The sequence below is a fragment of the Bacillus sp. CH140a_4T genome (assembly GCF_008923725.1).
Lineage (GTDB): Bacteria > Bacillota > Bacilli > Bacillales > Bacillaceae_G > Bacillus_A.
On record NZ_WBPF01000013.1, the window covers coordinates 863,113 to 920,783 of the forward strand.

The following is a 57,671-nucleotide window of genomic DNA, read 5'->3' on the forward strand; positions in this document are numbered from 1 at the left end:
AACTAATGTTCCACGCCCATACTTACATTTTCCAAATTCCAATAATAATGAGTAATACCCCAGGCAGGAATGTAAATTTTTGTAACCATTTCATATTTGATAAAACCGTTCCAAGTTTCATTCCAATAAATAAAAACAAAGAACTCATAACCGCAACTAATATCGCCATCATAGCAGGGGCATACCCTAATAAAGATGCACCAATTCCGGCACCGAACGAATCTATAGAAAGAGCGATACCAAGAAGTAATGCTTCTCCTGCAGAAATAGTGCCTGATTTATCAAAATCTGCTACAGTCGGTTTCCGTAAAATTTGAATCACTAGCCCAAGTGAAGCAATTTCTAATTTCCAAACCTTCTCCTCTTGCTTCGGTTCTTCCTTTTTCTCACTTCGAAAAAATTGGTATAATACCCAAATTCCTATTCCAATAAGAACAAGCCCACCGATACGCGTTGCAATAACAGGTGAAAATGCTTTCGCGATCATATGTCCAATTCCCATTGAAACAAGCATAACAGCTGCTGAACACATTCCGATAATTATAATTGATCTTAGTGGAATTCTTACGCTTCTTAAACCATATGTTAGCCCTACACTACAGCTATCTAAGCTTAATGTAAAAGCTAATAAAATAAGAGATAAATAAAGGTACATCGGTAAGCTCCTCCCTTATACATAGCTCTGCTGTATGTATATGACAAATGCCTATCCGATGTTATCTCTTTTCTATATTCTTGGCTGACAAATTGGGCAGTAATGCGTTCCTCTTCCGCCAACAACTGTTTTTTCTAATATCGTACCGCAAGTCACACACGGCTCTCCTTTTTTTCCATATACATTTAGAAGCTCCTGGAACGAACCAATTTGCCCTTGCGAGTTAATATACGTTCGAATTGTACTTCCGCCACGCTTCACCGCTTCGCCTAGCGTTGTAACAGTCGCCTCATAAATCCGCTCAACTTCTTCTGCTGTTAAAGACGATGCTTCTCGCTCTGGGTGAATTTGCGAACGGAATAAAACTTCATCTACATATATATTTCCAAGCCCCACTAAAAGACGCTGGTCTAATAATACGACTTTTATTTTACGATTTGTCTTTTGCAATCTCTCTTGTAAATACTGTGGTGTCAATTCAGCATCAAATGGCTCCGGACCTAAGTCAGCAAGAGGCATTTGATTCAACTCTTCACCCTTTTTAAAGAGATGCATCGTACCAAACTTTCTCACATCTTTATAATGTAATTCAGTTCCATCTGTAAATAAGAAACGGACGTGCGTGTGCTTATCAATTGGCTCATCCTCTTGGTGTAGTAAAAACTTACCTTCCATACGCAAATGTGAAACAATAACATAATTCGTTACATATAAAAGCAAAAACTTTCCTCTTCGCTTTATATTCTCAATCTTCTCGCCTCTAAGCATTTCTTTAAAGATTTCTACATCATCCGGTCGTTTTACTATTTTTGGATATGTAACAATAACATCTTCAATCGTTTTTCCTGTTACAAGATTTTCAAGTGTCCGTCTGACGTTTTCAACCTCTGGTAATTCAGGCATTTCATCACTTCCTTATTTTGCGTCGTACCAAGTTGGACCGTAAGAATAATCAACTTTTAGCGGAACTGCAAGTTCAATTGCATGCTCCATTACTTCAGGTACAAGCTTCTCTAATTTTTCAATTTCTTCTTTTGGTGCTTCAAATATCAATTCATCGTGTACTTGCAGAAGAAGACGCGCTTGTAATCCTTCTTCTTCTAGACGATTTGCCATAATAATCATCGCTTTTTTAATAATATCTGCTGCAGTACCTTGAATTGGTGTATTCATAGCCGTGCGCTCCGCAAAGCTACGTAAATTGAAATTACGACTCGTAATTTCTGGAATGTAACGGCGGCGATTTAATAATGTAGCCACATAGCCTTTTTGTTTCGCATCTTTTACGATGTCACTCATGTATTCTTGTACACCAGGGAAACTTTCTAAATACTTTTCAATAAATTCCGCGGCTGCTTTTCTTGTAATTCCTAAGTTTTGTGAAAGACCGTAATCACTAATACCATACACAATTCCGAAGTTAACAGCTTTTGCTTGTCGTCTCATATTCGAAGTTACTTCATCTTTTTCAACGCCAAATACATCCATAGCCGTTTTCGTATGAATATCCATATCATGTTGGAACGCTTCAACTAGCCCTTTATCATTTGCAATATGAGCTAATACGCGAAGTTCAATTTGTGAATAATCTGCCGCGTACATAATCCATCCTTCTTCTGACGGAACAAATGCCTGACGAATTTTTCTTCCTTCTTCTAATCGAATCGGGATATTTTGCAAGTTCGGATCCGTTGAACTTAATCGACCTGTTTGCGTTAATACTTGATTGAAACGAGTATGGATTTTAGATGAATCTTCATGTACAACTTTTAATAAACCTTCAATATAAGTTGAATTTAGTTTTCCTAATTGACGATAATGTAAAATGTTTGGAATAATTTCATGGCGATCCATAAGCTTCTCTAGTACATCAGCTGACGTAGAATAACCTGTTTTCGTCTTTTTAATAACTGGTAAGTTTAAGTTCTCAAACAGAATAACACCAAGCTGCTTCGGTGAATTAATATTAAATTCTGTTCCCGCAAGCTTATAAATTTCCTGTTCCATTTCCTTTAATCTACCTGCAAGTTCTTCTCCCATATTACGAAGACGCTCCGTATCAACTTTTACACCTTTTACTTCCATATCAGCTAATACACGCGCAAGTGGTAATTCTAACTCTGTAAACAGTTCATATTGCTCATTCTTTTGTAACTCTTCAACGAATGTTTGCTTTACATCATATAATACGTGCACTTTACGAGCTACATGCTCCGCTACTACTTCTAGCTCTGGAACAGCACGCTTCGCACCTTTTCCATAAATTTCTTCATCGGATTTCACAGCATGCGTTTCTTTCATTTTCGCTACAGTACGGAAATCTTTATCCGTATCGGCCGGGTCAAGTAAATAAGCAGCGATTAATAGATCAAAGTCAATCCCTTGCATATCTATCCCATTCCACTTAAGTGCAACGATTGCACGCTTCGCATCAAATGTATGCTTTCTCATTTCTCCATCTGCAAGCCACTCTTTAAAAGCGTCTGACTTAAGAGCAATGTCTGTTTGAATAAAGTAACAGCCATTTTCATTTTGAATACCAAAACCTTGAATGTCCGCTTTATGATAGTTATCTTCTTGTACTTCAACAATAAGCGCACTATCTTGCCCTAGCATTTCTTCTGTAACTTCTTCCACAATATCAAACGTAATATCATCTAATTCAGCTGGAGCCGTTTCTTCTGGCGTAACACCTAATTTATTTAAAAGAGATGTAAATCCTAAATTCTCGAACATTGGAATGACATCACTTGCTTCATACCCTTTATACTCCATATCATCCACATGCACTGTAATCGGCGCATCTGTAATAATAGTTGCAAGATCTTTACTCATAAGAGCTTGGTCTTTATTTGCTTCTAACTTTTCTTTTAATTTCTTCCCGCTTACTTGATCTATATTCTCATACACTGCCTCGACCGTTTCAAACTGTGTTAACAATTTAATCGCAGTTTTTTCACCAACTCCTGGTACACCTGGAATATTATCTGACTGGTCTCCCATTAAACCTTTCATATCGATAATTTGCTTTGGTGATAAGCTGTATTTCTCAAATAAAGCTTCTTTCGTATATTCATCCACTTCTGTAATCCCTTTGCGAGGAATACATACGAGTGTATTATCTGAAACAAGTTGTAGTAAGTCTTTATCTCCTGAAATAACTTTTACATGAAACCCTTGTTCACTCGCTTCTTTCGCTAACGTCCCCATAATGTCATCCGCTTCATAATTTTCTAATTCATAACGCGGTACGTTGAATGCATCAAGCATCTCACGAATAAACGGGAATTGCTCTGATAATTCAGGTGGAGTCTTTTGACGTCCTCCTTTATACTCACTATACGTTTTATGACGGAATGTTGTTTTACCCGCATCAAACGCTACTAACATATGCGTTGGTTTTTCTTCCTCTAATATTCTCATTAACATCATTGTAAAACCGTAAATGGCGTTCGTATGTATACCTTTGTCGTTATTTAAAAGCGGTAGTGCAAAGAAAGCACGATACGCGATATTATTACCATCTACTAATACGACCTTTTTTTCCAAATCAGAAACCTCCCCATACAAATTTGAAATGATTTTTTTCACAGAAAAAAAACCGTTCCTTTCCTCTCTCTATATTAACATGACTAATAGAGAGAAGAAAAATAACGGCTATTTTCTATCATATATACAAACGTTTACTAACATAAAAGGGAAGTGACGAGAACAGCATAACTATTCTCGTCCAAAATTACTCCTTGGATGAAGGGGTTTTCATGTATTATATTAACAGACCTTTATTAATATTTAATTAAGCCATTGTTAATATATTGTAAACATCCTTCATCCTATTTTTCGGTTGCTGATTTTGGTAAAGCAACTGTAAAGGTTGTCCCTTCCCCAACTTCACTATCCACTGTAATCGTACCGTGATGTGCCTCAACTAAATGCTTTACAATCGATAATCCAAGGCCTGTACCACCAGTATTTCTACTTCTCGCTTTATCCACTCGGTAAAAGCGTTCAAAAATACGCGGAATTTCATCTTTACTAATACCAATTCCCGTATCCGATACTTTTATATAAGCATTATATTTATCTTCTGCTAATTCTACAGAAACAACGCCTCCAGCCGGCGTATATACGATTGCGTTATTCATTAAATTAATAAAGATTTGCTTCAAACGACTTGGATCTCCAATGACCGAGACTCCTTTTAGCGCATTTACTTGTAAAGAAATTTCTTTTTCTCCCGCTTTGTTATCAAGCACCATATGAATGTCTTCAAGAAGTCCCTTCATATCAACGGTCCCCATACTCAATTTAAATCCTTGTTGCTCAATCTTTGATAAATCTAATAAATCTTCAATTAACCCTTGCATGCGTTCACTTTCTTTTAAAATAATATGCAAGAAATGTTCGCAGAATTTTTTATTATCCATCGCACCGTCCAAGAGCGTTTCTGAAAAACCTTTAATAGAAGTAATCGGTGTCTTTAGTTCATGAGAAACATTCGCTAAAAAGTCTTTTCTCATTTGTTCTAATTTCTTTAGCTCAGTAATGTCATGAAATACAAGGACAATCCCTTTCCATTCATGGTTCGTCCCGATAATCGGTGCTCCATATACTTCGAAATGCTTTCGCTCAATTCCAAGCGGCAATAACATTTGTTTACGCACTTTCACTTCTGTCATAAAGATTTCTTCCACGAGCTCTATAATTTCTGTATGATGAAACGACTCATAATATAAACGATCTAAATATTCTTCATCTGTTACGTGGAAAGTCTCCTTATACGAACGGTTTACAAGGTTTATATACCCGCGGCTATCAATTAAAATCATTCCGCTTCCCATATTTTCAATTAACGTATGCAGACGATCTTGTTGCATTTCTTGCTCAAGTGTCATCTCTTGTAAATTACGGGCTAAAATATTTATCGCTTTACTCAGCATCCCCGTTTCATCCGAATGACTTTCATAAGCGCGTGCTTTATAATTTCCCTTCGCTAATTCGATAGCAACTTTCGTAACAGATTCAATTGGCCTAATATATTGCCCTGTAATTTTCATACCTAAAAATACGACTACGAGACAAGCGATAACAAATCCGATAATTAATAATCCCCACGTTTTTTGATGAACAGATTTCAAAGGCTCAATTGTACTTTTCACCAAAATATACCCTTGTTTCCCTGCTACATCTTGAACGAATACCGCATGGTAAAATTCATTATTCTGATCTGTTTCTTTCGTAATGACTTTGTTTCTTTGTTTCGTGGTTTCAGAAGAAAGTTCTTTAATTATCTCTTGACTAAAAGCAGACTTTTCTCCTCCGCTATATTGAACTTTCTTTTTTTCATCTATAAATGCAATAGAAGCCTGTATTTTTTCTTCTAACTTTTCAAATACATATGGATTTTTTAAAACATCATCAAAACCCTGTTCTTCTGCTAATACCGCAACATACTCTGTCTCTTTTACCATTCTCTCTTTGGCATGATCTATATAGTAGTTTTCAAACACAGTTTCTAGCAATAAACCTAGTCCAACTAAAATAAAAACAATAAGAGAAACAAATGTAAAAAGAAGCCTGGAACGAAATTTATTCATCCCCTTTTGGCTCCTCTAATTTATATCCTAAACCACGTATCGTTTTAATGTACGTCGGTTTTTTCGTATTTTGTTCAATTTTATCGCGCAAATGGCTAATATGAACGTCAACAATTCGTGTATCACCAGCAAAATCATAGTTCCATACAGCACTTAATAATTGATCACGTGTCAACACGCGACTTTTATTTTTCGCAAGATAAACAAGTAGTTCAAATTCTTTTGGTGTTAATTCAAGCTTTCTTCCTTGGAAATAAGCCTCATAAAATTCCGGCAAAATTTTAAGTTCAGCAATTGTGACGCTCTCTTCATCTGACGCTTCTTTAACTTGTTCTTCTTGTTGTAATTTCGTGCGGCGCAAAATTGCCTTCACACGCGCAACAACTTCCCTTGGGCTAAATGGCTTCGTCATATAATCATCTGCCCCAAGTTCAAGACCTAGCACCTTATCAAATTCATCATCTTTTGCTGTTAACATTAAAATCGGCGTCATAACGCGCTGCAATCGTAATTCTTTACACACTTCCATACCATCCATTTTTGGAAGCATTAAATCTAATATAATTAAATCTGGGCGTTCTGTTGTCGCTTTTTGAAGCGCCATTTCTCCATCCATCGCTGTTATCACTTCAAACCCAGCTTGTTGTAGATTAAATTCAATTAAAGTTAAGATAAATTCCTCATCATCAACTACTAAAATACGATTGTTCATTCTTTTCCTCCAAGTTATAGACTTGAAACCTTCTTCATCCTAGTATTTTCCCCGTTATTCTCATCATACTAGAAAACATGGTCCCTCTCAATATAATTGTCTATACATGGAGCTGATTTGTACTATCATTATTCCTAAAAACAATTACACTCGGCTTAATTAACTTATTGTTATCCATACTTTATACACTTCTATAGTTTCATTAAATTCTACTTCCGTATAAATATTAAATTCTCGATTTTGCGCTAACAAAAACGCAAGAGCATACGCTACTTTATAGTCTAGCGTTTCATATCCATCAAATGCTCTTCCATACATTTCATTCGCGATTGAATCTGCCCACACTTCAGCTTCTCTTATCGTTTCAAAGATAGTTTCTTCTCTCTTCCACTTCATCTTAAAAAAACACCCCTTTCATTGACTTCAATCACCAATAAATATATCATTAATTTAAATATACAAATAAATATGATACAGGGGGGCTATTATGCGAATATTACTACCTATTTTAACTTTAGTAGTAACATGTTTCCTTACTTTTAACGTACCAAGCTGGGACACGATTAAAACAGGTTGTTCCGATTTCGCCGAAGGATTCACACAAGGATTCTTCAACTAAAAATAGCGCTAGCCCCCTTATAGAAAGGTATGCTAGCGCTATTCATATTTTTACTTTTTAAAAATTATCTAATGCTTTTTCCATAATAGAAACTGATTTAAAAGGCGGCGTTACTGTTAAAGAACCCTTTACAACCGTTTCTCCTTTTTCATCATGAGCAGATACAAGCATATCAATTGTATGTTCCTCCTCAGAAACAGCCACAACTTCAAAGTGGATTTGTAACGTTTCATAATGGTGAACATGCTTCACGAACGTAAGGTCCTTCCTCGTAATATGACTACCTGGACCTGGTAAATATTTCGTGACTGCCGTTGTAATCATTCCCGTTAGCATAATGCTTGGTACAATCGGCTTTTCATACGGAGTTTGGGATGCGTAATCATGCTGAATATATAATGGATTGGCATCATTCGTTAACCCTAAGTACAATAACAAATCTTTATCCTCAATTTTTTCAGTGATAGATAATTTCTCTCCTACTGTAATTTCATCCATTCTACGACCAATTTGAACTTTTTTCTTTAACATGTTACAACCCCCTCCGATTTTTTCACCTTATTATCCTACTAGCAGCGATACCTGATCCAAATTTTACTATGATGAGGGAAATGTATAGTATAAATCTATAGTTTCATTATAGGATACACCAAATGATAGCGTTTTCATATTATTTCAAAAAAACATTTGCATATATAGTAGAAAAAGATTCGGGGCCCCGAATCTTTTTCCGCTTATATTTAATTATTAAACAAGAACCTTCATAACATTACGTACAGATTCTACAGAGCGATCTAACGCTTCTTTTTCATCTGCAAGAAGTTCTAATTCAATAATTTTTTCAATTCCGTTACCACCTAGAATTACTGGTACCCCTAAATAAAGGTCGCTATAACCATATTCACCTTCAAGGTACGCAATAGCCGGTAATACACGGCGTTGATCTTTTAAGATTGCTTCTGTCATTTCAACTAAAGAAGCAGCTGGTGCGTAATATGCACTACCGTTTCCTAATAAGCCTACAATCTCACCGCCACCTTTACGGGTACGTTCTACGATTGCTTCTAAACGCTCTTTCGGAATTAACGTTTCTAACGGAATGCCACCTGCATAAGAATAACGTACAAGAGGTACCATATCGTCACCGTGGCCACCCAGAACAAATCCTGTAATGTCTTTCACAGAAAGATTTAATTCTTGTGCAATAAATGTACGGAAACGAGCTGTATCTAATACGCCCGATTGACCGATAACACGCTCTTTCGGGAATCCTGCTTCTTTAAATACAGAATATGTCATTGCATCAACTGGATTTGTTAATACAACAATAACCGCATTTGGTGAATGTTTTGCAATGTCGCGCGTAATACTTTTCATAATTTTAGAGTTTGTTGCTACTAAGTCATCACGGCTCATACCAGGCTTACGCGCAATACCTGCTGTAATAACAACAACGTCAGAATCAGCCGTATCTGCGTAATCAGATGTTCCAATAATGTTAGCATCAAAACCTTGTACTGGGCTCGCTTCTAACATATCTAACGCTTTCCCTTTTGTTGGATTTTCCAGTTGTGGAATGTCCACTAATACAACATCTGCAAGTTCTTTTTGTGCTAATAAGAATGCTGTTGTTGCTCCTGTAAATCCTGCACCGATGACTGAAACTTTCTTGCGTTTGATTGTCATAATTTACCCCCCGCTTTAATTATGCGTTTTTGATTATCGCTACATCCATGTTTTTAATAAGTTCATTAGCGAACTCAGAACAGTTCACTTCTGTTGCACCTTCCATTAAGCGTGCGAAATCATAAGTTACTACTTTTGAAGCAATTGTTTTCTCAACTGAAGCAGTTACTAATTTCGCAGCTTCGTTCCATCCTAAGTGCTCTAATAATAATACACCAGAAAGAAGAACTGAAGATGGGTTTACTTTATCTAAACCTGCATATTTTGGAGCTGTACCATGTGTAGCTTCAAAGATAGCATGTCCAGTCACATAGTTAATGTTTGCACCAGGTGCAATACCAATTCCACCTACTTGTGCAGCAAGTGCATCAGAGATGTAGTCTCCGTTTAAGTTCATTGTTGCAACAACATCGAACTCACGTGGACGAGTTAAAATTTGTTGTAAGAAGATGTCTGCAATAGAATCTTTTACGATGATTTTTCCAGCCACTTCAGCATCTGCCATCGCTTTATTCGCTGCATCTTTACCATCTTTCTCAACGATACGGTCATATTCAGCCCAAGTAAATACTTTGTCGCCGAATTCTTGTTCCGCTACTTCGTAACCCCAGTTTTTGAAAGCACCTTCTGTAAATTTCATAATGTTTCCTTTATGAACTAATGTAACAGAAGAGCGTTTTTCATTAATTGCATATTGAATCGCAGCACGAACAAGACGCTTTGTCCCTTCTTCTGAGATTGGTTTAATACCAATACCAGATGTTTCTGGGAAGCGGATTTTATTAACACCCATTGCTTCTTTTAAGAAAGCAAGAACTTTTTCTGCTTCTGGAGATCCTTGTGCATATTCAATTCCAGCATAAATGTCTTCTGTATTCTCACGGAAAATAACCATATCAGTATCTTCCGGACGTTTTACAGGTGAAGGAACACCATCAAAATAACGAACTGGACGTAGACATACATATAAATCTAATTCTTGACGAAGTGCTACGTTTAGAGAACGAATACCACCGCCAACTGGAGTTGTAAGTGGACCTTTAATCGCGATTAAATATTCACGGATTAAATTTAAAGTTTCTTCTGGTAACCACTCGCCTGTTTGGTTGAATGCTTTTTCCCCTGCAAGCACTTCTTTCCAAACAATTTTCTTCTCACCATCATAAGCTTTTTCAACTGCTGCTTCTAGTACACGAGATGCAGCTGCCCAAATATCAGGACCAATTCCATCTCCTTCGATAAATGGAATAATCGGATTGTTTGGTACATTCATAACACCATTAGTTACAGTAATTTTTTCACCTGTCGTCAATGTGATAACCCCCATGTTTGAAATTTCATATGTATGAAACTGAGGGAATAACCCCTCAGTTCAAACCGTTATTCAAATTTAAATATTCTAATCATTACGTCTTTCCGAAAAAATCAGACTTTTGAAAGCGTATTTTCACTATCAAAATAGTGTTTTTCGCTTATCGTTGTGCAATTGGAACGTACACTTGATGTGTTGGTCCATTATAATCAGCACGTGGACGGATTAAACGGTTGTTTTCATATTGTTCTAGAATATGAGCTAACCAGCCTGACATACGGCTAATTGCAAAAATAGGTGTAAATAAGTCATGGTCAATTCCTAAGCAATGGTATACAGAAGCTGAATAGAAATCAACATTTGGTGGAAGACCTTTTTCTTTTGTTACAATGTCTTCAATTTTGATAGACATATTATACCATTTGTCTTCTCCTAAAAGCACGCATAATCTCTTGGACATTTCACGTAAATGTTTTGCACGTGGATCACCCTGCTCATATACACGGTGGCCAAAGCCCATGATTTTCACTTTATTTTGAAAAGCATTATGAATATATGATTCTACATTTTCTTCTTCGCCAATTTCCGTTAACATCTTCATTACATTTTCATTTGCCCCGCCGTGAAGAGGACCTTTTAACGCACCGATTGCTGCTGTAATACCAGAATATACATCTGAAAGTGTAGCTACACAAACGCGTGCAGTGAATGTAGAAGCGTTTAACTCATGATCTGCGTGAAGTACAAGCGCCTTATCAAAAGCTTCAATTTCAACTTCATTTGGCTCGCGATCATTTAACATGTACAAGAAGTTTGCAGCTAATGATAAATCGTTTCTAGGCTCAACAATATCTAAACCTTTACGAATTCTTGCATAAGCAGCAACTAAAGTTCCCACTTGAGCCTGCAATTTAACCGCTTTCAAATAGTTGGACTTCTCATCCATAATTTCAGCGCTCTCATCGTATAATGATAGCATGGAAATTGCAGTTCGTAAAACAGACATCGGATGTGCGATTTTTAAATCTACTTGTTTCAAATATGTTAAAATCTCACCTGGGACTTTATAGTATTCCGATACAGTCTCTTTAAATTTCGCTAGTTCTTGTTCATTAGGAAGCTTGCGATGCCATAATAAGTACACTACTTCTTCAAATGTAGCATTCTCAGCTAAATCATCAATATTATACCCAACATAAGTTAATGTATCATCAATAATAGAGCTCACAGATGATGTTGTTGCTACTACCCCTTCTAAACCTCGAATAACAGTCATGACATTCTCTCCTTTTCCTGAAAATTCTCCCAACCTTGCTCCTTATATCTATTTGCTCTCCTTTTGAATTATGAACGCCCGTTCACTCTTTAGGCAAGCAAAATGCACGATCATGCAAATCTGTTGCAATGTTCCCCTCTTATGTCCATTGTCTACATGGAGAGCATGAGCGTGAATGTCTCCCCGAATCCTCACGCTCAAAACAACAAGTTAGTGAGGAAAATGAATTCCGAAGAGTTTTATGATAAAAACAACATAAAACAATATCATTATAAAATTGTTTTATGTTGTTTTTATTTTATCTGGTGTAAAGTCTCTGCTGTTATGTAACTTTTCAAAGTTTCTAATCCTATTATAAACAATTATCTGACTTTTGTGAACAGAAAGAATTCAAAAATTTTATATTACTATAAAATTCCTTATTTAAACATCTGTATAATACTCATAACTGCATAGGCAATTCCAGCCCCAATTAATGGACCTACAGCAACTCCATTAAATAAAGCAACCGCTATAATTGTCCCGAAAACGAGCGCAGTTGTAATATGAGGATCCGTCGTCAATAATTGTACGCCGCCTTTCGCTAACAAAGCAACCGCTACCCCTGAAGCTAAAGCAATCCATGCATAATACGATTTGGCCGCTTCTCCAAGTTGTTTAAAACCTATTTCCCCCGTCGCAATCGGTACGAGTACTGCTATTGTAATAACCGTAACACCGAGGTTAATCCCTTTCGTTTGTAGATAAGGAAAGACTTTATCCCCTAGAAACGTAAACTTCAATAAAAATAACACACCAATAGCTACAGTAAGCGATTGGTTTTTAGCAACAAGTCCGATAATAAGTAGTATGAATAAAAATAACGTTGACTGACTAATCATGTTTGCACTTCCTTTCTGAAAATAATGAACTCATTTCCAAACAAAAATACCTTTAAACCTATCGTTATACATGCTATATCGATGCCTATTCAACATAAAGCACTTCATTTTTTTATGTATTTTAAAATGACAAACTGAGACTTTTACCATCAAATTTTAAGCATGTATACATTTTAAAAAACGATCGTCTCTCCTTTCTTTTCTAATAAGAAACAGGTAAAATAAAAAGAAGAGAAAATGAAGTTTTTACCATATAGTAGAAGCATCAACACCAAGCTTTCCCAGTCACTCACGTACTGAAAAAGCAGGAAAAATCCATCATTCCACTATAACATAAAGTTCAACTAATCGGGCTTTTACGGGCAGTTTATCTCCATCTAACTCCTTTGATCCAGCCGCACTTTGGGTAGGAGATTTACTGCCCGTTAATGCGGGGTAAAGTGAAACTTTAATCAGTGGGGCACACTCGTTATAAGTTGAACGAATTAGGATAATCCAAATTGGAATGGGAGGTATACATCTTTGAATCGAAACTTACTATATATGATATTGCGACTCATATTTGTCATTGTAGCGACGGTAGCCGGGTTCTATGCATTACTATATTTGTCAGGACTTATCTACCCTTTTATTATCGCTTTCGCATTTGCTTATTTGATTAATCCTGTCGTCAATTTCCTTAATCAAAAACTACAATTTCCTCGCGCACTCGCAGTACTCGTTAGCTTAATTCTCGTATTCGGAGCTATCGTCGGACTCGTTACATACCTTGTAACCGAAGCAATATCTGCCACAACATACTTACTACAACTTGTTACAGTAAAGTTTCCGGATATCGTTGCATTCGCTCAGCAATTTGCACTTAATCATATTATGCCTCTCTATGATGATTTAATTTCTAAATTTAATCATCTTGGGGAACCACAGCGCTATACGATTACACAAAACATTCAAAACTTAGGAACAGAAGCAACGACGCAAATGAAAGAACTTTTAACTGCTATTATAAGCGGGTTAACAAATTTCATTAGTGCATTACCAACAACTTTAACTGTCCTTGTATTCGTTTTATTAGCCACTTTCTTCATTAGTTACGATTGGCACCGTCTTGCTCAGAAAGTAAGAAAATTTTTGCCCAATCGTGTTCATGGCTATGGAAAAACGATTTTTGTCGATTTAAGAAAAGCTTTATTTGGTTTTGTTAAAGCGCAACTTACACTCGTATCTATGACAACTGTTATTGTACTAATCGGACTTTTAATATTACGCGTACCATATGCCATTACTATCGCGATTATTACAGGGGTTGTAGATTTACTCCCGTATTTAGGAACAGGCGCCGTCTTCGTTCCTTGGGTTATATACGTATTTTTCACTGGTGACACCGCTTTCGCCATCGGTCTTCTCATCTTATACATCGTCGTGATTGTCCAAAGACAAATTATGGAGCCTAAAGTACTTTCCTCTAATATCGGTCTTGATCCATTAGCAACACTGATCGCTCTATTTGTCGGCTTTAAGCTTTTTGGCTTTTTAGGATTAATTATCGGTCCAGTCATCTTAGTACTACTTAATACATTGCACAAAGCTCGTGTATTTCATGATTTGTGGAAATATATTAAAGGCTCACCTTCAAAATAATAGTTTCTATTTCATATACAACAAAAAACTTACATGTAATCAGTGGGAAATTCCCACTGATTATTCCTTGTACTTATTTTTCACACTCATTACATGCAACGAGAGGATTTCCCTAAAAAAAGGATAATCCTCTTGTTTTTTGCATAGAAAATGTATATTCCGAAGTATTTTTACATATTTATTCTATTATTTTTATAATTATTACTTACATTTATTGCTTTTTATGTAAATGAATAAATATACAAAAACATAGAATTAGACTTAAACTAAGCTTTTTACTACTCTCATTTAACTTTTTCACACTAATTAATTCTTTTCACACACAAAAACAAGCTTAAGTTCAGAAATTTTCTCTTAAAATACATTCATTAAGAGCTAATAACTCCTCCTATCACATATCCAATCGAAAAATACACAACAAATAAAACTTTAACTTAAGGATTTTGTCCCCACTCATTATTAATCTTCACCAATCAGACTTTTATCGACAGTCCGATCCCCCTTCACACTCACCAGATTTTAATCAACAACCCTTTCACCATCCCTTCACCCTTTTGTAGACAAAAAAAAATAGCACTTAGATCGCTATAATCTAAGCACTATTTCTGCACAATAATAGTAGAGTTCTTTCTAAACTTCCATTCCATCCACTTCATAACAAATGGCTTCAACAAAGCCCTCGTCATAGGGATAACAAAGATAAAACCCATTATATCCGTTACATATCCAGGAAGTACTAAAAGAATACCTCCTACAAAGATAAAAATACCATCCAGCACTGCCCCTCCTGGCATCTCTCCTCTATTCAACTTAGATTGAATCTCTCCAAGTACTTTAAATCCTTGCCTTTTCGCCAAATAAACACCTACAACACCCGTAAATACAATCATAGCGAACGTAGACCATAAACCTATTACATGACTCGATCCAATTAAGACCGTAATCTCAATCGCCGGTATTAAAATAAACAAGAATAGTAACCACTTCATAGTTCTACACTCCTCTCACATACCATCACTTTAAACATCCTCACAACGCCCATATACACCACATAAAAGCCGAATGCATTTCACATCAAACTTCATAATAAACAGCTTATAAAAGCAATTTCAGACGTCTCAAGCTAGCTAGTTTCACCTCATTTTGTGTAAAAAAAAGAGAAGGACTCCGATCCTTCTCTCCGTATTACTTATAGCACTTCCGCATGTCCATTATAAACAATTCCGCGTGCTGCATCAACTGTTACTTCTTGGCCACTTTTTAAAGTTGCTGTTACGCCGTTTACACCAACGATAACAGGAATACCGATTGATACACCTACAACAGCCGCGTGGCTTGTTAGACCGCCTTCTTCTACAACTAGAGCAGCAGCTTTTTCAATTGCAGGAATCATATCTTTATCAGTGCTTGTTGTAACAAGGATATCACCTTTGTTTACGTTCGCTACAGCTTCAGCAGCTGTTTTCGCTACAACTACTTTACCTTTTGCAGCTTTACGACCGATCCCTTGTCCCTTCGCAACTTCTTCACCAACAACATGGATTTTCATTAAGTTTGTTGTACCAGTTTCAGCAACCGGTACACCAGCAGTGATTACTACAGTGTCTCCAAGTCCGATTAGACCTGCATCCATACCTGTTTGAATTGCAGTATCTAACATTTCGTCAGTAGACGCTGCACGTTTTCCAGCCATAAATGCTTGTACACCCCAAACAAGTGCAAGACGACGTCCTACTTGCTCGTCAGATGTTACAGCTACGATTGGAGATTTTGGACGGTATTTAGAGATCATTTTTGCAGTATGTCCACTTTCTGTTGGAGCTACGATTGCAGCTACATCAAGAGCAAGTGCTGTATGCGCAACAGATTGGCTAATTGCATCTGTAATTGTTGGAGTGAACTCTTTAATACGTTTTTTGAACATATCTTCATATTGTAATGATTTTTCAACACGTACTGCAATGTTAGCCATCATTGTTACTGCTTCTACTGGGTATTGACCAGCAGCTGTTTCACCTGAAAGCATGATTGCATCTGTACCATCGAAGATTGCGTTAGCTACGTCACTTGCTTCCGCACGAGTCGGACGTGGGTTACGTTGCATAGAATCTAACATTTGTGTCGCAGTAATAACTGGTTTACCTAACACGTTACATTTTTTGATTAGACGTTTTTGTACTAATGGTACTTCTTCTGGTGGAATTTCTACACCCATATCACCACGAGCTACCATTAAACCGTCAGAAACTTCTAAGATTGAATCGATGTTATCGATACCCTCTTGGTTTTCGATTTTTGGTACGATTTGGATGTATTGAGCGTCATGCCCTTCTAATAATTCACGGATTTCTAATACGTCAGACGCTTTACGTACGAATGAAGCTGCAATGAAATCAACTTTTTGCTCGATACCGAAAACGATATCTTTTACGTCTTTTTCAGTGATACCAGGAAGCTTAATGCTTACGTTTGGTACGTTAACACCTTTTTTATTTTTTACAGTTCCGCTGTTTAAAACTTTTGTACGGATGTTTCCATCAGCTTTTTCGATTACTTCTAGTTCGATAAGACCGTCATCGATTAGAATACGAGAACCTGGGTCTACATCGTCATAAAGACCAGCATAAGATACAGAGAACTTCTCTGCAGTACCTAATACTTGCTCAGTAGAAAGAACTACTTCCGCACCTGTTACAAGCTCAGCTTGTCCGTCTACGAAGTCGTGAGTACGGATTTCTGGACCTTTTGTATCAAGTAAAATACCAACTGTTTTACCAGTTTTCTTTGAAGCTTCACGAATGTTTTTAATACGAGCGCCGTGCTCTTCATGGCTACCATGAGAGAAGTTTAAACGAGCAACGTTCATACCTGCTTCGATTAATTGCTCTAATTTCTCAATACTTTCACTAGCAGGACCTATAGTACATACAATTTTAGTTTTACGCATATTGCACCTCCGAAAATTATGAAACCGTTCCCAAATAAAAGACATTAAGCCGATTAGATGGATAATTCTTTAGATAATTGATACATATCTTTATCGATTGTATGCTTTTGAGCTAACGCTTCGATAATATCATGATCAACAAGTTTATTATCTTGAATACCTACACAACGTCCACCTCTACCAGCAATTAATAATTCAACTGCTCTCGCGCCAAGACGACTTGCTAATACACGGTCTTGTGCACTTGGTGATCCACCACGTTGTACGTGACCTAATACAGTTACACGCGTATCAAAGTTTGTTGCTTCTTCAATATGCTTACCGATGTCAATTGCACTTCCAACACCTTCAGCCACAATGATAATACTGTGTTTTTTACCACGTTCACTACCGCGCTTTAGACGAGCAATAACATCTTCCATGTCATACTCTTCTTCTGGAATTAAGATTGTTTCGGCACCATCAGCTAAACCAGCCCATAATGCGATATCTCCAGCATGACGTCCCATTACTTCGATAACATATGTACGTTCATGAGATGTAGCTGTGTCACGAATTTTATCAATTGCATCAATAACAGTATTTAAAGCTGTATCGAAACCAATTGTGAAGTCTGTTCCAGGAATATCATTGTCGATTGTACCTGGTACACCAACACATGGGAATCCTTGTTCAGTTAATTTTTTAGCACCTTGGTAAGAACCATCTCCACCAATAACAACAAGTCCTTCGATACCGTGTTTCTTTAATTGCTCGATACCTTTTAGTCGTACTTCTGGATCTTTAAACTCAGGACATCTTGCTGTATATAATTTTGTACCACCACGGTGGATAATATCGCCAACAGAACCAAGTTCTAATTTTTCAATATGACCAGAAATTAAACCAGCGTATCCATGGTAAATACCATATACTTCAATATCATGGAAAATCGCTTTACGAACAACTGCACGAATGGCAGCATTCATACCAGGTGAATCTCCACCACTTGTTAATACACCAATACGTTTCATTTGTACTCACCTCATAAAGATTATTTGCCTTATAATAAAATAACACGAAAAAATATAAAAACACAATGGAGAAGATGTGTCTTTTCATAATAAAAACGTGCATTCGCGAAGAGGAACGCACGCTTTTATTATTTTATCCCAATGGAAGCGTTTGAAAACGAAACTTGCCCAATTTTCATATATTTTTCATAACGTTTTTCGATTAATTCATCTTTCGAAATTCCGCTTAATTGTTCAAAAGTTTTCTTAAGCATTAAATCTATATTTTCTGATTGTTTTAAAATGTTACGATGTGCTCCGCCCTTTGCCTCTGGAATAATTTCGTCAATTACACCTAATTCTTTCAAATCTAATGCTGTAATTTTCATCGCTTCTGCAGCTTCTTTTGCTTTACCAGCGTCTTTCCAAAGAATTGCCGCCGCACCCTCTGGTGTAATAACAGAATACGTGGAATTTTCCAGCATATGAATGTAATCTCCTACTCCAAGACCTAACGCACCACCACTACCACCTTCACCGATAACAATACAAATAACAGGTACAGTTAAACCCGCCATTTCAAATAAATTACGGGCAATCGCCTCACTTTGACCACGTTCTTCAGCAGCTTTACCAGGATAAGCTCCTTTCGTATCAATAAAACAAATAATAGGACGATTAAACTTTTCCGCCTGTTTCATTAGACGCAGTGCTTTTCGATATCCTTCTGGATGAGGCATCCCAAAATTACGGCGAATATTTTCCTTCGTATCTTTCCCGCGTTGATGCCCAATTACAGTTACAGGCATTCCTTTATATTTCGCAATGCCGCCGACAATCGCTGCATCATCGCCAAATAGACGATCTCCATGACATTCAAAAAAATTAGTAAATAAGTGCTCAATATAATCGAGCGTTGTCGGTCGTTCTGCATGACGAGCAATTTGAACACGGTCCCATACTTTCATATTGCCGTATATATCTTCCTCTAATTTTTCTAGCTTGTCTTCCAAAATACGAATCTCCTCACTGAAGTCCATCTGGCTGTTTTTCGTATAGTCTTTCAGTTCACGAATCTTATTTCTTAGCTCAACAACTGGTTTCTCAAATTCTAGCTCTGCCATACAGCCATTTCCCCTCCTTGATGAACTTCTAAAATCTTACGGAGCGATTCTCTCATATCATCACGATGCACCACTGCATCTAATTGACCGTGCTCTAATAAAAATTCTGCCGTTTGGAAATCCTCCGGTAGTTTTTCACGCACTGTTTGTTCAATTACACGTCTACCAGCAAATCCGATAAGTGCACCTGGCTCTGCAAGATTGTAATCACCAAGTGAAGCGAAACTCGCTGAAACCCCGCCCGTCGTTGGGTGAGTCATAACAGAAATAAATAACCCTCCTGCATTACTATGCTTTTTCAAAGCTACGCTTGTTTTTGCCATTTGCATTAAACTTAATATCCCTTCTTGCATACGGGCACCACCCGAAGCAGTAAAGATAATAAATGGAACCTGTAAGTCGTATGCTTTTTCAACTGCACGGGCAATTTTCTCTCCTACAACAGAGCCCATGCTGCCCATTCGAAAACGAGAATCCATTACTGCAACAACAACAAGCATGTCATCAATTGTTCCTTCACCAGTTACAACCGCTTCGTTCAATTCAGTCTTCTTACGATCGCTCTCTAGTTTCTCTTCGTATCCTGGAAACTCGAGTGGATTTAATGAAACCATTTCTTTGTCATACTCACGGAATGACCCTTCGTCCAATATACTATCAAGACGTTCCCACGCATTCATAGGATGATGATATCCACAATTCACACATACTTTTAAATTTTTTAGAACCTCTTTCGTATACATGATTTTTTTACATTTCGGACATTTTGTCATAACGCCATCCGGTACATCTTTTCGTACTTGTTCTGAAGGTATTGCAGCGTACTTTTTCTTTTTCACGAATAAATCTCTTAGCACAATTTGACCCCCTTCGTTGAGAGCTAAGGTTAACGTAAGAAGAAAATTGGGCTAACACCAAAGTTTGATGTTAGCCTTATCTTCTCAATCTGTCTAATAACCTCACTCTTTACGTTTAACTTTAACCGCTATGCGATAGAATGTTTGTCATAACGTGTCATGGTCATTTCGACAAATTTTATACATTACGAGTGAAACTGTATATTCTCTACTAATTCATCGTAAATTTTTAGTGCATCATTTTCTTGTTTTTCTTCCAAAGTAGCATAAAGCTTTCTATACATATCGATAGAATCTCCTGAAACTTCACAAGAAAGAGTTGATACGTAATCATTTACGATCATCCAAATACGATATAGTAAATAATTATCGACTTGTTCAATAAGTGTTTTAAAGAACGTTTGATGAAGCATCGGAATTGAGTTTTCATTTTCTTCAAGCACTTGATTTAATTTTCTTAGCACTTTAGAAAACGTTTCTTTCGGTAAATTACATACAATTCGAATCATATCTTTCTCAAGCAATCGTTTTGTTTGTAATAAATCACGAATTGTTTTCTCATCTTGCAGCAAGAACGGCGCAATCAATTGTACAAGACCGTTATCGTAAAAGTTTCGAATAAACGTCCCTTCACCACGTCTCGTTTCAATCAATCCTACCAGCTCTAAAGCACGCAATGCTTCTCTTACAGAGGAACGTCCTACGTTTAAACGTGAACTTAACTCACGCTCAGACGGCAGGCGATCCCCCGCTACCAATCCATCTTCTTCCATAATGGAACGGATTTTTTTTACAATTTCGAGATATACTTTTGTATTTGATGATGTCAATGGAAATTCCTCGCTTATTCTTTACCAATCAGCGCTAATTGTTTTGTTTTCTCAGCAATCTCATTTGGGTCTACTTGACGGCGAGCTACTCCTGTCTCCATTGCAGCTTTCGCAACGTAAGCTGCCACTTGAGGCGCTACACGCGCGTCAAACGGTGCCGGAATGATATAGTCTGCATTCAACTCATCTTCTGCTACAAGCTCAGCAATAGCCTGTACAGCTGCCATCTTCATTTCTTCGTTAATTTGTGTCGCATGTACGTCAAGTGCACCACGGAAAATACCAGGGAACGCTAGTACATTATTTACTTGGTTTGCGAAGTCAGAACGACCCGTTCCAACAACAGCTGCGCCCGCTGCTTTTGCCAATTCTGGCATAATTTCTGGAACTGGATTCGCCATTGCAAAAATAATTGCATCGTCATTCATTGTACGAACCATCTCTTCTGTTAATGCACCTTCTGCAGATACACCAATGAATACGTCCGCACCTTGTACAACATCAGCTAAAGAACCTTCGATACGATTCTTATTTGTATATTTTGCAACTTCATCCTTCACCGGATTCATGCCTGTAGGACGACCATCATAGATTGCCCCTTTACGGTCACACATAATAATGTCGCGTACACCATAGCGATATAAAAGTTTAATAATTGCAATACCTGCTGCACCTGCGCCATTTGCGACAACTTTAATGTCAGACATTTTCTTTCCAACTAATTTTAGCGCGTTCACAAGACCTGCTACTGTTACGATAGCTGTTCCGTGTTGATCATCATGGAAGATAGGAATATTTGTTTCTTTTTTCAAACGTTCTTCAATAATGAAGCAGTTTGGTGCTGCGATATCCTCTAAGTTAACGCCGCCAAAAGTTGGCTCCATTAATTTTACAGTTTCAACAATTTTATCTACATCGTTTGTATTTAAGGCAATCGGGAATGCATCTACACCAGCAAAGCTCTTGAATAATACAGCTTTACCTTCCATCACTGGAAGAGATGCTTCAGGTCCAATGTTACCAAGACCGAGTACAGCCGTGCCATCTGTCACAACTGCTACCATATTTCCCTTCATCGTATATTCATATACCTTACTTTTATCGTCATAAATTTCTTTACAAGGTTCTGCAACCCCTGGAGAATATGCAAGACTTAAATCTTTTGCATTTTCTACTTTTACTTTTGATACAGTTTCTAATTTTCCTTGATGCACTTTATGCATGTGAAGTGCTTCTTCACGAAGTGTTGACAAACTATCCACTCTCCTCAAATTATTCTAGCTGATATCAATTTCTCCAAGTGGTCTGACCACGAACACTACTACTATAATAATCGAAGTGTAGGGAAATTGTCCATTATATTTTCACAACCACATTTTCTTCCCCGACAATTTCACGAAGTGCTCCTAAACATTCTTCACTTGGATGAATCGATAAACTTCGAGATAATTGTACCATTTTATGTTCCTTTTCATAATAAATTAGTACTTTCGCAAAACCTGAATAGTCAAACAACATTTTAGTAACCTGATTTAAAAGCTTTTTCTCATACTGAGACGGCAATTTCACGTAAACAGATGCGTCTTTCTTTTCTTCATACACATCCATTTCTTCTAGTGGATATAGTCCGTTTACAATCCATTGTAACTTATGATTTCTTAGCTCAATCATACCGTCAACTAAAACAATTGCTCCTTCTTGTAACTTATCTGAGAAATGTATATACGTTTCAGGGAACAGAACTGCTTCCATTTCATCATTTTGATCACAAAATGTAATAAACGCCATCTTTTGCAACTTTTTCGTACGAATCACTCTCACGCTTGTTATATACACGATAGCCCGTTGTACTTTTTTCTTATGTCGCATTGCCTGAGCAAGAGATGGAATTTCTAATTCTTTCGCTAACTTCACATACTGCGCTGTCGGATAGCTTGATAAATAAAAACCTAGTGCTTCCTTCTCTTTATTTAACTGTTCAATGAAAGAGAGCTCTTCTCCTTGTACGTATTTTGATTTTGGAACAGCATCTCCTAAATCACGTGCAAGATTTGCGTACTCTAACGCTCCTTTAAGGCTTTTCCATAAATTCGTTCTCGAAACACCAAAATCGTCAAAACACCCAGACCAGACGAACGCCTCTAGATTTCGCTCTGTTACAAACTTTGATGGCATGCGAAGACAAAATTCAAATAAATCTTCAAACATTTTTTTCTCTCGTTCTTCTAACAAAGCTGTCACTGTAGCCATTCCGATGTTTCGAATTGAAAGTAAGCTGTAACGTATCGCATTACCTTCTATTTGGAAATTGTAACCACTTCTCTGAAGAGACGGCGGCAATACGTGAAAACCTTTCCGCTTCGTTTCTCGTATATACTGCACAATCTTATCTTCATTTCCAATTGCACTTGATAATAATGCTGTCATAAATTCCAGCGTATAATTCGCTTTTAAGTAAGCAAGCTGATATCCAATCATACTGTAGGCTACAGCGTGACTTCGGTTAAAACCGTAATCCGCAAATCTTACAATTAAATCGTAAATTTTCTCTGCGGATGTCTCATCATAACCATTTTGCAAACAACCTTGTACAAAATGCTTACGCTCCTGATCTAAAATATCACGATTTTTTTTACTCACTGCACGGCGTAATAAATCTGCTTCTCCGAGCGAGAATCCCGCCAACTTCGACGCAATTTGCATAATTTGTTCTTGGTATACAATTACACCGTATGTTCTTTCTAAAATCGGTTTTAAATCCGGGTGTAAATATTCAATTTTTCTTTTTCCATGCTTTGATTCAATAAAGGTTGGAATTTGTTCCATTGGTCCTGGTCTATATAACGAGTTAACAGCGACAATATCTTCAAATTCATTCGGTTTTAACCCGCGAAGTACATTTCGCATACCACCTGATTCAAGCTGGAATACACCTGTTGTATCCCCTCTCCCTAACAATTGGAACGTCTTTTCATCTTGAAGTGGTAAATTTCTTAAATCAATTTGTGTCCCCGTCTTTTTCACGATAAACTTTATAATATTTTCAAGTAACGTTAAATTACGTAATCCTAAAAAGTCCATCTTTAACAAACCAAGTTCTTCTAATGCATCCGCTGGATATTGCGTAACATACACATCGTTATGCCCTTCTTGAATCGCAACACTTCCTGTTAATGGCTCTTGACTCATAATAACGCCAGCTGCATGAATAGACGTATGACGCGGTAAGCCTTCTACACGTTTTGCAATTTCAAACACACGCTCATGTAACAGATTCCCTTGTATGAACTCACGGAGTGATTGCGATTCCTCATATGCATCTTTTAACGTTATACCAAGCTTTGATGGGATAAGTTTTGAAAAGATGTCAATATCTCGCGGCGGAAGCCCCATTACACGAGCAATATCTCTAATTGCCGCTTTCGCTGCAAGCGTCCCAAACGTTACAATTTGAGCAACACGAAGCTGACCATATTTATCTTTCACATATCGAATCATCTCATCACGTCTTATATCGGGAAAATCGATATCTATATCTGGAAGTGTCACACGTTCGGGGTTTAAAAATCTTTCAAATAATAGATCATATTCAATCGGATCAATATCTGTAATTTCTAATACGTAAGAAACGAGTGAGCCAGCTGCCGATCCACGTCCTGGTCCTGTTAAAATATGATTTTCATGCGCATACTTCATAAAATCCCATACGATGAGAAAATAATCACTAAACCCCATACTAGAAATAACGTTTAATTCATGATTCAAACGCTGTATATGTACTTCTTTCGGCGTACCATATCTTTTCTGCAACCCTTCTTCACAAACGCGGCGTAAATACATATCATTCGTCTCGTTAGCCGGAACAGGAAATTTCGGTAGTTGATTTATATGAAACGGTATTTCCACTCTGCAACGTTCTGCAATTTCTACTGTGTTATAGATCGCTTCTTCTAAGTGAGAAAATAGTGCGTCCATTTCATCTGATGATTTTAAATAATATTGATCCGTTTTCAACCTCGGTCTATCTGGATCAGTCATTTTCGTTCCACTTTCAACAGATAATAAGCACTCATGAACAAGTGCGTCACTTTGATTGATGTAGCGTACATCGTTTGTTGCAACGACTGGAACATTTATCCTACTCATAAATGCAGGTAATTTCTCTTGCAGGAGCAGTTCATCTTGAATCGCATGATGCTGCAAACTCATATAAAAATTGCCGAACATACTTTGGTACATGCGAGCTACTTCTTCAGCCTGACTCTCTTTGTCTTCTAATAATAACTGTTCAATTTCCCCATCTTTACCTGGTGAAATAGCAATTAATCCTTTCGCATAATGGGCGAGCCACTTTTTCGGAATCCCTTCTTTTGACTTCGTCATAATGCTACTAGAAATCTTTAATAAATTTTGATAGCCTATTTCATTTTCAGCAAGTAAAACAAGCGGATAAGATTTTTCGTCTTCTTCACTAAAAATAGAAGCTGTTAAGCCAATAATAGGCTGTATACCATGTTTCTTACATGCTTTATAAAACGGAATAACGCCATACATAACATTTTCATCAGTAATAGCGAGTGATGAAAAACCAAGTTCTTTCGCCCTGACTACAAGCTCATCAATTTTACAAGCACTTTTTAATAAACTAAAAACGGTTTGACATTGTAAATGCACAAACTTCACTGTTGTACCCTCTCTTTACCAATTTGACTACTTTTATTATAGGTGATGAGGAAAGCGGAAATCAAAACATACTTCTTATACTTTGTCCATATATATGAAGAAGAAAGGGGAATGACGATGGATGTAAGAGAACACACTTTTTTCTCTCTGCTTATTATTAGTTATTTTATTGCCTTTGGAGTGATACTCGGTGGTTCATTAATTGGCGGCTTTGGTGCATTTCTTATCGGAAAACCAACTCTCACTTACATTAATCAATTCGCCCAAAATTTAAGAATTTGGGCACTCGTTGCAGCAATTGGCGGAACATTTGATACTTTTTATAGCTTTGAAAGAAGCTTCTTTGGCGGAGATATGAAAGATATCGTAAAACAAATTCTCCTTATTCTTTTCGCAACGGGTGGTATGCAAACAGGTCTTATTATTATTAAATGGCTAACGCAGGAACATGCATGAGAGTACCAAGTGCCAATACAGCAAAAAGATGGTATTTAGTTTTAGCTGGTGCTGCTGTTGGAGGTGTATTGAGCTGGTTTATTTTTTTGTACATATACGGTGTTTTTCAAGAAGAACAAGCTATTAAAATAGCAGAACAAAAAGAAATTATTGAAAAACAAGAAGCAAAGCTCCACGTCCTTCTCGAAGATCAAGAAAAATTGAACACTGAAAATAAACGGCTCTTAACCATTCAAGAGATTAAAATAAAAATAATAAATCGAGAAAAATACGATTTAGACAATCTTACACTAGAAAATATGACTACTTCTATCCATAATGACCTCCAGCATCTTTTAACGAAAAACATTCAAAGTATCGCCAAAAATAAAGACCTGCTCAAAAAGGTAATCGAAAACAAGACGTACAAACATTACGATCGTCTATATCGTTTTAAAGTCGATACAATATCTTTTGATACCGTGCTTGAAATTAGCATTGCTATAGAAAAAGAAAAATAAAACCTCTCCACCTTATCGACATACATAATTCGATAGATGGAGGGGCTTTTTATTTTATTATCGTCATAACGTTTCTGCCTAATATGAAAGTTCCGCTAGATATTACAATGTACTCCGACGTTCTCTTTGTATCATTAACTCTACTAGTACGTTTCAAACATTCGACCTATTCAGAACGATTCAAATATATATCAAACCTTGTCCCTACCCCCACTTCACTCTCAACCTCTATCTTCCCGTTATGATTGTGTATAATCTCTCTACATAAAGCCATACCTAATCCCGTTCCCTCCTCTTTCGTTGTGAAGAAAGGAGTGTACAAATTTAATAGAACTGCGTCATCCATTCCTTTTCCATTATCATTTATACTAATCTTGATATATTCATTTTTTTGAATTACCTTTATACAAATATACCCTTCATTCTTATTGGGACTGTCTTCAATCGCTTCAACACTATTTTTAAGTAAATTGAGGAATACTTGCTTTATCTCTTGAGAATCCATCTGCGTAGCACAATTCGAATCCACTTGTTCAAGATTTATAGAGATTTTAATATTTCTTAATAAAGCTTCACTTTGTATCAGTGCATCAATTTCTGCAAAGAACTGTTTTAAATATACTTTCTTCTTTGAGGATTCGTTGAATTTTGCAGCGGTTAAAAAATTTTCAATAATATGATTCGCACGATTTACTTCAGAAATAACCATCTCCGCATAATCCTTTTTGTCGATTCTCTCCAAATCTTTATGTAATAATTGCATAAAACCTTTTATAATCGTTAAAGGATTTCTTACTTCATGAGCAATTCCAGCAGCGAACCTGCCTACTAAACATAATCTTTCTTGATGAAAAATAATATTTTTCAAATGAGCGATTTGCTCTTCAGCTTCTTGATATTTTTTTTGTATGCTTTCTACTTGGGGAGATATGTGGTCTGGAAATGATGATGTTTTATCCTTAAATGAGGTGGTTTTGTTCAGAGTATTATTTTTCCTTCGAAATCGATGCCTAAAATTATGACGCATATACATTCCCCCATCAAATTAATAGTTCAAAGTGAGTGTTGATGTGTATTTGTGAGCTTCTCCACCATTAAAACATAAAAAAAGACGATGTTGGGATTTTTTTATTATTTCATCAAATTAATTCCATTAATAACAAAAAAAATCTCTACCTATTAATATTTAGATTCAAAAACAAAAAAGGAAGGCCTCAGCCCCCTCCTTCTCTTTCGTCCAACATCCATTTTTTTATCTACATAGCTCACGTAAATCAGCAAAAAGACGATCCGCTTCTTCCCAAGAAGATGCTTTTGCACCAGAAGCCATCGGATGTCCTCCGCCATTATATTGCATTGCTAATTTATTTATAACTGGTCCCTTTGAACGAAGACGAACACGAATCACATCATCTTCCTCTAAAAATAGAACCCACGCCTTTAATCCATCAATATTACCAAGTGCTCCAACAACGCCAGATGCCTCAGAAGGAAGTACATCAAACTTCTCTAACACTTCTTTCGTTAATTTAATGTAAGCTGCTCCTTCTTCTACCATCGTAAAGTTTTGTAAAATATAGCCGTTTAAACGAGCAATCTTTTCTTTCGTCTTATACATTTCATTGTATAAATCTGTGAATTTCACATCCATATCAACAAGCTCACTTACATAACGAAGTGTTTTCGCTGTTGTATTCGGGAATAAGAAACGACCTGTATCCCCAACAATACCCGCTAAAATAAGACGAGCTGCTTCTTTTGTTATCTGTAATCCTTTATCTTTTCCATAACTGTAAAACTCATAAATCATTTCACTTGTAGAACTTGCTGTCGTATCTACCCACGTAATATCTCCGTATGGATCTTCATTCGGATGATGATCAATTTTAATTAACATCTTCCCTTTTGCGTAGCGTTGATCACAAACACGCTCTTGGTTTGCTGTATCACATACGATAACAAGTGCATTTTCATATACACTATCTTCAATATCATCCATTACTCGTAAGTATGCTAGTGACGGTTCATTGTACCCAACCGTATAAATATTTTTCTCTGGAAACGATTCTTGTAGAATGGTACTAAGACCGCCCTGTGAACCTAACGCATCTGGATCTGGACGTACATGACGGTGAATAATAATTGTATCAAACTCTTTAATAGCTCCTAAAATTTGCTCATGCATATGTATAATCTCCTTTTTACTCAACTTCTTTACTTTAACGTGCAGTAAAAGCCCAATTGGTGCGGGCAAATCATTAGCGCAGAAACATCCTCACACTAATTAAAGTTTCACTTTATCCTCCATTATAACGGAAAGTATTTCATACATGCGAACAATTGCTTTATAATAAAAGTTAGAAAGTTTAGATATCTTTTTCTCCACTATTATTTTTCACAAAGCGATGGGAGTGTGCATTATGCCAGTATTAGTCTTCTGTATTATCGTCTCATTTATGTTGTACCTCTTCTACAAAACAAAATACTTTCGTACAAACCGCCCAATGGAGAAAGGTTGGCTCTCAGGAAAATCCGCAATGGCACTCGGTTCATTCGTCTTATTCTTCGGGATAAACCAATTCTTTTTAGAACTTTCAACCGCTCGTATTATCGTTGGTGTCTTATTTGTTCTATTTGGTAGTGCAAGTATATTTAATGGATTTCGCCAATACAAACATTTCTTACCATTAGCAGTTGAAGAAGCTGAATCTATCTGAAGAAACGTAAAAAAGCATCAACATTGTGATGCTTTTTTACGTCCCCTAACTTTCAAAATCATATATGCAACAAACGCGGATGGTATATTAAAGGGGTTACCTTGTACGTGAAAATGTAATTGTTCTTCCTCAAAAGACATTTTTTCATATAGTTCTCGCTGAGATAATCCTGTTCGTTTCTTCTTTTCATGTAAACCTTGTAAGTATAAATATTGAAACGGGATCATCACAAGAAAGTAAAATAGTGCGATTCCACCAAAAAAGAGTACTTCTGATGACATAATGCATACGGCCTTCCCGAAATCCATTTTCTTACAATATAATCATAACATAATATATAACCTAAATGAATTACTATTCTGTCTTTTCTTTATATAACTGTTTCTCCACATAACTCTTTTTCAGCATACTGAACATATCGCCGAATAAAAGCGCCAGGATCTTTTCTAATAGGTTCGATATCAAGCCTTAACGGAATCTTTCCCGCCATATAAAAAATTCTCGAAGCAGTCCCAAGTCGAATGGCTGGTTCTGAAATATTTTCCCCATATCCCATCATGAAATTCTCCCATACGTCTTCTAGTTGCCCCGAAGCAATTAAATGCAATCTCGGAACACCAATATCAAACTCTTTATACCCAAATCCACCTTCATCAAAATCGAGTAAATACCAATCCTCTTTGTCTACAAGAACATTACCAAAATGCATATCACCATGAACAAATTGTTTGTCTCCTAGTTGAGTTGAATTTGAGAGCTCTTGTATTCTTTCTGCAATTCTTATGCACGTATACTTATCTGCATGCGATAGAAATGAAGCATGTAGTAATCGTTGTAAAGGCTCGCGGATTATCTTTTGCTCACTATATATAGGCCTTTCATATCCTCTCCAAGTTTGCGGTGCTCTTTTGAGCACTTCATTTGTTTTTTCATGAAACATGCGCATTAATGATCCAAGTTTTTCATAGTCCCTATTCTTCGGTTCTAACACTTCACTTCCGTTTATAAACCTAAAAACAACAGAATACAGAATACTCCCATCATCTTTCGTAACATATGTAATCCAGTTACCATTTTTATCTTCAACTACTTCTGGTACTAACATTTGTTTTTGTAAAGCTATTAACCAATGTATTTCAGCCTCTATTTGCTCGGCTGTATAACGTCCTTCTCTATACTGCCTCACTACAAATTTATTTTTGTCCAATTCGAATATATATGTTTGATTTTCTCCCCCATGCAACAATGAAACTTTCGTAAGACTATTTAAATTATATTGCTTACATAACTGCTCTTTAGTGTGAAAATCCATTCTTTTCCCCCTAGTGAAGCATCGTTTCCCTATCCAATTACACGATTGTTATCTCTTAACAATTAGTAGTGCAATCGACTAACAACCAATTTTCTATCCACATTAATAAATATCCTGCTATTTTTTCACTTCTCTACCCGAACTCTTGCGTATCTTAAATAATAATTTCAAAACCAAATAAAACAAAATAAAGTTAACGAAAAAACCTAACGGATGAAAAGAAATTTCCCATCGGCCATAATAAATGAAATTTTCTGCTGGTATACCAAAGTAAAGAAAATCGCTCTTATTTTCTCCACTTATAGGGATAAAGGAACAAATAATAGCGAAAATCAAACTTACTACATACAATTTCTTTTTATTTGCATCCATTCTTCTATGTGTTAACACATGAAAAGTTATTGCAAATACTCCCCCTAAAAAAAGAACTATTACTCCCATTCGACACCTCCACAATTATTGTTCAAGCATCTTCAAGTGATTGCGTGCCCCTACTTATAAAGTGAAACTTTATAAGTAGGGGTTTTCTTCATCCCCCACTGATTATCAGCCCTCACCAATCGGACTTGTATGGGCAGTTGATCCCCCACCTAACTTCTTTGCTTTCGCTGAATTTTGAGGTGGGGGTCTTACTGCCCATTAAAGCGGGATAAATATGAAGCAGAATGTGATAGATTCAGTTGCTAACTAAATTTAAAAACTCCCTATTGTAGCGTTCTTAAAAAAAATGGAACAAACCAAAGCGGCTTGCTCCATCTTTTTATTTATCGATTAACTGCACCATAAGTAATGCTTTTCCAACAACATTACCTTCATGATGTACTTCTACATCCACCTTACCAAATTTACGTCCAATTTCTAATACTTTCGGATGAACCGATACAACATTGTCAATTTGAACTGGTTTTACGAAATAAATTGTTAAGTTCTCAACAATTAAATCACTCTTCTTTTGCGCACGAATAACGCGATTCGTTGCTTCCGTCACAATCGTTGCGAATACACCGTAAGATAACGTTCCGATTGAATTCGTCATTTGTGGTGTCACTGAAAATTGGTATAAATGTTCATTTTTCGCTTCTTTCGGCGTCATAAATTGATTCGTTACAATATCATCGATTGTTTCCCCAACTTGTGGTTGACGCTGAATCATTTGCAACGCCTGAAGTACATCTTGACGGCTAATAATACCTTGCAGTTTATTTCCTTCATCAACAACAGGAAGTAACTCAATACCTTCCCACACCATCATACGTGCCGCAGCCGCGACAGACATTTTCCCATTTACCGTAATTGGATGTTTTGTCATCACTTTATCAATCGGTGTTTCTTTTGCAACACCGATCATATCTTTTGAAGTTACAATACCTAATACCTTTTTGTTTTCATCAACAATTGGATATCTTCCGTGCATCGTCTCTTCGTTATACGCATGCCATTGCTGCACTGTATCATTCGGCTTTAAATATAAAGTCTCTTCAATTGGCGTTAAAATATCTTCAACGAGTACAATTTCTTTCTTAATAAGCTGATCGTAAATTGCACGGTTAATTAACGTTGCAACTGTAAATGTATCGTAACTACTTGAAATAATCGGCAGTTTTAATTCATCTGCTAATTTCTTCACATGATCTTCCGTATCAAATCCGCCCGTAATCAATACCGCAGCTCCGGCTTCTAACGCTAATTGATGTGCATTCGTACGGTTACCGATAATCAGTAAGTTTCCTGCTTCTGTATAGCGCATCATCGCTTCTAATTTCATTGCCCCGATTACGAATTTATTTAACGTCTTATGTAGTCCTTCTCTGCCCCCAAGTACTTGACCATCGACAATGTTAACGACTTCTGCATATGTCAGTTTTTCAATATTCTCTTTCTTCTTTTGTTCAATTCGAATTGTTCCGACACGTTCAATCGTACTAACATATCCTTTATTTTCTGCATCTTTAATTGCACGGTAAGCTGTCCCTTCACTTACACTCAAATCTTTCGCAATTTGCCTTACAGAAATTTTATGCCCTACTGGCAGGCCATTAATATGTTCTAAAATTTGGTTATGCTTGGTAGCCAAATGGTTTCACCATACTTTCTTTTCCCTAAATTCTTCATGTGTTGTATTTTCAGTATACTATATTTTCAAAACTGTTACACTCTCTCTTTATATATCTGTACTATTTTTTTTATAACAAAATACGCCTTACATTACACCGCTGCTTCCATTACAACAATGTAATGGTATTGTCATCTCGTTCGATAGTTTCTCCAGCCGCTTCAATATACAATTAAGACAAGAAATGAAACAAAGGAGCGGATACATGATGAAAAAATTATTAGAAGTTGTAGGTGCTGTATTTTTAGCTTTCGTAGACGGGAAAAAAGTTGCAATGGAATTGAATGAAACACCTGAACAGCCACTTCCAAAAAGGAAAGAGTCACCAAAACAAGTACAAACTTTAAAAGCTGTCCTACACACGTAAAAACCCTTCACTTGTCTTTTCAAATGAAGGGTTTCTTTTCTATAGTGTAATACTTTCTCCAGCTTCTAATACTTTCCCTGTACAATTTTGTAGCTTTTCTACAAATTGATATGGATCTTGTTCAATTACTGGGAACGTATTGTAATGCATCGGTACAACAGTTTTCGCCTGAACCCATTTTGCTGCTAACACAGCATCTTCTGGTCCCATTGTGAAGTTATCACCAATTGGTAAAAATGCTACATCAATGTTATTTAGTTCCCCAATTAATTTCATATCAGAGAATAGAGCAGTATCTCCTGCATGGTACACAGTTTTCTCTTCTGCTGTAAATAAAATACCTGCTGGCATACCTGTATATGTAATCGTCTTATTTTCTTCATCAATATAACTAGAACCGTGGAATGCTTGTGTAAACTTCACTTTTCCGAAGTCAAATTCATGCGAACCACCAATATGCATCGGATGTGTATTTACACCTTGCCAACTTAAAAATGTCGCTAGTTCAAACGGTGCCACAACAACTGCATTATTTTTCTTCGCAAGCTCTACTGTATCTCCAATATGATCACCATGTCCATGCGATAAAAGAATCGCATCTACTTTTACATCTTCAGCCTTTAAATCTGTTTTCGGATTGCCCGTTAAAAATGGATCAATTAAAATCACTTTTCCATTCGTTTCGATCTTTACAACTGAATGCCCATGATAAGATACTTTCATTATTACATTCCTCCCCTATTCACATTCTCACTTTTTATTCTACATGATTTTTCAATTCCCTGTCTTTTCTAACATCGATTTACTTGTCATAACACTTTCCTACGATGTAAAGTTATATTTGTAATTAAATATCTCGGGGGTGCCAATCGATGAATGCTAGATTAGAAAATTTAATGCAATGGCTAAAAGAAAAAAACGTAGAAGCTGCGTTCTTAACTTCTACACCGAACGTCTTCTACATGACAAACTTCCACTGTGAACCACACGAAAGACTTCTTGGTATGTTCGTATTCCAAGAAAAAGAGCCTATTTTAATTTGCCCTAAAATGGAAGAAGGCCAAGCACGTAACGCTGGCTGGGCACATGAGATTATCGGATTTACTGATACTGACAGACCATGGGATATGATTGCAAAAGCAATTAAAGACCGCGGCATCAATGCAAACGCAGTTGCAATTGAAAAAGAACATTTAAACGTAGAACGTTACGAAGAATTAACAAAACTATTCCCAAATGCAGCTTTCAAATCAGCTGAGGAGAAAGTTCGTGAACTTCGTTTAATTAAAGATGAAAAAGAACTTTCTATTTTACGCGAAGCAGCTAAAATGGCGGACTACGCTGTTGAAGTTGGTGTAAATGCAATTAAAGAAGATCGTAGCGAGCTAGAAGTATTAGCAATTATCGAACACGAATTAAAAACAAGAGGCATACATAAAATGTCATTTGATACGATGGTATTAGCAGGCGCAAACTCTGCTCTTCCACACGGTATTCCAGGTGCAAACAAAATGAAACGCGGCGATTTCGTACTATTTGATTTAGGCGTAATCATTGAAGGTTATTGCTCTGACATTACACGTACAGTAGCATTTGGTGACATTTCTGAAGAGCAAACTCGTATTTATAACACTGTACTTGCTGGACAACTACAAGCAGTTGAAGCATGTAAACCTGGTGTTACACTTGGCGCAATCGACAACGCTGCTCGTTCTGTTATCGCAGATGCAGGTTACGGCGACTTCTTCCCGCACCGCCTTGGTCACGGACTTGGAATTAGCGTACACGAATATCCAGATGTAAAAGCTGGTAACGAGTCTCCATTAAAAGAAGGTATGGTCTTCACAATCGAGCCAGGTATTTACGTACCAAACGTAGGTGGCGTTCGTATTGAAGATGATATTTACATCACAAAAGACGGATCAGAAATTTTAACGAAATTCCCGAAAGAATTACAATTTGTGAAATAAGAAAAAAGGCAGCGTGGTTGCTGCCTTTTCCTATTCCTCTACTATTTTAAACTTCTCTACAATCATTTTTGCTGGATAGCTTTCAAGCATTTGAGAAGACCATACTTTTATTTTACTCCCTGTTTTTAGTTTATTATATGCATCTTTAACCTTAAAACTTAGGACTATATGTGATGGATGATCTTTATTCATTTGTTGTTCTATATAATTTTGTAGCTCTACTTTCGTTTCAAACGTTTTATCACTGACAAAAAATACCGTGTCATTTTTTAATATGACATATCCTTCTTTAAGTACTTTTTTGACGGCTACTCGCTCTACTGGCTTTGTAGTGCACGCTGATAATATGATTAGAAATACACTAAAAAATATATACATAGCAGCTCTCATATTCCTATTCATTTTTAACCCCTCACTCTACACTATTTCCGCTTTAACACCATCTTCTCCTCATACTTATCATCCCATGTAATCACAACCTCTATCGGTTCATCTTTAGATAGAGGCGCACAACTTACACAAGAAGACTTCATTTCAACCTTTGCTCCTTTATGAACTTCTGAAGTTTGTGTCATTGTACGAAAGGTTTCATTAATAGCAATCTCTAAATTTTTAAATTCGGTATTTCCATCTCCGCCTTTATACTGAAACGTAAACATTCCATCTTCGCTGTCATCCTTAATATATCCTTTATATTGCCCCGTCCAACTTTTGCTCTCGCTAGAAAAAGTAACATACGAAAGCGAACAGCTTCCTAAAAAGAAAATACTGATGAAAAAGAATAATGTTCTCTTCATCATGCCCCTCCATTCCAAAGCCTTATTTATTGTCTATTTCTTCCTCTTATTATATTAGAAAAATACAGAATTTTCTAAAAATGGAGGTTTATATGTTACAACAACAGTTAGAAGACATTCGTAATAATAATTACATACTGGATAACACAATTAATACGAATTCTTTAAGTTCCAATATGCTTGAGCACATCGGTGTTACCGATAGCTATTTACGAGACAAACTTATTTACTCTACTTTTTATCATCTCATCAAAAAGGACTACATTTCACATACACACTTACAGAAATTATTATTAGAAAGCATCAGCGAAAACTATTTATTTTATAGAATTCATTCAGATGACGAAGATGCTGTATTCACCCGTGCATTTACAACATTATTAATGGTGCTCATTATTGATGCTGATACAAAATATAATTTCTTATCACAGACTGATTTTTTGACTGTAAAAGATCAATTAATTCTATATATGAACAACGAGCATGATTTCCGTGGATACATTCAAGACCAAGGCTGGGCACATAGTATCGCTCATGCTTCTGATACATTTGAAGCGCTTGTTCGTAGTCCTAAACTGGAAACTTTACATTACGAAGAAATATTACAAACTTTATTAAACAAAGTTTGTGTTCATTCCATCTATTACAAATACGAAGAAGATGAGCGTCTCGTTTATCCTATTGTCACAATGCTGCAAAATAGTCTAAAGGAAGAAATACTCATAGTAGCCCTTCATGACTTGGTAGCCCAATTACCCGTCCAAAAACAAACATTACCTATTAAATCGTACGAGTATCTATACGGAAATATAAAATCTTTCTTACGTAGCTTATTTTTCAGATTACGTACAATGTCTATATGTAAAAAAACTGAACGTGAAGTTGAAAAATTACTACAAGAACTTCATAAATATTATTACTAAAAAAGAAGGCCACTCAAAAAGTGCCTTCTTCTATTTCACTAATATTTAATTGAAATTTCACGATCCAAACTGAGAAAAGGTGGACAAGAAGCGCAAACGCCATACATGCTCCGCTTAAAAAAGTTAGTATAGGATGGGAATACACGTGCCCTAATCCATAGGATATCGCCACGAAAAACATTGTTATGTAAATATAAATTGCTCCATGTATTTGCCTCATATGAACCTCCTTTTCCCATATTATAACATAAATTTTCTGATTATTCAAATTAATCTCTCGTGATCAATATTTCTCAACTGTTACACCTCTAACAGCAGCCTTAATATATGGTGCTCCTTGTAAACTTTGTAAATCTTCTGTTTTACCTGTTACAACTACACCGTATATTGGTAGGTCTTTTGGTTTCGTATTTTTTATTTCTTTATAGTTTGTCCTAAAAGATTCTTGATATCCCCTTTTATTTTCACTTAAAGATATCCAGATACAGCTTTTCTAAATGTTTATTATAATAAAAAGCACATCTATTTTGATGTGCTCTACACATATACTTTAGTAACATATGAATCATTTTTTTGAAGCAAAAACTCCCACTCATCTCTCCCCAAACTATCGTTATGACTTAGTTGCCATAATAATTGAACGAGGATAAAACCCCAGCTTTTCATAAAACGATACAGCTTCATTTCCGTACACTACTGTTAATTCAATTTCATCTATCTTCTTCGCTTTAAACCATTCCACTGCACTATTCATTAATTTTAAACCAAATCCGTTTCTTCGGTATTTTTCATCAACCAATAAAACTTCAATCTTTCCGCTTACACTTTTACTATACGCTATACAAAATCCTAATATATCAGCTGTTTCCGCCTCAACTAATAATTCAATTCTATATTCTCCGTACTTTGAATTCTGTTTATAATTTTCAATACGTTCCTCAAATGTCATTCTTGGATAATCACCAGAAAAATGTTTTGATTTATTATTATGATATTCATGCAATTTATTTAAGGGTTCTCTTATTATTTCTATTTCATCGAGAGTGATATATTTATTACTAATTCTCATCTTACAGCATCTCCAATAATATATATTCCAACAAAAAAGAAGACCTTTTTACGTTTATAAAATACCAATCTATTATTTCATCGCGTCCTTCACAACATCTTGAATCATAACGACTTCTGTTTTCATATCAACAGACGGTACTTCTTCATCAATGCATTCATACCAAAACGCTAAGTGCTTTTTATCAATTTCATGATAAGAATTTTCGACAAGAGCCCCGCCTTCTCCTTGCACAGAATACCAATATAAGTACTCTTCTCCATCTCTTATTTCCCGGAAAATTGTCTCAACGTACATCTTTTCGTCGTTTAGTGTCAAGAGCACTTCTTTCATATTGTCATTAAGAAGCTTCATCCATGCATCTACACGCTGACTTTTACCTTGTTTCACTTTAAATCTCGTTAACTCTACATTCATTTTTATTCCCCCGTTTTCTTACGTACAAACAATCTATATTCTATTGGATTATGAAAACTTAATTTACTAGCTAGTTTTTGCGAAGGAATATTGTCTACATAACAATCCCAGCATGGTGTAATATCATTTTGCATGCAATATTCAATGAACCGCATTGCAACAGCTTGGGCTAAACCTTTCTCCTGATATGCTTCATGCGTTACAATATCAATTTCAGCAAATCCATTTCCGTTAAATATCGAAACACATTCCGCTACAATTATCCCATCTTGTTCTATACAAAATCCAAAGCCATTATTTAAAAACACTTCAGTTGATCCCCAATATTCTTTATAATATGCCTCTGTAAATTCATTGCTTTGTGCTATATCTTTTCTATCAATACGCTTCACTTCATATGTATTTTTGTTTGCATCTTGTTTTCTCTCTTTAAAGGTTACGCTTTGAAATTTCATTCGTGGGATGTTCCGAAGTGTATTACTAAATCGCTCTTCTATCATCATTTCCCACTCTTCACTTGAAGTAAAGAGTGTAAATCTCTTCTCTGTTTTTTCAATAGCCATTTTTAAATATGCAAATAAACCTTCGTTATAATTGTGATCATCCGTATCACCAAATAAATAATAGATACCGTTAGCTGTAATAATTAATCCTGCTGTTAACTTCTCGTTTGTAAAAACTTCACCATCTATCATTTGATCACATATTGCATAAGCAAACGTCGTTGTTCTTGTAAGACTTTCTAAAATCGGAAGGATTTTTCTATACTCAGCTACAGATAACTTTTTCATAATTGCTCCACTTTAATCGTATCAGCTTCTATAATTTCAAAACAAAGATTTACTGTTCTCTTTAATGCTCTCGTTCTATGAATCTTGCACGCTGGAATTAAGATAGAATCATTTGGCTTTAAAACCGCCGTTTCTCCATCTTCAAAATCGATAAGTAATTCTCCCTCTAGTACAATAAATAATTCATCCGAATTCGAATGATAGTGCCAATCATATTCACCAGTAAATACAGCGATTCGTAAGCAATGACTATTTACATTTGAAACGACGAAGTTTTTATGTTGATCTTGAATGTCCTTTGTTAATTCTAATAAATTCACAGTCTCCATATTTCGTCTCACCCTTTCATTAATCGTTTTTCTGAAAAACTAGCTTAGTCTCCACCACCACTTGAGCTGTTACAATCATTGCTACTGTAGTCACCGAATCCACTTGATGAGCTTGAAGCATATGAAGATTTTTTGCTCATTTTTCTTTGCTTATCTTTCTTACTTTCATGACTAGGCCATACTGTAGCAAAGAGTATAACGAATAAGGCTAATTTTATTACGACAAGTGTAAATTCTAGAATGCTCTCAATAATATTAGAAGTTATCTCAAAACTGTAAAACACTCCAAATGAATACATACACAAAATTACATAAAGAGCCATACAAATATACCGAAATGTTTTCTCTATCATAATGACTATTTTTTGTGAAAGAGGTATGTTCTGTTCCTGTTTTTTCTTTATATACTTTTGTCTTTTAACTTGCTTTTTCTTTCTCTTTTTACTCCCCATCAAATCTCCTCTTTTAACTTCTTTTTTCATTTAATTCCAAATTATCACAAAAAATAACATTATAACAAGCTATATTTCACGTAAAGTTTTGTTTACTTTTTGTAAAGTTTTATTTACTTATTACCTAAAAATGGATATGATAAATGTAACAAATTTACAAAAAGGAGACTTTGTATATTTGATTAAAAATAAGGTGAAACAATTCCGCGTCGTTAGAGACATCACCCAAGAACAATTAGCTTCCTCTGTTCAAATCACTAGACAATCCCTCATCGCTATCGAGAAGAATAAATACAACCCAAGTTTAGAATTAGCATTGAAATTATGTGAGTTTTTCAACTGTAAAGTAGAAGATTTATTTCAATTAGATAAAACTGGGGAGGAAAAAGAATGAAAAATACTTTTAATCAAGAGTTCATTTCGCATCTTACCATTTTATTGTTAGGTTCAACTTTTCTTTATTTCAATAGTAATGATGAAGAAAAAATTAGTTCTGTCCTTCTATTCGCTGGCGTCTACATACTCTTAGCCTTAATACTATTCGTAGTGAAACGGATATTCTTTAAGAAAAGAAAGAACGATGCAGAGAAATATCCATTACCTGAAATGGATGAAAGAATCGAGAAGATGAGTTTAAAACTTATGGCACAAATTTTCGGTCTCTCTCATTTAGTCGGCTCTGCGATACTATTTATTTTATATATCACTGACAAAAACTCGATGATACGAGTTGAGTATGCCTTATATTACTTGTTCGGCATTCTTTTCTTTACAATGATGTTCGGATTGAGAATTGTAAAGAAACTAGACAATTAGCCTAAATAAAGTGAAACTTTAATCAGTGGGGGTTTTGTTCATCCCCCACTGATTATTAGTTGAACCAATCGGGATTTTACGGGTAGTTGCCCCCACTAACTTCTTTGCTCTCGCTGAACTTTGAGGTGGGGGCGTTAATGCAGGGTAAAAAGCCCCTCCTTACGAAAGGAGGGGCTTACATGTATTTCTATTATGATAAAGCTGGAGCTTTTTCAAGAAGCTCTTTCGCATCAGCATATTGTAAACCGTGCGCTTCTGCAACTGCTTCGAATGTTACATATCCGTCTAATGTGTTAATACCTTTTAATAATGCAGTGTTGCCTAGGCAAGCATCTTTGTAGCCTTTGTTCGCAATTTGCACTGCATATGGTACTGTTACATTTGTTAATGCAAGAGTTGATGTACGTGGAACCGCACCTGGCATATTAGCAACTGCATAATGAACAACGCCATGTTTTTCGTAAGTTGGGTTGTCGTGAGTTGTAATACGGTCAGTTGTTTCGAAAATACCACCTTGGTCAATCGCGATATCTACAACGACAGAACCTGGTTCCATTGATTGAATCATTTCTTCTGTTACAAGTTTTGGCGCTTTTGCACCTGGGATTAATACTGCACCGATTACAAGATCAGACTCTTTTACAGCTTCTGCAATGTTGTAAGGATTAGACATTAACGTTTTTACTTGGTTACCGAAAATGTCATCTAGTTGACGAAGACGTTCTGCACTTAAGTCGATGATTGTTACATCTGCACCTAAACCTACTGCAATCTTCGCTGCGTTTGTACCAGCTTGACCACCGCCGATAATTGTTACTTTGCCGCGTTTTACCCCTGGAACGCCTGCAAGTAAAATACCTTTACCGCCTTTGTTTTTCTCAAGGAATTGTGCACCGATTTGAGCAGACATACGACCAGCTACTTCACTCATAGGTGCAAGTAATGGTAGTGAACGATTGTCTAATTGTACTGTTTCGTATGCAATTGATACAACTTTGTTATCAATTAATGCTTTCGTTAATTCTGGTTCTGGAGCTAAGTGTAAGTATGTGAATAAAATTAAACCTTCGCGGAAATAACCATATTCACTTGCAACTGGCTCTTTTACCTTCATAACCATATCTTGATTCCATGCTTCTTCAGCAGTTTCAACAAGTCTTGCACCAGCTTGTACGTATTCTTCATCCGTAAAGCCAGATCCTAAACCTGCTCCTTTTTGAACAAAAACTTCATGACCATTTTGTACTAAATGTACTGCTCCCGCTGGCGTCATTGCCACGCGGTTTTCATTGTTTTTAATTTCTGTTGGAATACCGATACGCATTATTAGTTCCCCCTTGAGTTATGAAATGACCCCTGAATCATTTTTTAAAGCGCTTTCTATGCTCTTATATTTTAACATAATATCTCAATATTTGACAAAAAATAATACAAGTTTTCCGATAGATTTAATCTTACATGAAAGGACAGTATTATCCGCGCCTCTCAGCATAAAAGATAAACTGTCCAATTATTCGAAACTTCACTTTATTTCACTCTATCGATGTCTATGAATAACATCTACTGCACCAGTTACTTCAATAATTGTACCGGTAATCATATCGGAATCGTCCTCACATAAAAATGAAATGGTTCTTGCGATATCTTCACCTGTTCCAGATCTACCAATTGGTGTGTTATGTTCTTTCAACTGACGTGCTTCTTGAATTGTCGCTTCTTTCATTTCACCAATAATATCACCAGGACATACCATATTTGCAGTAATACCATATTCTGCTTCTTCATAAGCAACTGTTTTCGTTAATGAAACAAGTCCTACTTTCGCTGCTGCAAAAGCTGAACGATAAATCCATCCCGGCGCGCTATCTGCCCCTTGGAATCCGTAATTAATAATACGGCCAAAGTTCTGTTTTCTCATAACCGGAACGACAAGTTTCAACAAATGAAACACCGCTGTTAAATTACCCTGAATCATTTCATTCCATTCGTCTTCTTCATAATCGACTAACTTTTTTCGTTCAAATACATATGGACCAGCATTATTAATTAAAAAGTCAATTTTGCCAAAACGGCTTATCGCTTCTTCTACTATTTTATGTAAATCTTCCTTTTTCGTGACATCCGCTTGCACGAATTGTAGACGCTCTTCCATATTTTTATATGTTTCTTTCATCGTTTCCATAGCCGCTATATCGCTATGATATGTTACTGTTACTGAATATCCTTTAGCCAGTAACTTTTCTGTTACTTGCTTTCCTAAACCTTTCGTACCGGCTGTAATGAGCGCATGTCTCACAAAAAACTGCCTCCTTTTAAATTGCCATAGTTCATATGTAACAAGTTCTCGCACCAATTACAACTAAAATGAATTAAAATGAAGTTTTCAAAATTCTGTAACGTTTCCGACAAGCACATTACCAAAATTTGTTTTATAATAAAGTTGTAAACAGTAATAAAAATGATTGGGAGGAATTTACTATGAATAATACATATACAAATATTTTAATCGCTGTGGATGGTTCTAAAGAAGCAGAAAAAGCCTTTAAAAAAGCAATTCAAGTCGCAAAACGCAACAATGCAACATTAACAATTGCTCATATCGTTGATGTAAAAGCATACTCAGCAGTAGAAGCTTATAGCCGTGCAATTGCTGAACGTGCAAATCTATTTGCAGAAGACTTATTAGAAGACTACAAAAAAACTGCGCTTGAAGCTGGCCTTGAAAAAATTGAAACTGTATTAGAATTCGGTAATCCTAAATCTAAAATTTCAAAAGAAATCGCTCCAAACCATAAAGTAGATTTAATTATGTGTGGTGCAACTGGTTTAAATGCTGTTGAGCGTTTCCTAATTGGTAGCGTCTCTGAACATATTATTCGCTATGCGAAATGCGATGTCCTTGTTGTTCGTGGCGATGAGGAGCAAGGCGATCTTTAATTTATAAATAAAACACCAAGTCCACATGTTTTACTGGTGGATAAGGGAAATGAAGCTTTAGGCTTGAATGAACAATAAATACATGTTGTTAAATAATGATAAAAAAGGAGTGGGTAATCCACTCCTTTTTTCACGACTGTGTAAGAAGAATAAAGATGTTTAATGTTACTCATAACAATAAATCTTCTCTGTTTTTTCTCTACTCTTGCATGGATTTTAAAATCCTCATTTTTCAATCGATTGTTTAATCAAGTTTAAACTGTATTCTACTTAATTCTTTGAGCAATTGGATGGTCATCTTTTAGTTGTAACAAATCCCATAAATTCCCGTACAAATCCTTGAATACTGCAACTATTCCATATTCTTGCTCTTTCGGCTCTCTCACAAATTCTATTCCTCTTGAAATCATTTCATTATAATCTCTCCAAAAATCGTCAGTATTTAAGAAAAGAAAAACTCTGCCGCCTGATTGGTTACCGATAAAGGAATCTTGCTCAGGTTTAGATGCTCTAGCCAGTAATATTGTGGTGCCGACTGAACCAGGAGGAGATACCACTACCCATCTTTTGTTTTGCTCTGGCTGATATATATCTTGGACTAGTGTGAAATTTAGTTTCTTTGTATAGAACTCTATTGCCTCATCGTAGTCTTTTACTACTAATGCGATATGAACTATTGATTGAACCATTATTATCCCTCCTATTATTACTAAATAAGCAAATTGTAGTATAACATTTCTTGCTTTAATCTATCTATTAGCTTAATAACACAGGCTCTTGTTTTTCTTCATTTCACATACTTCACTATAAATACAAGACAAACAACCACTACAACAGCTACTGCCAACACATATGGCGGTAAGAACTTCAAAGACCATAATGCCATCATGATCGTCGCAACCGTTAAGTACGTTTGCTTTGCATCTTCTGTCATTTTTTTACGAAGCAAGAACACATACAAATAACCGATTGGCGGCGTAATGAAGCAAAGAACATATATGATTTTAGATTTTAAATACCATTTTTGTTCTCCGAGTTTCTTTATATCTTCTTCTATTCTCTTATGCTCTTGCTCTCTCGCTTCTTCTACAAGCGGATCTTCCTCTTCTCCTCGCTTTTCTTTCATATAAGGAAGAAAGTGCACGAAAAAATAGTATGCGAATACGAACGCTCCAAATCCAATACCGAATCTTTCCAATGGAATATTCTCACTAAAAAAAGCAGCAGCAATCGCTAAAGAAAAACAATACGTCATCATCCAAAATGAACGTTTTCTCTTTTTCCGTTCCATTTCTTTTTTATCTTGTACATGTTTTCTTTTCGAAAGCCATATTGAAATACAGCAATCTACTACAAATAGAATAAAGATAAATATCCCAACGTGTACTGTTTCTACATCCTTAAATGAAAAGATGTTTGGGAATGCAACATGTAATACAATTAGCGTGTACAAAATTATCCCTATAAAATAAATACGTCTCATTTTCCATTCCTTTCTGATTTCCTAACTTTAGGTTAACATACATTTTTTAGAAATAGACGGACAAAATATATATGTTAAAAAAGGAGGATGCTACATGAATGATTCTGAACGTATTATTTTAGATGTGAACGGGAAAGAGCTCGAAATGTTACATACAATCCGTACACATTTTAAAGAAAAACATGGTGTGGAACTAAGTAATGGTGCATTACTACGTGATTTGATGGATATTGAGTATATTCGAATTACAGAAGATCGGCATAAGTATGATTAACTTTAAGCTATAAAAATCACAAAAAAGGTACGCTTCTCTCTACTAAGATTCGCGTACCTTCTGCCCTATAAACCAATCAACTTCCAACGAACTCTCTAACTAATCCTTTCGCCTTCTCCAAAGCTTTTTCAATTTGCTCAAACCCTGTTCCGCCAGCACTGTTACGACGTTTCACAGCTGCATATGGTGAAAGAACTTCATATAAATCTTCTTCAAATAACGAACTCATCTCTTTATACGTTTCAAGTGGTACATCTACTAAATAAATTCCTTTTTGTGTACAGTGTAGCACTAGCTTCCCAACAATTTCATGAGCTTGACGGAATGGTAGTCCTTTGTTTGCTAAGTAGTCAGCAATTTCTGTGGCGTTGGAGAAATCTTGCTTCACAGCTTGGCCCATTTTTTCTTTATTTACAGTCATCGTTTCAAGCATGCCGGCCATAATATGAAGGCACCCTTCTACTGTTTTTACTGTATCAAACATTCCTTCTTTATCTTCTTGCAAGTCTTTATTGTAAGCGAGCGGTAATCCTTTCATGACTGTAAGTAAACTAAATAAATTACCGTACACTCTGCCTGTTTTACCGCGGATTAGTTCCGCCATATCTGGATTTTTCTTTTGCGGCATAATGCTGCTTCCCGTTGCGTATTGATCGCTCATTTCAATAAATTGAAACTCTTGGCTACTCCATAAAATAAGTTCTTCGCAAAAGCGTGATAAGTGCATCATGAGCATAGATGAGTTACTTAGGAACTCCAGTATGAAATCACGATCACTTACTGCATCTAAACTATTTTCATAGATTCCATTAAATCCAAGAAGCTCTGCACTATATTCTCTGTCAATCGGGAATGTTGTCCCAGCTAACGCTCCTGCTCCTAATGGTGACATGTTAATGCGCTTTAATGAATCTTCATAACGATTTACATCACGCTCTAACATCCAAAAATAAGCGAGAATATGATGCGCAAATGAAATTGGCTGCGCACGCTGCAAATGCGTATAACCAGGCATAATGGTTTCAATATTATTTTCTGCTTGATGAACAAGAACCGTTTGCAATTGTTTTGTAGCTTTAATAATATGTTCTACTTTTTCTTTTAAATATAAATGCATATCAGTCGCTACTTGATCATTACGGCTTCGGCCTGTATGAAGTTTCCCTCCTACTTCGCCAATTTGTTCAATTAACATTTTTTCGATGTTTAAGTGAATATCTTCTGCTTCTACTGAGAATTGAAGCTTATTCTCTTTTGCTTCTTTTAATAAATACTGAAGCCCTACCTTTATTTTCTCAGCTTCTTCTTTCGTAACGATACCTTGCTTTGCTAGCATTGTTACGTGTGCAATACTCCCTTTTATATCTTGATTTACTAATTGTTGATCGAAGGAGATGGACGCTCCGAACTCCTCAACCCATGCTTCCGCTCCTTCTGTAAAACGTCCGCCCCAAAGTTTACTCACGCTTCCACCTTCTTTTGATTCACTTGGCTGTATACTTTCGTTGGTAAACCAAATAATGAAATGAATCCAACCGCTGCATCATGATTGAATTCATCCTGGGCAGTATATGTTGCTAGCTTTTCATCGTATAGAGAATACTCAGATTTACGTCCTTCTACAATCGCATGGCCTTTAAATAATTTCACACGCACTGTACCCGTTACGTTCTTTTGCGTTTCTTGTAAGAATGCGTTAAGCGCTTGTTTTAAAGGTGAGAACCATAAACCGTTATAAATAAGTTCTGTTATTTTCTGCTCAATCATCGGTTTAAAATGCGCTACTTCTTTTACGAGTGTTAAATCTTCAAGTTCCTTATGCGCCGTAATTAATGTCATCGCTGCTGGGCATTCGTATACTTCACGCGATTTAATACCAACAAGGCGATTTTCTACGTGATCGATACGTCCAACGCCATGTTTTCCAGCAAGTGCATTTAACGTTTTAATAAGTTCTGAAAGTGGATATGCAGTGCCATTTAAAGTAGTTGGTACGCCTGCTTTAAAACCGATTTCTACAAATTCTGGTTTATTCGGTGTATCTTCTAATGCTAATGTCATCTCATATGCATCTTCTGGCGGTGCTGCCCATGGATCTTCTAAAATCCCACATTCATTACTACGTCCCCATAAATTTTGATCGATTGAAAATGGGCTATCTAAATTAATTGGAATTGGTACATTATTTTCTTTTGCATAGGCAATTTCTTCTTCACGTGACCATTTCCATTCACGCACAGGCGCAATTACTTCTAAGTAAGGATTTAATGCTTGAATAGAAACTTCAAAACGAACTTGATCATTTCCTTTCCCTGTACATCCGTGTGCAACTGCAGTCGCCCCTTCTTGTTCTGCAATTTCTACTAATTTCTTCGCGATAAGCGGGCGTGATAACGCAGAAACGAGAGGATATTTCCCTTCGTATAACGTGTGCGCTTGCATCGCCATCAATGCATATTCATTTGCAAATTCTTCTTGAACATCAATCATATATGATTTAATTGCACCTACTGAAAGTGCCTTTTCTTTTACAAATGCTAAGTCTTTACCTTCCCCTAAGTCTAAACAAAGCGCGATAATATCATAATTCTTCTCTTGTAACCATTTAATTGCAACGGAAGTATCAAGACCTCCGGAATATGCTAATACCACTTTTTTCTTCTCCATTTTGCATCCCCCTAAAGAATAAATATTCATTTTCTTTTATAATAATTCACACTTTAACACCTTTCACAAAATGTATCAAGAGTCATTTTCAATTTTTTTCAAACAATTTCGTCGAACTTCTTTCTGTTTTTATGTAAAATATAATCAGGAAAACGGGGGTGAACTTATGGAAAAGTATTTCTTATACGATGAACATCTAGGAATTGAAATTCCGCATTTACAAGAAGACTGGGAAAATATCCCCGAAAAAATGCAGCATGCTATTTTATTGAAATGGGAACAAGTTCGCGGAAAGATTCCTGATCGAATAAAAGAACTCGAGCACTCTATTAATGCAAAACAGCATCATTTAAATAACGAAGAAGACTTCGAAATTTCTTGCAAACTGAATTCAGAAATTGCCGATCTCGCTTCCATCATTAATGACCTTTGGCTTTGGTATCGACTCACTCAAAATGTATCTGAGGGGAAAGCACACCAATGAAAAAAGCATGCCCCTCAATTACTTTGGGTCATGCTTTTTTGTCGTAACACGATTTACAATATATTTCTTGTGCTGTTTTTGCCAAACATACATCAAATGGACCGACTAATATACTTTTTTCTTTCGGCAACTTTACAAAAGCGACAAGCTCTTCTTCGTATTGAACCTTTTTCTTACATGAAATGCATGTTAATTCTTTTCTTTTGAACATGTCTTTTAGCATATCTTCTCTCTCCCTTTCATCTATCTATACTGATATAATCTCATAACAATTAAGACTTGTAAAAAAAAAATGAAACATTCTGAAACAAATTATTCATATACTATGTACAAAAGGAGGTCTCAATTTTATGCGAGCTTTCATTATTATCGCTTTAACTTTTTTAAGTGTGATTAGCTGGGATGCGTTTTTTAAAGATAAAGGTGACCAGAAAGATACAACTGAATAAACGCCATCTCTTTCTTACTTATTGGACAAACTTTTAAAAACTGTCCGATTTTACGAAATAACTTAGGCTTTTCTACAAAAATATTTAAACATAACAATTTTTGTAGATTCCCTCCGTTTATTGTCGGTTTCCATCCGCATACATTTTTTGAAAGTATGATATAATAATATAAATCTTGAAGGAAGGGATTTTGATATCATGATCGCTCGAAGGAGCATGTGGCATCGTATTGACGAATCATACACGTAGCGTATTTTTCAGCTCAGATACTTTAGTCTAGCGAAAAAAATACGAGAGTGGGGAAATTATGATTGCCCGAAGGATAATTTGGCAAAAAAAAGACTCTTCTTACACATAGCGTTTTGTTTAGGACTTAATTGTTACTAGCTAAACAAAACAAAGAAGAGCAGGATTGCTAAATGAAGAATCCTACTCCGCGTTTTGTTTAGTCGTTTTAAGACTTAAACTAAAACGAAGGTAGGGAGAATTGATGGACGAGAGGATTATTCGTTATTTCTTCAGCGACATATAGCGTAGTTAGTTTTTTTCGTAAACTAACTGAAGCTACATGTGAGCTCGTAGTTAGTTTACAACACAAAAAGGACTACTAACTACGGAAAGAAGGAATAACGATGAGGAACATCCAAAGTCGACAAATTATTAAAGAAGTTTTTATGGTTTTAATCGGTTCATTTATTTTAGCAGCAGCGCTATATCACATTCACTTCCAAAACCACTTAACAGAAGGTGGCTTTGTAGGAATTGCACTATTTATCCAAAATTTTTATGATATTTCACCATCTATTTCAACTGTAATCATGGATATCCCAATTATTTTACTATGTGCTTCATTTTTAGGTAGAAAAATGGTTGGCTACTCATTCCTAGGTTCCATTTCATTCGGAGTATTTTATTCTCTTATGGAGAATTATTCTCCATTTACGGTCGATTTATCAAATAATTTATTTATAGCTGCAGTAGTTGGCGGTGCATTAGCTGGTATTGGACTCGGTTTTATATTGCGATTTGGCGGTGCAACCGGCGGAGACGACATTTTAACAATTGTATTAAGTAAACGAACTCGTTTTACAATTGGGCAAATTTTCTTCGTCTTTGACGCGATTGTTCTTGCGCTTTCATTATATTATTTAAATTGGACAGAAATTGCTTTTACTATTCTTTCGATCGCCGTACAGGCAAAAACATTGGATTTAATTTATTATCCAAAAGCAGAGAAAAAAGCAGAAAAGCAACCAGTATCTATTCCAATGTCCAAAAAGCATGCAACAAATTAAAAAAAGCGAAAGGCTTCGGCCTCTCGCTTTTTTTACGCTCTTTTTTCATTCTCGACTATGTGGCGCACTTGATAAAATCTATTTGCAAATTCAGTAACGCTTCTTGTTAAACGATAGTTCACTGTAGACCCGATTGCCATTCCAATGACCGGAATACCTTGGAATAATTTACGACGAAGAGCATAAATTGAAAATGTTTTCAAAATTTGTTTTAACACAACTTCAGTAGAAGCTGGCTGTAACACCGCTTCGTCTCCTTCATAGAAGAATGAATCTTCTTGCTCTAGCTCTTGCAGTAAATTGTACCATGCGTATTGCTGAAGCCTTCCTGGTAGTAATGACGCATGAAACACCTTTAACGCAAGCATCATTTCATAAGGCTTGTTCACATCATGTCCAAATGATGTTGCAATAAGTTGAACAGCTTTCACATTTAACGCGATCATAACCGGAAAATCAGCTGTTAATAATAATAAACCTCCAGCACCCGTTGCTCCGCCTTGTACGAATGAATATAGACGATGTCTTGCTGTTTGCTGCTCTGCTATGTATGTTAACTGATCAATAGATAATGCTTTCAAATCTTCTAGTTGCTCAATCGATTCATTAAACAATCTCGATGTTCCTAAAATACGATTACGCGCATCTAACTGTGATTGTGAACTTTGAATCAATGCATGCAAATGAAAGAGCCATCCATCTGCTTTCGTAAAGAAATCTTTTCGTTTTTTCTCAGGCAATTTCGCAATTGTAGTATGTACCCATTTATCAAACATTTTTTGAAAATCAGTCGCTTCTTGCTCAACTAATTGCGATTCCCATTCTTTTATATTGTCTAAAATGGCTTGTTCTCGCTTCGATCGCATCGTAACAACCACCTCGTTCGATTTTTTTCTATTGTAACATATTTGCAAATATGCTTGTACATCGCATGCTTTTTATTTTACAGCAACAATCTATCCAAATATATGTTATCAATTTCTACTTAACTATATATAATCATCCTTATACAGAAGAAATAAGGAGTGATTATATATGTATCCACGTGCAAAAGCTTTTGGCATTGCTATACATCACGATCGCCTTCTCGTACAAGAATATCATACAGGCGATGAAACATATTACCGACCTCTTGGGGGTTCAATTGAACTTGGTGAAAAATCAGCACATACCGTTATTCGTGAGTTTCAAGAAGAGCTTCATACAGAAGTGGAAATCACCAATTATTTAGGCTGTTTAGAAAACATCTTTCATCTAGGTGAGGAAATTGGTCATGAAATCATTCAGCTATATTCTTTACGTTTATTAGACACATCACTATATGAAATGGAAATACTGAATATACAAGATGAACAAACAATATCATATGCAAAATGGATTTCCCTCACTGCATTCATTCAGAACGAAAAATCACTATATCCTGATGGGATTTTGAAATATATCCAACAGAAAAAAGACGAGATCCTATAGGATCTCGTCTTTCTTTTCATATAGTATATTAACCAATATCTCCAAGACGTAGTACGTCACGAGCGATCATAACTTCTTCGTCAGTTGGAATTACGATAATTTTTACTGGAGAGTGTGGGAAGCTGATGAATGCTTCTTCACCAAATACGTTATTACGTTTTACGTCGAAGTATACGCCCATGTACTCAAGGCCTTCTAATACGCGCTCACGAATAACTGCACTGTTTTCACCGATACCAGCTGTGAAGATGATTGCGTCTACACCTTTCATACGAGCTGTGTAAGAACCGATGTATTTGTGGATACGGCTTACGAATACATCAAGTGCTACTTTCGCACGGTGGTCGCCTTCTTCTTCTTTCGTGATGATGTCACGTAGGTCACTAGAATAACCAGTAAGACCTAACATACCACTCTTCTTGTTCAATACGTTAACTACTTCTTCTACTGTTTGGCCTGTTTTTTCCATGATGTATGGAATTAACGCAGGGTCAATGTTACCAGAACGTGTACCCATTGTTACACCAGCAAGTGGAGTGAAGCCCATAGAAGTATCGATAGATTTACCGCCTTCTACTGCTGCGATACTTGCACCGTTACCTAAGTGACAAGAAAGTAAGCTTAAGCTTTCAAGTGGACGACCTAATAATTCAGCCGCACGCTCAGTTACATATTTATGAGAAGTTCCGTGGAAACCGTATTTACGGATGCCAAATTTCTCATAGTACTCATATGGTAAGCTGTATAGGAATGCAGATTCCGGCATTGTTTGGTGGAATGCTGTATCGAATACTGCTACTGCTGGTACGTTTGGTAATACTTCTTGGAATGATTTAATACCAACAATGTTTGCTGGGTTGTGAAGTGGTGCTAAATCGCTTAATTCTTCGATATCAGCTAATACTTCATCAGTAATTAAAACAGAATCAGCAAATTTTTCGCCGCCGTGTACAACACGGTGACCGATACCGCCAATCTCATCAAGAGATTTTACGATTCCGTTTTCAGTTAATTTCTTAAGAAGCATGTTAACTGCTACTGCATGATCTGGGATGTTTGTAATTTCTTTTTGTTTTTCGCCATTTACAGTAATTGAGAAGACACTATCTTCTAAACCGATACGTTCTACTAAACCTTTTGTTAATACTGTTTCACTTGGCATTTCAAATAATTGGAACTTTAAGGAAGAGCTTCCTGCGTTAATCGCGATGATTTTTGACATCTAGTCTTTCGCCCCTTTTTCTCTTGGTAGTTGTGTGGATATGTCCACAAACCGCTCGATTTTATCTAATTAAATTCACTCAATATGAAAACGTTTCATCATTAGTAAATTTTATACTCACGATTTTAATTTAAACATCGTCCGACATATATTTCAAGTGAAAAAATTGTAACACCAAGAAAAAATATATATTACAGATTTCAAAAAAATTCAGTTTAATCTAGTATATATTTAAAAATATGACATATCATATAAAACTGTACTACATGAATTACTAACCCTGTTACATATACCTTGCCTTATTTGTGGGTTGCAAACCAAGTATTTAATTGATCCATAATGTTCTCCATCGCCTTCATGTTGGAGAATTTAGGTAACTCCACTAATAACGCCTGTTTTGGCATTGTTACACTAGGACCTTTCTTTTGGAGAACAAATATACTTTTTGCATTTTTCTCGTTTTTAAACATGGAAACAGGTAGCTGTAATAGCCCTTGAATAAAACACGTTTCTTTAATAAACGCATGTAATTTTGGCGCTTGATCACTTTCAAAAATGAAGTTTGGTACTAGGAAGAATAAGTATCCGCCTTCTTTCGTATGTTTCACACTTTGTTCAATAAATAGGTGGTGGGCATACGACATTCCTTCATCTGCTTTTAACTTATATTCACTTGCACCGATTTCATTTGGATAGTAACCAATCGGTAAGTCTGAAATGACTGCATCAACCGGATCGATATAAAGTGGCGCTAGTCCATCTTGATGGAAGAATTCGATTGCATGCTTTTGTAAATTCGCATTTACTAAAGCAAGTTTAATTAGCACTTCATCCACTTCTACACCAAATCCACTCATTGCTAGTCCTTCTTTGGCGCTATTAAACACTGTAGTCATTAAGTTACCTGTTCCAATTGCAGGGTCTAACACAGTAATTTCGTTTTGACCTTGCATAAATTTATGGAATAAGTAGCTCATGAACATGCCAACTGCATCAGGCGTCATTTCGTGATTCGCTTGTACGCCTTCTTTCATTCCTTTTAAAATGGCTAACTGAAATGCTTTACGAATTTCTTCACCTTTATATGTTTCTTCATTAAACGTACTATATTCACGATTCAGCCTTTCAATTGCTGATTCGGATAATTCCTCTTGTAAAATTGCTCCTTCAAACAAGTTATCACCTGTTTCTACAAGCGCCTCTAAATATGTTACATCTAATTCTTTACGTAAAACTACCGCAGAAGAATCAAAAATAGAAAATAATGTTTCTACTGTCTGACTCACGTACATTCCTCCTTCTCTCTTTTACACATAACTTATATCATACCACAAAGTGTTTTTTTCCAAAAAGAAAAAGCGACCTCCTGCAAAGAGCTCCCCTTTAAGTTATATATGATATAACGTTTTTTCTCATATATTGGTACCATTACGCAGCAATATATGAGAAAAAACGACCTCTTTATAAGAGGTCATTTCCTTCACATTATTTTGCCGATTTAGCTGCTTCTAATGCTGCTTCATAGTTTGGATGGCTTGTACCTTCGCTTACGTACTCTGCGTAAACTACTTTGTCGTTGCTATCTACTACGAATACTGCACGAGCAAGTAAACGAAGCTCTTTCATTACTAAGCCGTAAGCTTCACCGAATGAAAGGTCGCGGTGGTCAGAAAGTGTTACAACATTTTCTAAACCGTTTGCTGCACACCAGCGTTTTTGAGCGAATGGTAAGTCAGCACTAATTGTTAATACTTTCGCGTTTTCAATACCTGCTGCATCTTGGTTAAAACGACGTGTTTGTGCATCACACACACCTGTGTCGATTGAAGGTACAACACTAATTAATTTTACTTCGCCTTTGTATGTTTCTAAACTTACTGGAGATAAGTCATTTGCTAATACTTGGAATTTTGGCGCTTGATCGCCAACTTTAACTTCTGTTCCAACTAAAGTCATTGGATTACCTTTAAAAGTTACGTTTGCCACTTGAAAATCCTCCCTTATTTAAACAAAATATGTACAATGTAAATGATAGTTTGTCCCTATTGATAATGCAAATAAAATCGCTTTATTTATAAAAAAAATAAAGAAGCTAATCCATTGATCAGCTTCTTTATTTGTTAAATTTGAAATTCAGGATCTTCTTCTTTTCGTTTATCCATCATTTCCTTCACTTTATCAACAGCTTGTGGCGCTAATTCAATTATTTTATCGATGACGTGTGTTTGCTTATCTAAATGCAATACTTTTACACCGTCTCCATTTATAACAAGAAAAGCAACAGGATTAATAGAAACTCCTCCACCACTTCCCCCGCCAAATGGATGACGGCCTGCCTGTTCTTTACCAAATTCACTTCCACCAGCGGCAAATCCGAAACTAACTTTCGAAACGGTAAGAATTACACTTCCATCTGCCGCTTTAATCGGATCACCAACAATTGTATTTACATCAGTCATTTGTTTTAAATGCTGCATTGCGGTTGTCATTAAACCTTGAATTGGATGGTCCATTCTATATCCCCCCTATGCTTGAACAGATTTTTCTGTCATACCTGATCTTTGCTTTCTCATAAAAATGAGTAATTTTACCGCTGTTTTTACAGTACGGAATATACGAAAGGATGCTGTTAATTCACATCGTGACGCAAATCCTTTCCCTTGAAAAACAGGGGTAATTTCAAATTCTGGTACATCGACAATATGCATATATTGTCCTACAACTCCAGCAGCCATTCCTTTTGTCCCCCATGCATACCCAGTGAGAATTCCAGTACTAGCTGCATCACCTGCACCAATTTGCGTATGCCATCTCCAACCATTGATTTTCACTCGTTTGAGAAAATCTTTAACAATAGTATGAACTTCTTGCAGCTTTTTTATCAGCTCTCCCATACTATCAAGTTGCGCCATAATTTTATTATCTAATCCCCCATCCTCTTCAGCCTTCTTGATTTTTTGTCCCGTCTTCTTCTGTTGCTTTTCAATTCTTTCCAACACATCGAATGTATATCGAATCATCCATATTTTCACTTGAAACAAACATTGCTTTTCCATTTCTGAATATAAAAATGTCACTTTAAGCTTTATTTTCGACAATAGTATAAGCAAAATAAAAAGGAGAAGAATTATTATTCCAATTACGAGCCACTTCATACGTATCATCCTTTCACTCCGTACCCATTATCGACAAGTTTATTCATCATTAAACAGAATTCCATAAGATTGAATATAAAAATTTTTCTAAAAATAAAAAAGGATTTTGACATTTTATATCGAAATATATTATTTGAACATATCGTCGGGGAACGTATTCTGATGATATGTAGCACGAAGAACAGAAAATTTAACTGCAGTGGAGGGATACATAATGGCAGATCGTCGCAATTTATTTTTCTTTTATGGTGATGATAAAGCAACGCTAGTTGAAAAAATGAAACCAATCTATCGTATTTTAGAAGAGAATGGATTCACCATATTAGATCATCCAAAAAATGCAAACGCTATCGTCAGTGTTGGAGATGATGCAACTTTCTTACAAGCCGTTCGTAAAACTGGTTTTAGAGAAGATTGCTTATACGCAGGGATTTCTACGAAAGATGAAATTTCGTTCTACTGCGATTTCCATATTGATCACGTTGATACAGCCCTTCAAGAAATTACAAAAAATGAAATTGAAGTGCGAAAATACCCAACAATTCAGGTAGATGTAGATCACGGTACATCTTTCCATTGTTTAAATGAGTTCTCATTACGTTCTAGCATTATTAAAACATTCGTTGTAGATGTTCACGTTGATGATCTATATTTCGAAACATTTAGAGGGGACGGTTTAGTCGTTTCTACCCCAACAGGAAGTACCGCTTACAATAAATCGTTACATGGTGCGGTTGTTGATCCGCTTATCCCATGCTTCCAAGTAAGCGAACTAGCATCATTAAATAACAACACATACCGTACGCTTGGTTCACCGTTCATTTTAAATCACAAGCGTACACTAACTTTAAAACTAAAACCAAACGGTAACGATTATCCTGTTATCGGTATGGATAATGAAGCGCTTAGCATTAAACAAGTGGAAAAAGTTGTTGTACGCTTAAGCGATAAACAACTTAAAACAGTTAAATTAAAAAACAATTCCTTCTGGGAAAAAGTACAGAGAACGTTTTTATAGCATGAAAATAACCGCCGAATTATGGGATTCCATAATTCGGCGGTTATTTATTTCTCTCGCTACCGGCCACTATTCTTGTTAGCTTTTTTCGGTAAGTCGATATATTTTCACGCGTCTTTCCTATACACAATCTTTCCATCAATTACGGTCATTTCTGCTTGTACTTCTTTTATTTCTTCTGCCTCTATTTCAAATATGTTTCGGTCTACTATCGTAAAGTCTGCCTCATATCCTTCTGCTATTTTTCCTCGCTTCGCTTCTTTTCCGATTGCATAGGCACTTCCTGTTGTAAATAAAGAGACAGCCTCATATACTGTTAATCTTTCCTCTGGCATATAGCATACGCCGTCAATAAAACTTCTGCGTGTAACAGCAC

Annotated in this window: 64 protein-coding genes and 1 pseudogene (1 of these 65 running past the window's edge); 16 read left to right on the top strand and 49 right to left on the bottom strand. The window is 36.1% G+C overall.

Translation table 11 applies throughout. The annotated features are described in order from the left end of the window. Positions 1-22: 22 nt before the first annotated feature. From ytaF to F8162_RS13255, 6 genes are all read right to left on the bottom strand, one after another. Positions 23-655, bottom strand: a complete 633-nt coding sequence (ytaF, locus tag F8162_RS13230; protein WP_151633327.1) for a sporulation membrane protein YtaF — start codon at positions 653-655, stop codon at positions 23-25. 72 nt (positions 656-727) lie between these two features. Beyond that, on the bottom strand, positions 728-1,558 hold the full coding sequence (mutM, locus tag F8162_RS13235) for a DNA-formamidopyrimidine glycosylase (protein WP_151633325.1): 831 nt from the start codon (positions 1,556-1,558) through the stop codon (positions 728-730). Positions 1,559-1,570: 12 nt separating this feature from the next. After that, entirely contained in the window at positions 1,571-4,204 is a 2,634-nt protein-coding gene (gene polA, locus F8162_RS13240) for a DNA polymerase I (protein ID WP_151633323.1), read from the bottom strand. A 284-nt stretch (positions 4,205-4,488) separates the two neighbouring features. Further along, positions 4,489-6,252, bottom strand: coding sequence for a sensory box histidine kinase PhoR (phoR, locus tag F8162_RS13245; protein WP_151633321.1), 1,764 nt, complete (start codon positions 6,250-6,252; stop codon positions 4,489-4,491). Beyond that, complete coding sequence (gene phoP / locus F8162_RS13250; RefSeq protein WP_151633319.1) at positions 6,245-6,964, bottom strand: two-component system response regulator PhoP; 720 nt, start codon at positions 6,962-6,964, stop codon at positions 6,245-6,247. Before phoP ends, phoR begins: the two co-directional genes overlap by 8 nt. Before the next feature lie 159 nt (positions 6,965-7,123). Then, positions 7,124-7,360: a hypothetical protein gene (locus F8162_RS13255; protein WP_151633318.1), complete on the bottom strand. Its 237-nt coding sequence runs from the start codon at positions 7,358-7,360 to the stop codon at positions 7,124-7,126. A 91-nt stretch (positions 7,361-7,451) separates the two neighbouring features. On the opposite strand from F8162_RS13255, the gene F8162_RS29235 reads away from it, so the two are divergent. Next, complete coding sequence (locus F8162_RS29235) at positions 7,452-7,583, top strand: hypothetical protein (protein WP_076540620.1); 132 nt, start codon at positions 7,452-7,454, stop codon at positions 7,581-7,583. A gap of 57 nt (positions 7,584-7,640) precedes the next feature. Here the strand turns inward: F8162_RS29235 and F8162_RS13260 are convergent, their stop codons facing one another. From F8162_RS13260 to F8162_RS13285, 5 genes are all read right to left on the bottom strand, one after another. After that, the gene (locus F8162_RS13260) at positions 7,641-8,114 is read right to left on the bottom strand and encodes a MaoC family dehydratase (RefSeq protein WP_000914190.1); all 474 of its coding nucleotides are present in this window, start codon (positions 8,112-8,114) and stop codon (positions 7,641-7,643) included. Between the two features lie 216 nt (positions 8,115-8,330). Beyond that, positions 8,331-9,269 carry a malate dehydrogenase gene (mdh, locus tag F8162_RS13265; RefSeq protein WP_151633315.1) on the bottom strand — a complete coding sequence of 313 codons (939 nt, stop codon included), beginning with the start codon at positions 9,267-9,269 and terminating at the stop codon, positions 8,331-8,333. A 19-nt stretch (positions 9,270-9,288) separates the two neighbouring features. Next, positions 9,289-10,581, bottom strand: a complete 1,293-nt coding sequence (gene icd / locus F8162_RS13270) for an NADP-dependent isocitrate dehydrogenase (RefSeq protein WP_151633313.1) — start codon at positions 10,579-10,581, stop codon at positions 9,289-9,291. Between the two features lie 160 nt (positions 10,582-10,741). Then, positions 10,742-11,890 carry a citrate synthase gene (gene citZ / locus F8162_RS13275; RefSeq protein WP_192797615.1) on the bottom strand — a complete coding sequence of 383 codons (1,149 nt, stop codon included), beginning with the start codon at positions 11,888-11,890 and terminating at the stop codon, positions 10,742-10,744. 386 nt (positions 11,891-12,276) lie between these two features. Further along, positions 12,277-12,738: a DUF441 domain-containing protein gene (locus tag F8162_RS13285; RefSeq protein ID WP_000625511.1), complete on the bottom strand. Its 462-nt coding sequence runs from the start codon at positions 12,736-12,738 to the stop codon at positions 12,277-12,279. 522 nt (positions 12,739-13,260) lie between these two features. Between F8162_RS13285 and ytvI the strand changes: the two genes are divergently transcribed. Beyond that, a complete protein-coding gene (ytvI, locus tag F8162_RS13290; protein ID WP_151633309.1) occupies positions 13,261-14,379 on the top strand; it encodes a sporulation integral membrane protein YtvI in 1,119 nt (372 codons plus the stop codon). 599 nt (positions 14,380-14,978) lie between these two features. Here ytvI and F8162_RS13295 read toward each other — a convergent pair. The 8 genes from F8162_RS13295 to dnaE all read right to left on the bottom strand — a co-directional run bounded on the left by F8162_RS13295 (position 14,979) and on the right by dnaE (position 25,812). Next, positions 14,979-15,368, bottom strand: a complete 390-nt coding sequence (locus F8162_RS13295) for an FxsA family protein (RefSeq protein WP_140970166.1) — start codon at positions 15,366-15,368, stop codon at positions 14,979-14,981. 200 nt (positions 15,369-15,568) lie between these two features. Further along, entirely contained in the window at positions 15,569-17,326 is a 1,758-nt protein-coding gene (pyk, locus tag F8162_RS13300; RefSeq protein WP_151633307.1) for a pyruvate kinase, read from the bottom strand. Positions 17,327-17,379: 53 nt separating this feature from the next. Further along, positions 17,380-18,339, bottom strand: a complete 960-nt coding sequence (gene pfkA / locus F8162_RS13305) for a 6-phosphofructokinase (protein WP_000821162.1) — start codon at positions 18,337-18,339, stop codon at positions 17,380-17,382. A gap of 128 nt (positions 18,340-18,467) precedes the next feature. Beyond that, positions 18,468-19,442: an acetyl-CoA carboxylase carboxyl transferase subunit alpha gene (accA, locus tag F8162_RS13310; RefSeq protein ID WP_000818786.1), complete on the bottom strand. Its 975-nt coding sequence runs from the start codon at positions 19,440-19,442 to the stop codon at positions 18,468-18,470. Then, the gene (accD, locus tag F8162_RS13315; RefSeq protein ID WP_000942872.1) at positions 19,430-20,299 is read right to left on the bottom strand and encodes an acetyl-CoA carboxylase, carboxyltransferase subunit beta; all 870 of its coding nucleotides are present in this window, start codon (positions 20,297-20,299) and stop codon (positions 19,430-19,432) included. Before accD ends, accA begins: the two co-directional genes overlap by 13 nt. Positions 20,300-20,484: 185 nt before the next feature. Beyond that, positions 20,485-21,129: a FadR/GntR family transcriptional regulator gene (locus F8162_RS13320; RefSeq protein WP_000204434.1), complete on the bottom strand. Its 645-nt coding sequence runs from the start codon at positions 21,127-21,129 to the stop codon at positions 20,485-20,487. Between the two features lie 14 nt (positions 21,130-21,143). Then, positions 21,144-22,352 carry an NADP-dependent malic enzyme gene (locus tag F8162_RS13325; protein WP_161796084.1) on the bottom strand — a complete coding sequence of 403 codons (1,209 nt, stop codon included), beginning with the start codon at positions 22,350-22,352 and terminating at the stop codon, positions 21,144-21,146. Between the two features lie 133 nt (positions 22,353-22,485). After that, positions 22,486-25,812 carry a DNA polymerase III subunit alpha gene (gene dnaE, locus F8162_RS13330; protein WP_151633305.1) on the bottom strand — a complete coding sequence of 1,109 codons (3,327 nt, stop codon included), beginning with the start codon at positions 25,810-25,812 and terminating at the stop codon, positions 22,486-22,488. Positions 25,813-25,854: 42 nt separating this feature from the next. On the opposite strand from dnaE, the gene F8162_RS13335 reads away from it, so the two are divergent. Both F8162_RS13335 and ytrI read left to right on the top strand, forming a co-directional pair. Continuing rightward, complete coding sequence (locus F8162_RS13335) at positions 25,855-26,268, top strand: YtrH family sporulation protein (protein WP_151633303.1); 414 nt, start codon at positions 25,855-25,857, stop codon at positions 26,266-26,268. Further along, positions 26,265-26,768: a sporulation membrane protein YtrI gene (gene ytrI, locus F8162_RS13340; protein ID WP_151633301.1), complete on the top strand. Its 504-nt coding sequence runs from the start codon at positions 26,265-26,267 to the stop codon at positions 26,766-26,768. Before F8162_RS13335 ends, ytrI begins: the two co-directional genes overlap by 4 nt. A 166-nt stretch (positions 26,769-26,934) precedes the next feature. Here the strand turns inward: ytrI and F8162_RS13345 are convergent, their stop codons facing one another. Further along, the gene (locus F8162_RS13345) at positions 26,935-27,795 is read right to left on the bottom strand and encodes a two-component system sensor histidine kinase NtrB (protein WP_192797617.1); all 861 of its coding nucleotides are present in this window, start codon (positions 27,793-27,795) and stop codon (positions 26,935-26,937) included. 225 nt (positions 27,796-28,020) lie between these two features. Then, a complete protein-coding gene (locus F8162_RS13350) occupies positions 28,021-28,953 on the bottom strand; it encodes a DHH family phosphoesterase (RefSeq protein WP_192797618.1) in 933 nt (310 codons plus the stop codon). Positions 28,954-29,188: 235 nt separating this feature from the next. Here F8162_RS13350 and F8162_RS13360 point away from each other — a divergent pair, with 235 nt between their 5' ends. Beyond that, on the top strand, positions 29,189-29,485 hold the full coding sequence (locus F8162_RS13360; RefSeq protein ID WP_151633297.1) for a YtpI family protein: 297 nt from the start codon (positions 29,189-29,191) through the stop codon (positions 29,483-29,485). Between the two features lie 17 nt (positions 29,486-29,502). On the opposite strand, the gene F8162_RS13365 is transcribed toward F8162_RS13360, so the two are convergent. From F8162_RS13365 to F8162_RS13380, 4 genes are all read right to left on the bottom strand, one after another. Beyond that, positions 29,503-29,766, bottom strand: a complete 264-nt coding sequence (locus tag F8162_RS13365; RefSeq protein WP_000093750.1) for a DUF3949 domain-containing protein — start codon at positions 29,764-29,766, stop codon at positions 29,503-29,505. An 89-nt stretch (positions 29,767-29,855) separates the two neighbouring features. Beyond that, positions 29,856-30,797 (bottom strand): phosphotransferase enzyme family protein, encoded by a 942-nt coding sequence (locus F8162_RS13370; protein ID WP_151633294.1) that lies wholly within the window; start codon positions 30,795-30,797, stop codon positions 29,856-29,858. 117 nt (positions 30,798-30,914) lie between these two features. Continuing rightward, complete coding sequence (locus F8162_RS13375; protein ID WP_151633292.1) at positions 30,915-31,238, bottom strand: hypothetical protein; 324 nt, start codon at positions 31,236-31,238, stop codon at positions 30,915-30,917. 319 nt (positions 31,239-31,557) lie between these two features. Continuing rightward, positions 31,558-32,871, bottom strand: a complete 1,314-nt coding sequence (locus F8162_RS13380; protein WP_000201565.1) for a CBS domain-containing protein — start codon at positions 32,869-32,871, stop codon at positions 31,558-31,560. Positions 32,872-33,115: 244 nt separating this feature from the next. Here F8162_RS13380 and F8162_RS28725 point away from each other — a divergent pair, with 244 nt between their 5' ends. Further along, positions 33,116-33,277, top strand: a complete 162-nt coding sequence (locus F8162_RS28725) for a hypothetical protein (protein WP_000976299.1) — start codon at positions 33,116-33,118, stop codon at positions 33,275-33,277. Between the two features lie 39 nt (positions 33,278-33,316). Here F8162_RS28725 and F8162_RS13385 read toward each other — a convergent pair whose 3' ends face one another. Then, positions 33,317-34,000, bottom strand: coding sequence for a metal-dependent hydrolase (locus F8162_RS13385; protein WP_151633290.1), 684 nt, complete (start codon positions 33,998-34,000; stop codon positions 33,317-33,319). Positions 34,001-34,149: 149 nt separating this feature from the next. Between F8162_RS13385 and pepQ the strand changes: the two genes are divergently transcribed. Beyond that, positions 34,150-35,247 (top strand): Xaa-Pro dipeptidase, encoded by a 1,098-nt coding sequence (gene pepQ, locus F8162_RS13390; protein ID WP_151633288.1) that lies wholly within the window; start codon positions 34,150-34,152, stop codon positions 35,245-35,247. 30 nt (positions 35,248-35,277) lie between these two features. Here pepQ and F8162_RS13395 read toward each other — a convergent pair whose 3' ends face one another. Both F8162_RS13395 and F8162_RS13400 read right to left on the bottom strand, forming a co-directional pair. After that, positions 35,278-35,649 carry a DUF3221 domain-containing protein gene (locus tag F8162_RS13395; RefSeq protein WP_151633286.1) on the bottom strand — a complete coding sequence of 124 codons (372 nt, stop codon included), beginning with the start codon at positions 35,647-35,649 and terminating at the stop codon, positions 35,278-35,280. A gap of 20 nt (positions 35,650-35,669) precedes the next feature. Further along, complete coding sequence (locus F8162_RS13400; RefSeq protein ID WP_151633284.1) at positions 35,670-36,044, bottom strand: hypothetical protein; 375 nt, start codon at positions 36,042-36,044, stop codon at positions 35,670-35,672. A 92-nt stretch (positions 36,045-36,136) separates the two neighbouring features. Between F8162_RS13400 and F8162_RS13405 the strand changes: the two genes are divergently transcribed. Continuing rightward, positions 36,137-36,967 (top strand): DUF2785 domain-containing protein, encoded by an 831-nt coding sequence (locus F8162_RS13405; protein WP_151633282.1) that lies wholly within the window; start codon positions 36,137-36,139, stop codon positions 36,965-36,967. 13 nt (positions 36,968-36,980) lie between these two features. Here the strand turns inward: F8162_RS13405 and F8162_RS13410 are convergent, their stop codons facing one another. The 7 genes and pseudogenes from F8162_RS13410 to F8162_RS13440 form a co-directional block, all read right to left on the bottom strand. Continuing rightward, positions 36,981-37,187, bottom strand: coding sequence for a hypothetical protein (locus F8162_RS13410; RefSeq protein WP_001248905.1), 207 nt, complete (start codon positions 37,185-37,187; stop codon positions 36,981-36,983). 63 nt (positions 37,188-37,250) lie between these two features. Then, a pseudogene (locus tag F8162_RS13415) lies at positions 37,251-37,442 on the bottom strand (anti sigma factor C-terminal domain-containing protein); the annotation flags it as partial. Positions 37,443-37,580: 138 nt separating this feature from the next. After that, a complete protein-coding gene (locus F8162_RS13420) occupies positions 37,581-38,036 on the bottom strand; it encodes a GNAT family N-acetyltransferase (protein ID WP_151633280.1) in 456 nt (151 codons plus the stop codon). Between the two features lie 72 nt (positions 38,037-38,108). Next, complete coding sequence (locus F8162_RS13425; protein ID WP_151633278.1) at positions 38,109-38,453, bottom strand: DUF6176 family protein; 345 nt, start codon at positions 38,451-38,453, stop codon at positions 38,109-38,111. Positions 38,454-38,455: 2 nt separating this feature from the next. Next, a complete protein-coding gene (locus tag F8162_RS13430) occupies positions 38,456-39,244 on the bottom strand; it encodes a GNAT family N-acetyltransferase (protein WP_151633276.1) in 789 nt (262 codons plus the stop codon). Then, the gene (locus F8162_RS13435) at positions 39,241-39,573 is read right to left on the bottom strand and encodes a cupin domain-containing protein (protein WP_151633274.1); all 333 of its coding nucleotides are present in this window, start codon (positions 39,571-39,573) and stop codon (positions 39,241-39,243) included. The genes F8162_RS13430 and F8162_RS13435 overlap by 4 nt, the downstream gene beginning before the upstream one ends. A gap of 44 nt (positions 39,574-39,617) precedes the next feature. Further along, positions 39,618-40,025: a hypothetical protein gene (locus F8162_RS13440; protein ID WP_151633869.1), complete on the bottom strand. Its 408-nt coding sequence runs from the start codon at positions 40,023-40,025 to the stop codon at positions 39,618-39,620. 130 nt (positions 40,026-40,155) lie between these two features. Between F8162_RS13440 and F8162_RS13445 the strand changes: the two genes are divergently transcribed. After that, positions 40,156-40,419 (top strand): helix-turn-helix transcriptional regulator, encoded by a 264-nt coding sequence (locus F8162_RS13445; RefSeq protein ID WP_141554606.1) that lies wholly within the window; start codon positions 40,156-40,158, stop codon positions 40,417-40,419. Beyond that, entirely contained in the window at positions 40,416-40,841 is a 426-nt protein-coding gene (locus F8162_RS13450; RefSeq protein WP_151633272.1) for a hypothetical protein, read from the top strand. The genes F8162_RS13445 and F8162_RS13450 overlap by 4 nt, the downstream gene beginning before the upstream one ends. Before the next feature lie 190 nt (positions 40,842-41,031). Here F8162_RS13450 and ald read toward each other — a convergent pair whose 3' ends face one another. Both ald and F8162_RS13460 read right to left on the bottom strand, forming a co-directional pair. Continuing rightward, the gene (ald, locus tag F8162_RS13455; protein ID WP_151633270.1) at positions 41,032-42,165 is read right to left on the bottom strand and encodes an alanine dehydrogenase; all 1,134 of its coding nucleotides are present in this window, start codon (positions 42,163-42,165) and stop codon (positions 41,032-41,034) included. Positions 42,166-42,378: 213 nt separating this feature from the next. Beyond that, positions 42,379-43,137, bottom strand: a complete 759-nt coding sequence (locus tag F8162_RS13460) for an SDR family oxidoreductase (RefSeq protein ID WP_151633268.1) — start codon at positions 43,135-43,137, stop codon at positions 42,379-42,381. A gap of 182 nt (positions 43,138-43,319) precedes the next feature. On the opposite strand from F8162_RS13460, the gene F8162_RS13465 reads away from it, so the two are divergent. After that, positions 43,320-43,778, top strand: coding sequence for a universal stress protein (locus F8162_RS13465; protein WP_001066672.1), 459 nt, complete (start codon positions 43,320-43,322; stop codon positions 43,776-43,778). Positions 43,779-44,044: 266 nt separating this feature from the next. On the opposite strand, the gene F8162_RS13470 is transcribed toward F8162_RS13465, so the two are convergent. Together F8162_RS13470 and F8162_RS13475 are read right to left on the bottom strand one after the other, a co-directional pair. Further along, complete coding sequence (locus tag F8162_RS13470) at positions 44,045-44,467, bottom strand: VOC family protein (RefSeq protein WP_000250789.1); 423 nt, start codon at positions 44,465-44,467, stop codon at positions 44,045-44,047. A 98-nt stretch (positions 44,468-44,565) separates the two neighbouring features. After that, positions 44,566-45,261 (bottom strand): hypothetical protein, encoded by a 696-nt coding sequence (locus F8162_RS13475; RefSeq protein WP_098111464.1) that lies wholly within the window; start codon positions 45,259-45,261, stop codon positions 44,566-44,568. A 94-nt stretch (positions 45,262-45,355) separates the two neighbouring features. Here F8162_RS13475 and F8162_RS13480 point away from each other — a divergent pair, with 94 nt between their 5' ends. Next, complete coding sequence (locus tag F8162_RS13480) at positions 45,356-45,535, top strand: hypothetical protein (RefSeq protein ID WP_064474588.1); 180 nt, start codon at positions 45,356-45,358, stop codon at positions 45,533-45,535. Between the two features lie 76 nt (positions 45,536-45,611). On the opposite strand, the gene argH is transcribed toward F8162_RS13480, so the two are convergent. Beyond that, complete coding sequence (argH, locus tag F8162_RS13485; RefSeq protein ID WP_151633266.1) at positions 45,612-47,000, bottom strand: argininosuccinate lyase; 1,389 nt, start codon at positions 46,998-47,000, stop codon at positions 45,612-45,614. Continuing rightward, positions 46,997-48,202 (bottom strand): argininosuccinate synthase, encoded by a 1,206-nt coding sequence (locus F8162_RS13490; RefSeq protein WP_151633264.1) that lies wholly within the window; start codon positions 48,200-48,202, stop codon positions 46,997-46,999. The genes argH and F8162_RS13490 overlap by 4 nt, the downstream gene beginning before the upstream one ends. A 166-nt stretch (positions 48,203-48,368) precedes the next feature. Here F8162_RS13490 and F8162_RS13495 point away from each other — a divergent pair, with 166 nt between their 5' ends. Further along, a complete protein-coding gene (locus F8162_RS13495; RefSeq protein WP_151633262.1) occupies positions 48,369-48,686 on the top strand; it encodes a radical SAM protein in 318 nt (105 codons plus the stop codon). A gap of 28 nt (positions 48,687-48,714) precedes the next feature. Here the strand turns inward: F8162_RS13495 and F8162_RS13500 are convergent, their stop codons facing one another. Continuing rightward, complete coding sequence (locus F8162_RS13500; protein WP_151633260.1) at positions 48,715-48,909, bottom strand: hypothetical protein; 195 nt, start codon at positions 48,907-48,909, stop codon at positions 48,715-48,717. 858 nt (positions 48,910-49,767) lie between these two features. On the opposite strand from F8162_RS13500, the gene F8162_RS13510 reads away from it, so the two are divergent. Then, on the top strand, positions 49,768-50,430 hold the full coding sequence (locus F8162_RS13510; RefSeq protein ID WP_076540691.1) for a YitT family protein: 663 nt from the start codon (positions 49,768-49,770) through the stop codon (positions 50,428-50,430). Between the two features lie 32 nt (positions 50,431-50,462). On the opposite strand, the gene F8162_RS13515 is transcribed toward F8162_RS13510, so the two are convergent. Next, complete coding sequence (locus F8162_RS13515) at positions 50,463-51,296, bottom strand: EcsC family protein (RefSeq protein WP_151633258.1); 834 nt, start codon at positions 51,294-51,296, stop codon at positions 50,463-50,465. Positions 51,297-51,465: 169 nt separating this feature from the next. Here F8162_RS13515 and F8162_RS13520 point away from each other — a divergent pair, with 169 nt between their 5' ends. Then, positions 51,466-51,900, top strand: coding sequence for an NUDIX hydrolase (locus F8162_RS13520; protein ID WP_151633255.1), 435 nt, complete (start codon positions 51,466-51,468; stop codon positions 51,898-51,900). 28 nt (positions 51,901-51,928) lie between these two features. Here the strand turns inward: F8162_RS13520 and ackA are convergent, their stop codons facing one another. The 5 genes from ackA to F8162_RS13545 form a co-directional block, all read right to left on the bottom strand. Beyond that, on the bottom strand, positions 51,929-53,122 hold the full coding sequence (ackA, locus tag F8162_RS13525) for an acetate kinase (protein WP_151633253.1): 1,194 nt from the start codon (positions 53,120-53,122) through the stop codon (positions 51,929-51,931). A 299-nt stretch (positions 53,123-53,421) separates the two neighbouring features. Further along, positions 53,422-54,408 carry a class I SAM-dependent methyltransferase gene (locus F8162_RS13530; RefSeq protein ID WP_000084361.1) on the bottom strand — a complete coding sequence of 329 codons (987 nt, stop codon included), beginning with the start codon at positions 54,406-54,408 and terminating at the stop codon, positions 53,422-53,424. A 199-nt stretch (positions 54,409-54,607) separates the two neighbouring features. Beyond that, positions 54,608-55,108 carry a thiol peroxidase gene (gene tpx / locus F8162_RS13535; protein WP_098275937.1) on the bottom strand — a complete coding sequence of 167 codons (501 nt, stop codon included), beginning with the start codon at positions 55,106-55,108 and terminating at the stop codon, positions 54,608-54,610. A gap of 134 nt (positions 55,109-55,242) precedes the next feature. Further along, entirely contained in the window at positions 55,243-55,635 is a 393-nt protein-coding gene (gene ytfJ / locus F8162_RS13540; protein ID WP_151633251.1) for a GerW family sporulation protein, read from the bottom strand. A 12-nt stretch (positions 55,636-55,647) separates the two neighbouring features. Further along, positions 55,648-56,286: a DUF2953 domain-containing protein gene (locus tag F8162_RS13545; protein WP_151633249.1), complete on the bottom strand. Its 639-nt coding sequence runs from the start codon at positions 56,284-56,286 to the stop codon at positions 55,648-55,650. 205 nt (positions 56,287-56,491) lie between these two features. Between F8162_RS13545 and F8162_RS13550 the strand changes: the two genes are divergently transcribed. After that, a complete protein-coding gene (locus F8162_RS13550; protein ID WP_151633247.1) occupies positions 56,492-57,295 on the top strand; it encodes an NAD kinase in 804 nt (267 codons plus the stop codon). A 107-nt stretch (positions 57,296-57,402) separates the two neighbouring features. On the opposite strand, the gene F8162_RS13555 is transcribed toward F8162_RS13550, so the two are convergent. Further along, positions 57,403-57,671 carry the 3' portion of an amidohydrolase gene (locus F8162_RS13555; protein ID WP_151633245.1) on the bottom strand. Its footprint extends 1,300 nt past the window's final position, so 269 of the gene's 1,569 nt are visible here — the last part of the coding sequence; the start codon falls outside the window, past its right edge; its stop codon occupies positions 57,403-57,405.

Excerpts from the sequence above, each read along its gene's own strand:
- F8162_RS13405 (WP_151633282.1), top strand. The coding sequence starts at position 36,137 with ATGTTACAACAACAGTTAGAAGACATTCGTAATAATAATTACATACTG.
- F8162_RS13350 (WP_192797618.1), bottom strand. The coding sequence starts at position 28,953 with ATGCATGAGCAAATTTTAGGAGCTATTAAAGAGTTTGATACAATTATT.
- accA (WP_000818786.1), bottom strand. The coding sequence starts at position 19,442 with ATGGCAGAGCTAGAATTTGAGAAACCAGTTGTTGAGCTAAGAAATAAG.
- F8162_RS13400 (WP_151633284.1), bottom strand. The coding sequence starts at position 36,044 with ATGAAGAGAACATTATTCTTTTTCATCAGTATTTTCTTTTTAGGAAGC.
- F8162_RS13365 (WP_000093750.1), bottom strand. The coding sequence starts at position 29,766 with ATGTCATCAGAAGTACTCTTTTTTGGTGGAATCGCACTATTTTACTTT.
- ackA (WP_151633253.1), bottom strand. The coding sequence starts at position 53,122 with ATGTCAAAAATCATCGCGATTAACGCAGGAAGCTCTTCCTTAAAGTTC.
- F8162_RS13370 (WP_151633294.1), bottom strand. The coding sequence starts at position 30,797 with ATGGATTTTCACACTAAAGAGCAGTTATGTAAGCAATATAATTTAAAT.
- F8162_RS13550 (WP_151633247.1), top strand. The coding sequence starts at position 56,492 with ATGGCAGATCGTCGCAATTTATTTTTCTTTTATGGTGATGATAAAGCA.
- F8162_RS13495 (WP_151633262.1), top strand. The coding sequence starts at position 48,369 with ATGGAAAAGTATTTCTTATACGATGAACATCTAGGAATTGAAATTCCG.
- F8162_RS13395 (WP_151633286.1), bottom strand. The coding sequence starts at position 35,649 with ATGAATAGGAATATGAGAGCTGCTATGTATATATTTTTTAGTGTATTT.
- ald (WP_151633270.1), bottom strand. The coding sequence starts at position 42,165 with ATGCGTATCGGTATTCCAACAGAAATTAAAAACAATGAAAACCGCGTG.
- F8162_RS13420 (WP_151633280.1), bottom strand. The coding sequence starts at position 38,036 with ATGAGAATTAGTAATAAATATATCACTCTCGATGAAATAGAAATAATA.
- F8162_RS13435 (WP_151633274.1), bottom strand. The coding sequence starts at position 39,573 with ATGGAGACTGTGAATTTATTAGAATTAACAAAGGACATTCAAGATCAA.
- pfkA (WP_000821162.1), bottom strand. The coding sequence starts at position 18,339 with ATGAAACGTATTGGTGTATTAACAAGTGGTGGAGATTCACCTGGTATG.
- F8162_RS13520 (WP_151633255.1), top strand. The coding sequence starts at position 51,466 with ATGTATCCACGTGCAAAAGCTTTTGGCATTGCTATACATCACGATCGC.
- mdh (WP_151633315.1), bottom strand. The coding sequence starts at position 9,269 with ATGACAATCAAACGCAAGAAAGTTTCAGTCATCGGTGCAGGATTTACA.
- F8162_RS13445 (WP_141554606.1), top strand. The coding sequence starts at position 40,156 with ATGGATATGATAAATGTAACAAATTTACAAAAAGGAGACTTTGTATAT.
- F8162_RS13480 (WP_064474588.1), top strand. The coding sequence starts at position 45,356 with ATGAATGATTCTGAACGTATTATTTTAGATGTGAACGGGAAAGAGCTC.
- F8162_RS13545 (WP_151633249.1), bottom strand. The coding sequence starts at position 56,286 with ATGATACGTATGAAGTGGCTCGTAATTGGAATAATAATTCTTCTCCTT.
- phoR (WP_151633321.1), bottom strand. The coding sequence starts at position 6,252 with ATGAATAAATTTCGTTCCAGGCTTCTTTTTACATTTGTTTCTCTTATT.
- F8162_RS13255 (WP_151633318.1), bottom strand. The coding sequence starts at position 7,360 with ATGAAGTGGAAGAGAGAAGAAACTATCTTTGAAACGATAAGAGAAGCT.
- F8162_RS13510 (WP_076540691.1), top strand. The coding sequence starts at position 49,768 with ATGAGGAACATCCAAAGTCGACAAATTATTAAAGAAGTTTTTATGGTT.
- F8162_RS13295 (WP_140970166.1), bottom strand. The coding sequence starts at position 15,368 with ATGAAGTGGTTACTATTCTTGTTTATTTTAATACCGGCGATTGAGATT.
- F8162_RS13385 (WP_151633290.1), bottom strand. The coding sequence starts at position 34,000 with ATGAAAGTATCTTATCATGGGCATTCAGTTGTAAAGATCGAAACGAAT.
- F8162_RS13375 (WP_151633292.1), bottom strand. The coding sequence starts at position 31,238 with ATGGGAGTAATAGTTCTTTTTTTAGGGGGAGTATTTGCAATAACTTTT.
- ytaF (WP_151633327.1), bottom strand. The coding sequence starts at position 655 with ATGTACCTTTATTTATCTCTTATTTTATTAGCTTTTACATTAAGCTTA.
- F8162_RS28725 (WP_000976299.1), top strand. The coding sequence starts at position 33,116 with ATGATGAAAAAATTATTAGAAGTTGTAGGTGCTGTATTTTTAGCTTTC.
- pyk (WP_151633307.1), bottom strand. The coding sequence starts at position 17,326 with ATGCGTAAAACTAAAATTGTATGTACTATAGGTCCTGCTAGTGAAAGT.
- F8162_RS13470 (WP_000250789.1), bottom strand. The coding sequence starts at position 44,467 with ATGGTTCAATCAATAGTTCATATCGCATTAGTAGTAAAAGACTACGAT.
- F8162_RS13500 (WP_151633260.1), bottom strand. The coding sequence starts at position 48,909 with ATGCTAAAAGACATGTTCAAAAGAAAAGAATTAACATGCATTTCATGT.
- F8162_RS13475 (WP_098111464.1), bottom strand. The coding sequence starts at position 45,261 with ATGAGACGTATTTATTTTATAGGGATAATTTTGTACACGCTAATTGTA.
- F8162_RS13515 (WP_151633258.1), bottom strand. The coding sequence starts at position 51,296 with ATGCGATCGAAGCGAGAACAAGCCATTTTAGACAATATAAAAGAATGG.
- F8162_RS13430 (WP_151633276.1), bottom strand. The coding sequence starts at position 39,244 with ATGAAAAAGTTATCTGTAGCTGAGTATAGAAAAATCCTTCCGATTTTA.
- ytrI (WP_151633301.1), top strand. The coding sequence starts at position 26,265 with ATGAGAGTACCAAGTGCCAATACAGCAAAAAGATGGTATTTAGTTTTA.
- F8162_RS13490 (WP_151633264.1), bottom strand. The coding sequence starts at position 48,202 with ATGGAGAAGAAAAAAGTGGTATTAGCATATTCCGGAGGTCTTGATACT.
- F8162_RS13440 (WP_151633869.1), bottom strand. The coding sequence starts at position 40,025 with ATGGGGAGTAAAAAGAGAAAGAAAAAGCAAGTTAAAAGACAAAAGTAT.
- F8162_RS13325 (WP_161796084.1), bottom strand. The coding sequence starts at position 22,352 with ATGCATAAAGTGCATCAAGGAAAATTAGAAACTGTATCAAAAGTAAAA.
- mutM (WP_151633325.1), bottom strand. The coding sequence starts at position 1,558 with ATGCCTGAATTACCAGAGGTTGAAAACGTCAGACGGACACTTGAAAAT.
- ytfJ (WP_151633251.1), bottom strand. The coding sequence starts at position 55,635 with ATGGACCATCCAATTCAAGGTTTAATGACAACCGCAATGCAGCATTTA.
- F8162_RS13260 (WP_000914190.1), bottom strand. The coding sequence starts at position 8,114 with ATGTTAAAGAAAAAAGTTCAAATTGGTCGTAGAATGGATGAAATTACA.
- F8162_RS13360 (WP_151633297.1), top strand. The coding sequence starts at position 29,189 with ATGCCAGTATTAGTCTTCTGTATTATCGTCTCATTTATGTTGTACCTC.
- pepQ (WP_151633288.1), top strand. The coding sequence starts at position 34,150 with ATGAATGCTAGATTAGAAAATTTAATGCAATGGCTAAAAGAAAAAAAC.
- F8162_RS13345 (WP_192797617.1), bottom strand. The coding sequence starts at position 27,795 with ATGCGTCATAATTTTAGGCATCGATTTCGAAGGAAAAATAATACTCTG.
- F8162_RS13285 (WP_000625511.1), bottom strand. The coding sequence starts at position 12,738 with ATGATTAGTCAGTCAACGTTATTTTTATTCATACTACTTATTATCGGA.
- F8162_RS13410 (WP_001248905.1), bottom strand. The coding sequence starts at position 37,187 with ATGAGGCAAATACATGGAGCAATTTATATTTACATAACAATGTTTTTC.
- F8162_RS13450 (WP_151633272.1), top strand. The coding sequence starts at position 40,416 with ATGAAAAATACTTTTAATCAAGAGTTCATTTCGCATCTTACCATTTTA.
- F8162_RS29235 (WP_076540620.1), top strand. The coding sequence starts at position 7,452 with ATGCGAATATTACTACCTATTTTAACTTTAGTAGTAACATGTTTCCTT.
- F8162_RS13425 (WP_151633278.1), bottom strand. The coding sequence starts at position 38,453 with ATGAATGTAGAGTTAACGAGATTTAAAGTGAAACAAGGTAAAAGTCAG.
- F8162_RS13465 (WP_001066672.1), top strand. The coding sequence starts at position 43,320 with ATGAATAATACATATACAAATATTTTAATCGCTGTGGATGGTTCTAAA.
- phoP (WP_151633319.1), bottom strand. The coding sequence starts at position 6,964 with ATGAACAATCGTATTTTAGTAGTTGATGATGAGGAATTTATCTTAACT.